A 57,671-nucleotide genomic window follows, 5' to 3' on the forward strand; every position below is an offset into this window, starting at 1 on the left:
TGAGGCGCCGTGCGTACGGCGCAACCGATTCGAAGTACCGCTTCTGTGCCTCGGCGTAGATGGTTCCGAACGCCAGGGACGACTTGCCTGAGCCGGAGATTCCGGTGAACGCAACGATCGCGTCACGGGGAATGTCGACGTCGACGCTGCGCAGGTTGTTTTCCTGGGCGCCGCGGACACGGACCATGCCGTTGCCCGCGGGGCCGGACGTGGACCTGGGAGCGGGCTGGGCAGCAGGTACGGGTTTAGTGCTCACCCATCGACGCTAACAGGCAGCCTGCTTCCCAATCAGTGAAACCGGCTGGGTTTCACCAACGGCGTGATCAGCGCACAACCGGATAGGTTGGAATCCATGAAGGACCAGATAGAGCAGATCCTGGCTCAGTGGACAACGGAACGGCCGGATCTTGATGCCTCCCCCATGGCTGTCATCGGGCGGATCTCCCGGGTGTCCCGGAAGGTGGATACCCGGCTGGCCGCAACCTTCGCGCGGCATGGTCTCGACGCCGCTGCTTTTGATGTCCTGGCGACCCTGCGGCGCTCCGGAGCGCCGTATACCCTGAGTCCGTCAGAGCTGACGGCCAGCACCATGGTCACGTCCGCGGCAATTGCCCAGCGCCTGAACCGGCTGGAGGAACGGGGTTTGGTGTCCCGTACCAAAAACTCCTCGGACGGGCGGGGCAAGAAGGTGGCGCTCACGGCGGACGGCCTTGCGCTGGTTGAGCGGGCGCTGCCGGATCATCTGGCGACTGAGGAGAGCATCCTGGCGGGCCTGAGCCCCGAGGAGCGGAAGATTCTCGCCGAACTGCTGGCTCGTGTCGAGGGAACCCTGGACCGGAAGTAGTCTGCACAGTCTGAGGCGGTGCACAACCAGAGCCTGCTCTGATTGACTGCTGGTCATGACATCCCGAAGCGGCAGTAACGTCTGGCCGGCAGTGCACGAGGAACGCCGCGCGCTGATTGCGGATCTGAAGGACCTTCCGGACGATGCGTGGCAGATGCCGTCGCAGTGTCCCGGCTGGAGTGTCCACGATGTCCTGGCCCACCTGGTGGACACCGCACGAACCACCCGGCTGGGTTTCCTGCGCGGCATGGTGAGGGCCCGCTTCGACTTTGACCGCAGCAACGCCGACGGCATCCGAAAGCACCGCGGAAACAGCCCGGCTGAGACCCTCGCCGCGTTTCGCACCGTCGAGCACCGAACCAGCGGACCGCCGGCACCCGGCGCCACCCGCCTGGTTGAGGCGGTGGTCCACGGCGAGGACATCCGCCGCCCGCTCGGGATTGTCCGCCGCTATTCTCCCGGCGCCGTCGAGACGGCGCTGGCCTATCAGGCAAAAACGTCGGTGAAGCTCGGCGGCGGACGGGAACTTCTGGACGGCCTTAGCCTGACCGCGGACGACGGCGACTTCCGGCACGGCAGCGGCGATGAGGTCCGCGGGTCCGCCCTGGCCCTGCTGCTCGCCGTCTCCGGCCGGCCTGTCGGGGATGATGAGCTTTCGGGTCCCGGAGCAGGGACCCTCCAGCAGCGTCTGTCAGCGCAGCGGAACCCCTAGCTGTCCGGCGTCCACTGGACATGCCGGATCCAGCCGGGAAGATCCAGCGGACCGTCCCCGCCGACCAGTGCCCGAGTGGCCTCGAAGTCTGCCTGGTAGGCCGGGGTTTCGGCGAACCAGCGGAACATCGCCGCCATATCGCTGTCTGCGCCGACTGCTTCCAGGGGAAGGGCTTCGTATCGGGCAGGAAGTCCGGCCGCTTCCCCGAACGCTTCAGCGATCTGGCTGCCGGTTCGTTTATCGCCGCCGATCTCGACGGCCCCGCCCGGAACCTCAGCGCCAAGCAGAACTGATCCCGCGGCCCGGCCGAGATCCCGGACAGCGAGCATCTCAAGCGGGATGCCGTCGGGAAACGGCAGGCGGACAGTCACCGTGCCGTCTTCAACGTCCACACCGAACTCGGAGAAGTTGTCCATGAACAGCACCGGACGCAGGAAGGTCGCGTTGAGGCCGAGTTCCCCGATGCGTTCCTCGACCCTGCGCTTGCTCTGAAAATGCGACACACCTGAGTTCCGTTCGGCGCCGCCTACGGAGGAGTAGACCAGATGCGGTACACCGGCGCTGCTTGCCGCCTCCGCAATGGCCAAACCGGTGGCTGTCTCATAGTCGGTACCGTTCGGGTACATGGTGGTCATGGCGTACGCCGCATCCACACCCTCGAACAACGGAGCGAGGGTATCGGACCGGGTCAGGTCTCCGGTAACCAGCTCGACGCCGCGCTCCGCCAGGGCAGCTGCCTTCGCAGTCGCCGGATCGCGGACCAGGGCACGGACCCGGGCTCCTGGGACGAGCAGTTCAACGGCTGCTGCGCCGCCCTGCCTTCCGGTTGCTCCCACAACGGCGATGGTTCCTGGTGCTTTGGGCATGCTCGTCTCCCTGCTCCACGGACTCACTGGGACCATGAACCTGCCGCACCGGATACACCTTTGTCATGTACATTTCCGGGTCTTGATGCAAGAATCGCTCCATCATCTTCCGCCCACCGAGCGAGGAACACAATGTCATTTCAGGCATACCTGGACGCTATTGAGAAAAAGACCGGGCGAACACCCCGCCAGCTGACGGACGAAGCGCGGGCGAAAGGACTGGACGGACCTGAGGTGAAAGCCGGCGAAATCCTTGAGTGGCTGAAAACGGAGTACGGACTCGGCCGCGGCCACGGAATGGCGCTGGTGCATGTGATCCGCAATGGTCCGGCCATCGATGCGAGGCATGTGGGGACCTCCGGGCCGCACCGGGACGAATCGGACACGCTCTGGCTGGACGGCATCGCGACCAGACCGTCGTAAGAATCCGGGACGGCGGGATGTCATTACCGCCGTCCCGGACCCTCCGGCCTCCACTCCGGAACTAGAACAAGGCAACCTTCGGCGTCTGCGGGAAGATCCGGTCCAGTTCCTCGAGATCCTTCTCGGACGGTACCCAGGAAGCAGCTTCGGCGTTCTGCTGGACCTGTTCCGGCTTCGTGGCACCCGCGATCACTGAGGCAACCGACGGACGGGACGCCAGCCAGGAGAAGGCAACCTGAACCTCGGTCAGGCCGCGGTCGCGGGCGAAGTCACCAAACTCGCGGAGCTGGTCAAAGTCGGCGTTCTGCAGCAGGTTGGTGCGCGAGTGGGTCAGCCGGCTTCCCTCGGGTGCCTGGCCGGAGCTGTACTTCCCGGTGAGCAGGCCGTTGGCCAGCGGGAAGTAGGGCAGCACACCCAGCCCGTAGGCTTCAGCGGCCGGGGTGACTTCCAGCTCGGCCCGGCGGTCCAGCAGGTTGTAATGGTTCTGCGCCGAGATGAACCGGGTGCTGCCCTTCATGCGGGCAGTGAACTCAGCCTCCGCGATCTGCCAGCCGGTGCGGTTTGAGTGGCCGATGTAGCGCACCTTGCCGCTGGTCACCAGGTCGTCCAGCGCGGCCAGGGTCTCATCGATGGGGGTCAGGGGGTCCGGTGTGTGGAACTGGTAGAGGTCGATCCAGTCCGTTCCAAGCCGGCGCAGGGATGCCTCGACGGCAGACACGATGTAGCGGCGGGATCCGCGGGCGCCGAAATCAGGACCATTCGCACCCTGCATTTCCATGCCGAACTTGGTCGCCAGGACAATGTCTGCACGTCGTGCTCCGAGGGCCTTGCCCAGCCGGATTTCGCTCAGTCCGGGTTCGGCGCCGTAGATGTCGGCAGTGTCGAAGAGGGTGATCCCTGCGTCGATTGCGGCGTGGACGACGGCGTCTGTGCCCTCCTGGGATTCAGTCGCGGTCCCGGATCGGCCCAGGTTGTTGCAGCCGAGGCCGACGGTCGAAACGGTCAGCCCGGAATTGCCAAGTCTGTTGTAGGTGGTCATCCTGCAACGCTATCAATTGCGGCCCTGCTGCCCCGGCTGCGACAGGCTAGGCCCCGTAGGCGCTCATGGGGCCGTTGAGGCTGGGCGGCTTGTCAGTCTCCAGGATGTACTGGATCGGAATGGGCCCGGTGGGGAGCAGCCCGGGATAGATGCTCTCGTGGTTTCGCCGGCGGGGGTAGTTACCGCTTTGCCTGAGCCCCCGGGAAAACGCCGTGGACGAAACCGGGTCCAGCCGGGCCTGCTCACACCAGATGATGTACATGCCGTACAGGTCCGCCGCGGGGGTGGCTTCGTTCTCGCTGAGTCCGCTGATGGTGCATTCCTGCAGGAAGTCCGCTACCGGACCGGATGGTGCCTGTTCCATAATCCCGACACTAGCCACGCACCCCAACAGTGGGAAGAGTCCCTAGGGTGAACTTTCGCCCTCGCTGCGCAGATACTCCTCGAAACCCAGCGGAGCGGCTCCGGTGAGCTCCGCGACGTCGTCGCTGACCGTCGCCTGTTCTCCGGTGGCGATGGCGGCGTAGCTGGTCGCCCAGGCAACGGCCTGCCACTGGGTGGCACCTGCGGCCAGGCGGGATTCGACCGCTTCATCCAGGGATTCGGCGTGGTAGGTAATGTTTTCGCCGGTGACGCGGGAGAGGATCTCTGCGACCTCGGCCATGGACAGTGCCTGCGGTCCGGTCAGGGTGTAGGTGCGGTTGGTGTGCGGCGCTGGATCGGCAAGGATCCTGGCTGCCGAACGCGCGACGTCGGTGCGCGCCACGGGCGCGAACTTCCCGTCGGCGGCCGGCCCTCTGATCACGCCGTCTCGCCCCACAAACGTGGGCAGGATGTCCTGGTAGAACGCATCCCGCAGGAACGTGTAGGAAAGCCCCCGTTCCTTGATGTACTGCTCGGTGTCCCAGTGGTCCCGGCCCAGGGTGAAGACATCGTTCTCCGCAGCGCCCATGAAGGAGGTGTAGACGATGTGCGTCACACCGGCCTCCACAGCCGCGTCCACGAACGTTCGCTGGTCCTGGGCGCGGTACGGATTCTCCGCCGCGGAAACCATGAAGAGGGTCTGTGTTCCGCGCAGCGCGCGTTCAGCATGTTCCCTGTCTGCGTAGGAAACCGCGAACGTGGGTGTGTCCGGCTGCTGCGGAACCCGGGCGGTGTGCCGTGCCAGCAGGCGCAGCGGTATGCCCTGGTCTGCGAGCAGCTGCGCAACCATGCCGCCCAGCGCACCGGTGGCTCCCGTGACGGCGAGAGGAGGGAGGTCGTTCGGCATTCCAGCCACCTGCTTTCCTTGCCCCGCCGGGCTTGCGGAGCTTACTTGATCTTGGGTATCTGTCCTGTGGGGCTCTGCTGTCCCGGCAGCGGCCTAGCGAACGGAACCTTGGTTCCCAGCACCTGGGCCACGACGTCGTTGGCCACCTGACGTGCCGTGAGCCCAACCCGTTCCATGACCTCTGCACGCGTGCCGTGGTCCAGGAACTCGGCGGGCAGGCCAACCTCGTTGAGCGCAGTGTCCACGCCGGCGGCCCGCATTTCCTGGCGGATCCGTGAACCGACTCCCCCGGCGCGCACGCCGTCCTCGATGACGATCACGATCCGGTGTTCGGCCGCCATTCGGACGATCGACCGCGGGACGGGCAGCACCCACCGCGGGTCCACCACGGTGGAGCTGATGCCCTGGGCGCCGAGGCGGTCCGCGACATCCAGGGCCATTTCCGCCATGGCTCCCACGCTGACAATCAGCACGTCGTTGCTGGCATCACCGGACGGTCGGCGGGCGAGGATGTCAACGCCGTCGTCCGTACGTTCCTCGGCGTCCACGTCGGCGCCGACGGTGCCCTTGGAGAACCGCACCACGCTGGGTGCGTCGGAGATGGCCACGGCCTCACGGAGTTCTTCGCGCAGCCGGGTGGCGTCACGCGGCGCGGCGAGGTGGAGCCCCGGAACGATCTGCAGCATGGACATGTCCCACATGCCGTGGTGGCTGGCGCCGTCGGGCCCGGTCACTCCGGCACGGTCCAGGACAATCGTCACCCCGGCCTTGTGCAGGGCAACGTCCATCAGCAGCTGGTCGAACGCACGGTTCAGGAAGGTGGCATACAGTGCGACGACGGGATGGAGCCCGCCGTAGGCCATCCCGGCCGCAGAAGTCAGTGCGTGCTGTTCGGCAATGCCGACGTCGAACACCCGGTCCGGATGCCGTTCGGCGAACCGGTGCAGGCCCACGGGAATGAGCATTGCGCCGGTGATCCCGACGATGTCCTTGCGTTCATCGGCGATATCCGCGATCTCGGTGGCGAAGACGGAGGTCCAGGACTGCTTGCCGCCGGCGGCGACGGGCGCACCTGTTTCAGGATCGATCACGCCAACTGCGTGGAACTGGTCTTCGACGTGTGCACGGGCCGGAGCGTAGCCGTGGCCCTTCTCGGTGATCGCGTGAACGATCACGGGTCCGCCGTAGTTCTTGGCCTTCTCCAGTGCCTGCTCCACCGCACCAAGGTCGTGCCCGTCGATCGGCCCAACGTACTTCATGCCCAGGTCCTCGAAGAGCCCCTGCGGGGCCCACCAGTCCTTGATGCCCTTCTTGGCTGCATGCAGGCTGTGGTAGGTAAAACGGCCCACCGGGCCGGCGCTCTGCAGGCGGCCCTTCCACCAGTCCATGGTGTTCTCGTACATCTTGTGCGTGCGCACGGCGTCGATGGTGGGACGCAGTGAGGCGAGGTAATCGGCGACGCCGCCGATGGTCGGGGCGTAGGAACGGCCGTTGTCGTTGACGACGATCACCACACGACGCCGCTGGTCGGCAGCGATGTTGTTCAGGGCTTCCCAGGCCATGCCTCCGGTGAGGGCGCCGTCGCCCACCATGACGACCGTGTAGCGGTCGCCTTCTCCGTTCAGCTGGCGGGCACGGGAAATTCCGTCAGCCCAGGAAAGCGAGGAGGAAGCGTGGGAGCTCTCAACAATGTCATGGACTGATTCGGCCCGTGACGGGTATCCGGAGAGGCCGCCCTGCTGGCGCAGCGTGGAGAAATCCTGGCGGCCGGTCAGGATCTTGTGTACGTAGGACTGGTGCCCGGTGTCAAAGACAATGCTGTCCCGCGGGGAGTCGAATACCCGGTGAATGCCCATCGTCAGTTCAACGACGCCCAGGTTTGGTCCCAGATGCCCGCCGGTCTGGGCGACATTCGTGATGAGGAAGGAGCGGATTTCCTCGGCCAGGGCTGACAGCTGGGAGCTGCTCAGCTTGCTGAGGTCCCGCGGATCACGGATGGTTTCCAGAAGTCCCAAGAGGGCGCCTCCCTTGCGTCTTAGGCAACGGGCAAACGCACCGTCACAGCTTTTAACTCTAACGCCTGCCCCGCGCCCCGGGTTTCCACCAAAGCGCAAAACGCCCCGTTTCCTTCCATCCGGAAGGAAACGGGGCGCTGAGCTTAGCGGCTGTGCAGGCCTACTTTGCCGAAATCTGGCGAAGCACGTACTGCAGGATGCCGCCGTTGCGGTAGTAGTCAGCCTCACCCGGGGTATCGATGCGCAGGACAGCATCGAAGGTGATGGCTTCACCGTTCTCCGGCACCGCGGTGACCTTGACGGTCTTCGGGGTGTTGCCGTTGTTGAGTTCGGTGACGCCTTCAACGGAGAAGGTTTCCGTACCGGTCAGGCCCAGGGACTCGGCGTTGACGCCGGCGGGGTACTGCAGCGGAAGGACGCCCATGCCAATGAGGTTGGAGCGGTGGATACGCTCGTAGCTCTCGGCGATGACGGCCTTGACGCCCAGCAGTGCGGTGCCCTTTGCTGCCCAGTCACGGGAAGAACCGGAACCGTATTCCTTGCCGGCCAGGACAACCAGCGGAGTGCCGGCGGCCTGGTAGTTCACCGATGCGTCGTACACGGTGTTCTGCGGGGCATCGGGCTGCGTGAAGTCACGGGTGAAACCGCCTTCCACGCCGTCCAGGAGCTGGTTCTTGATGCGGATGTTCGCGAAGGTACCGCGGATCATCACCTCGTGGTTGCCTCGGCGGGAACCGTACGAGTTGAAGTCCTTGCGGGCCACGCCGTGCTCCAGCAGGTACTTGCCTGCCGGGGTGTCCGACTTGAAGGAACCGGCCGGGGAGATGTGGTCGGTGGTGACCGAATCGCCCAGCTTGAGCAGCACACGGGCACCTTCGATGTCCGTGACGGGCTCCGGCTGTGCCTTCATGCCCTCGAAGTACGGGGGCTTCCGCACGTACGTGGACTCCGAATCCCATTCGAAGGTTGCGCCTTCGGGGGTCGGCAGGGACTTCCAGCGGTCGTCACCTTCGAAGATGGTGGCGTAGGAATCCGTGAACATTTCCTGGCTGATGGACGCGTCGATGATCTCCTGGACCTCGGACGGGTTCGGCCAGATGTCCTTCAGGAAGATGTCGTTGCCTTCGGAGTCCTGGCCCAGCGGGTCGTTCTCGAAGTCGAAGTCCATGGAACCGGCCAGTGCGTAGGCGACTACCAGCGGCGGGGAAGCCAGGTAGTTCATCTTCACGTCCGGGTTGATGCGGCCTTCGAAGTTGCGGTTGCCCGAGAGCACTGCGGTGACGGCCAGGTCGGCTTCGTTGATCGCGGTGGAGATTTCATCTTCCAGCGGACCGGAGTTGCCGATGCAGGTGGCGCAGCCGTAACCGACAACGAAGAAGCCAAGCTTCTCCAGGTACGGGATCAGGCCGGACTTCTCGTAGTAGTCGGTGACTACCTTGGAACCCGGAGCGATCGAGGTCTTGACCCAAGGCTGGGCGACGAGGCCCTTTTCGACGGCGTTGCGTGCCAGTACGGCAGCGGCCATCATCACCGAAGGGTTGGACGTGTTGGTGCAGGAGGTGATCGAGGCGATCGTCACGGCTCCGTGGTCCAGCTCGAAGCTGCGGCCGTCCGGCATGGTGACGGGAACCTTGTTCACCGAACGCTCGGCAGGAGCGTCGGATTCCTTGACCAGGTCGTGCTCGGCGTCCTTGACCTTGGTGCTGCCCTCGGTGAAGGACGGGGCATCGGAGGCCGGGAAGGTTTCTTCCAGGGCCTCGTCGACGGTGCCGTTCTGGGTTTCGACGGTTTCGTGCACGTAGTTCTTCAGGTCGGCACGGAACTGCTGCTTGGCGCTGGTGAGCTCCACGCGGTCCTGCGGACGCTTCGGACCGGCGATCGAGGGAACCACGGTGGACAGGTCCAGCTCGAGGTACTCGGAGTACTTGACCTCGTTGGACGGATCGTGCCAGAGGCCCTGTTCCTTGGCGTAGGCCTCAACGAGGGCTACGTTCTCCTCGGAGCGGCCGGTGAGGCGCAGGTAGTCCAGGGTCACGTCGTCGATCGGGAAGATCGCGGCGGTGGAGCCGAACTCGGGGCTCATGTTGCCGATCGTGGCGCGGTTGGCCAGCGGGACGGAGGCAACGCCTTCGCCGTAGAACTCCACGAACTTGCCGACGACGCCGTGCTTGCGCAGCATCTCGGTGATGGTCAGGACCACGTCGGTGGCGGTGGCGCCGGCCGGGATTTCACCGGTGAGCTTGAAGCCGACAACGCGCGGGATGAGCATGGAGACGGGCTGGCCGAGCATCGCTGCTTCGGCTTCGATGCCGCCAACGCCCCAGCCGAGCACGCCAAGGCCGTTGACCATGGTGGTGTGGGAGTCGGTACCGACGCAGGTGTCAGGGTAGGCACGCAGGACACCGTCAACCTCACGGGTCATGACCGTGCGCGCCAGGTATTCAATGTTGACCTGGTGGACAATGCCCATTCCCGGGGGAACAACCTTGAAGTCATCGAATGCGGTCTGGCCCCAGCGCAGGAACTGGTAACGCTCGCCGTTGCGCTGGTATTCGATTTCCATGTTGCGCTCGAGAGCGCCGGCGTTGCCGAAAGCGTCGATCTGCACGGAGTGGTCGATGACCATTTCCGCCGGTGCAAGCGGGTTCACGCGCTTGGGGTCGCCGCCGAGGTCGGCCACTGCTTCACGCATGGTCGCCAGGTCAACGATGCAGGGAACACCGGTGAAGTCCTGCATGATCACGCGGGCAGGCGTGAACTGGATTTCGGTGCTGGGCTCTGCGTTTGCGTCCCACTTGGCCAGGGCACGGACGTGGTCCGCGGTGATGTTGGCACCATCTTCGGTGCGCAGCAGGTTTTCCAGCAGAACCTTGAGGCTGAACGGAAGGCTCTGGGCGCCTTCGACGGAATTCAGCCGGAAAATTTCATATTCGTTTCCGTTGACGTCAAGGACGCCTTTGGATCCGAAGCTGTCCACATTACTCATAACAGGACTCCTCTCGCCACCGTTTTATCTTTGTCCAGTGATCCGCCGCACGCTAGTTAGGATTTCCTAACCGGCACAGCTGTTGGGCCCGGCCGGGAAATGGTGGGTGATTTCCCGGGCTGGCTAGTCCCCCCTGCCGTGCAGACGTTATGGCGGGAATCCCTTCGGCACGGAGCCGGACAACCGTTCCCATCCTAGCCGGAAGCGCGTCCTGCGGACCGTTCACCGCGCCGGATACCGGATATGGCCCGCCGCACACCGGCCCGGAACTCCGGGCGGAAGTCCGGGCCGGTGCCTGTTACGGGCGGCGGAGGACCGCGAAGGATTCCATGTGGTGGGTATGCGGATACAGATCGAAGACGCGCAGGGTGTCCAGTTCCCAGCCTGCTTCGCGGAACCAGGCAAGGTCACGCGCGAAGGAAGCGGGGTCGCAGGAAACGTAACCGACGGCACGCGGTCCGGCAGCACTGATCTGGTCCACGACCACCCGGCCGGCGCCCGTCCGCGGAGGGTCCAGCAGCACGGCGTCGAGCCGGCTCTCGCGGCTCCGCAGCACCCGGTCAACGCGGCCCTGGACAACTTCGACCTGACCGGCGGCGAACAGGTTCTTGCGTGCGTCACGGCTTGTGCCGGGAGATCCCTCCACGGAGAGGACATGCCCATCGGCGCCGGCGGCGTCGGCCAGCGGCGCGGTGAAAAGGCCTGCGCCGGCAAAAAGGTCTGCGACGCGCTCACCGGGCTGGATGTCCAGTCCCTGCAGCACTGCGTTCACCAGGACTTCGGGGGCGCTGCGGTGGATCTGCCAGAACCCCGCGCCGGTGACCCGGTACTCGTGTCCGGCTGCGTGTTCACGGACCCAGGTGCGCCCGCGGAGACGGGTCAGCTCGTGGCTTTCCGGGTTCCAGGCGGCCACCGAGACGGTTTCGCCGGCACCGGCGTCCGCTGCGGCCCCCACTTCGGATGCGATCCGGGCGAGGGTCCGGGGATGGGTTCCGGCAGAGGGAATGACCAGGACGAGCGGCGGTCCGCCGGCTGCGGGGGCGGCCACCTCCACGCGGTCGGCGCCGGTGAAGTCAACCTCCCAGAGCCTGAGGGCATTAATCGCGGCGGAAGCCAGCGGCATCTCCTGGACCGGGATCAGGTCATCGGAACGGTGCGGGTGCATGGCAAGACGGCCCCCGGGTGCCACGGAGAAACTTACCCGTGTCCTCCAGCCCAGTCCGTCGGTGCTCTCATTTGCGGGCACTTCAACAGTTACGTCACGGTCCATGCCTCCGAGCCGCGCGAGCTGCTCGGAGAAGATGCCCGCCTTCAGAAGGCGCTGCTCGGCAAGGCTTATGTGCCCGAATTCCGCGCCGCCCACCGGAAGCCGGCCTCGCGCACCGGCTTTGAGCGCGTCTGCCGGAGCCCAGAAGTGCGGCACGCGGGAAGGGGAGGGTTCAAGGACTTCGACGACGTCGGCGCGCCAGAACTTAGCCTTCTCCCCCGCATCAGTGAGCCGTGCACGGACCCGTTCCCCCGGCAGGCCGTGGCGTACGAACACCACCCGGCCCTCATGACGGGCAACGAAGTGCCCGCCGTGGGCTGCGGGGCCAATGGTCAGTTCAAGATCGCGGGGAGGAGTTGCGGCAGGCAGGGTTTCGGGGGTCATTATGCGTTCGAACTTCCGTGTTGATGCTAAAACACCATCACACCACGATTTCGGCCGTGCACCCGACTATGCTTTCCTTTGGCCCGGAGCGGGATACGGCAGAATGCGGGGAATCCCGCCAGTGAACATGAGGTAGGAAACGGTGGCGCATTACGTGATCATGGGCTGCGGCAGGGTGGGTGCCATGCTGGCGCACACCCTGGACAACGCCGGGCATACCGTGGCGGTGATCGACCAGGATCCGCGTGCGTTCCGCCGCCTGCGTCCCGCCTTCGCCGGGACCCGGGTGACCGGCGTCGGCTTCGACCGCGCGACCCTGGAGCAGGCCGGCATCGAGGATGCGTATGCCTTCGCCGCTGTCTCCAGCGGTGACAATTCCAACATTCTTTCCACCCGGGTGGCACGGGAAACCTTCCATGTGCCGCACGTCGTGGCCCGGATCTACGACCCGGGACGCGCCGAAATCTACCAGCGCCTGGGCATTCCCACGGTCGCGGCCGTGCGCTGGAGCGCCGACCAGGTACTGCGCCGGATCCTGCCGGAACAGAGCATCAACGGGGACTTCCGGGAATCCTCCGGCAGGCTGATCCTGGGCGAACTCTCGCTGGACCCGTCGTGGCTGGGCCGTCCGCTCCATGAGGTGGAGGCTGCGGCCGGTGTGCGGGTCGCCTATCTAACCCGCTTCGGCGAGGGGACGCTCCCCCGTGCCGACACCAGCTACCAGCAGGGAGATGTCCTGCACGCCATGATGCACGTTGAACGCACTGCGGAGATCACCAGGGTGCTCTCGGCTCCGCCCGTTAAGGAGAACCCGTGAAGGTAGTAATCGCCGGTGCCGGCAGTGTTGGGTCCTCGATTGCCCGGGAGCTGCTTTCCCACGGCCACGATGTCCTGCTTATCGATGAGAAGCCGGAGACCGAAGGCCGCAGCGAACTTGCCGGCGCAGCATGGCTGATTGGCGATGCCTGCGAACTGACTACGCTCAAGGACGCCAGGCTCGACGCCGCGGACGTGGTGGTTTCCGCCACGGGCGATGACAAGGTGAACCTGGTGGTGTCGCTGCTGGCCAAGACGGAGTTCGGTGTAGCCAGGACCGTTGGCCGGGTCAATAATCCCAAGAACGACTGGATGTTCGATGACTCCTGGGGCGTGGATGTGGCAGTCAATACGCCCCGCCTGATGACGGCCCTGGTGGAGGAAGCCGTAGAGGTCGGCGACCTGGTCCGGCTGCTGACCCTGCAGACCGGCGTCTCCTCAATGGTTGAATTTACTGTTCCGGCGGCATCGCCCATGCTGGGAGCGCGGGTTGGATCGGTGCCCTGGCCGCAGGATTCGACCCTGGTGGCGATCCTGCGGGACGACGCGCCCATCACTCCCAGCGCCGACGACGTCATTGAAGGCGGGGACGAACTCTTCTTCGTCACGACGATCGCTGCGGAGGACGAGCTCCGGAACCTGCTGGCGCCAAAGGACTAGGCGCACCGTTAGGGCGCGCGGACTGCTGCCGGGCGGGAAACCACCCAGGCCAGCCACAGCCCCAGTGCATACAGGGGCACGCCCATCGCCAGCCTCATGGTGCCGAGGGCGGCAACGTTGTCCGCCAGGTAGAGGGGCAGCTGGACGGCCAGCCGCAGCGCGAAGACCGAGATGATGATCCAGGTCGCCAGGGTGTACGCCCGCAGGCGCTTCGGCTCAGACCGCCAGGAGAGGTTCTCTCCGCGGATGAAGCCGAACAGCAGGCCGGCGACCGGCCACTTCACCGCGACGGAGACCGCGAAGGCCAGGATGTAGGCGCCGTTGAGGTAGAAGCCGGGGAGGAAGTAGGTGGTGCCGCTGCCGCTGCGCAGCGCGAACACCGCGCAGATCGCCACTCCGATGACACCGGTCAGCGACTGCACCAGCGGCCGCTTCTGAATGAGGTTCGCGACGGCGAATGCTCCGGCAGCAGCCACGGCTGCGCCCAGCGAGAGGTACAGGCCGGTGGTAATGGTGTAGATGAGGGTGAACAGCAGGCCGGGAAGGATCGCCTCGGCCAGGCCGCGCACGCCGCCGACGGATTTCAGGACGTCGATCTGCCCGTCGTCGCCGCGTTCGACGCCGGAGCGGGCGGCGTACTGTCCGGCCAGCTCGCTCATCGAAGGCTGGCCGTCTGGGCGGCCGTTGCCTTGAGATTCTGGGCTGGTGCTCATAATTCGCCTTCCGGACGTCCGATGATTTCGTACCGCGGATTAAAAATGGTGGGCTGGCCGTCGACGAGGCTCACCATGCCCTCGAACGCTACCTGAGTCCCGGCCACTATGCCCGGGATCCGGCGCTGCCCGATCCAGACGAGCCGCACCCGCCGCCGGGCGTGTGCGGCCGCTGGATCCCGGTAGGCTCCCTGCAGGTCTGCCAAGACCGCGGTAAACCGCGGCGCGGAGCCTGCGGGCACCAGCGTGACTGATTCCACGTAACCGCTGCTGTGCGCGCGTCCGCGGGCCGGCAGGTCGGCGATCCGCAGCCGGGCCGAAGCACCGGCCAAAGGCGGCATCCGCTTAGCCAATGGTGGTGATTTCCGGTCCGCGCTTGGGCGGCTCCGGCTTGGCTGCCTCTTCCCCGCGCTTGGGCAGCGGGGAGGCGTCGCGCGGCAGGTTCAGCTGCAGCAGGTCACGCGGCGGGAGCGGAGCGTCACCGCGCACCACCACCACGTTGCGGAAGACTTCCTCCAGCGGACCGGCTGCGTCGGGGTTCATGGCCGCCGGACCGCCGAACACACCGCGCAGGAACCAGCGCGGTCCGTCAACGCCCACAAACCGTGCCACGCGGTAACCCTTAGAACCGTCCTGTGCCTGCGCCGGAACGCGGGCCAGCAGTTCGGTGCCTAGCCGGCCCTCGAGCTCATCCGCTGTTCCGCCCTGCGATGACACGGACTTGACGATCTGTCCGCGGATTTCGTCCCAGAGGGTCTCGGACTTGGGGGCTGCGAAGGCCTGCAGCTGGAGGCTGGAGCCGTCCATGTCCAGGGTCACGGCGACCACGCGCTTGGTCTTTTCCTCGACTTCCAGGCGCAGCGCCAGGCCCTGAGTGGCTGCGATCCGCAGCGCACCGAGGTCCACGTATCCCTCTTCCGACGGACGGTCGGCAACGTCGAAGGGTCCCTGCGCGGGTCCGTCGCCGGTCCCTGCAGCGGTTTCTTCGACGGTCTCCTGCTCCTGGGGCACGTACCCGGATTCCGCCCGGTCTTTCCTGCGGCGTCCAAATGCCATCGCCTGGTCCTCTTTTCCTTCTGTGGTTCCGGGCAGTTGAACCCGGGATATGGCGGCCTAGGCCGTTGCCGTACCGAATCCGCCGGTGGAACCGAATCCGCCGGCCCCGCGGACCGAATCGGAGAGCTCCGCAACGGGTTCGAACTCCGCGGTTTCGACGCGCTGGATTACCATCTGCGCAATCCGGTCTCCGCGCTTGAGCCGAATCGGTTCCGCGGTGTCCGTGTTTAACAGTGTGACGGAAATTTCACCGCGGTAACCCGCGTCCACGGTACCGGGTGCATTTACGACGGTGAGGCCGTGCTTCGTGGCCAGGCCGGAGCGCGGATGAATCAGCGCGACGTACCCGAACGGCAGGGCGATGGAGACGCCGGTGGGCACCAGGGCACGCTGGCCGGGCGCCAGGTCGACGTCGACCCGCGCGCGCAGGTCTGCGCCTGCATCGCCCGGGTGGGCATAGGACGGCGCCTCGAGGCCGTCGTCGAGCATTTTCAGCTGGACTTTCACACTGGGTCCTGCTTGCTGCACAGCTGTCTCCGGGATCTTTATGGAACTGGTTCTTCATTGGCTTGCGGCTGCTGCGGCCGGTGACCGGCCGCGCCTTGACTACTTTAGCGCGTGCCGCATAAGCTTCCGCGCCCGGCGCGCGGGCCTGCGGCGGCTGGCCTGCGAGATGAAAAGGTGCGGGAAAGATGGGAAGCTGGGGGTATGTCAACACCCGCTGCCCAGAGCCCAGCCCAGACCGTTCTTTACTCGGAGAGGCTGCTGCCGGCGTTTTGGATCTGGCTGGTTGTTGCCGGTGTCGCGGGGACGTTCGTCCTCGCCTTCTTTCCCATTAGCCTGATGGTCGGCATCCTGGTTGCGCTGGTTGCCGGTGCGGCACTGACGGTGCTGCTGCTGATGTCGACGCCGGTCATCCGCGTGACCGAGCAGACCGTGCAGGTCGGCCGGGCCCAGATTGAACGCAAGTGGATCGGCGAGGTTGAGGCCTACCGCGCTGAGGACGCAACCCAGCAGCGCGGCCCGGCACTGAACGCAACTGCGTACCTCTGCATCCGCGGCTGGATTGGTCCGGTCGTCAAGATGGAAATCACCGATCCCGCTGACCGGACCCCTTACTGGCTCACCTCCACCCGCCATCCGGAGAAGCTCACTGCGGCCCTCCAGTCCACAGCGGGCTAAGGACTCCAGCTGCCGCGCGGCCTAGCCTTCGCAGTCGATGCAGTAGTACAGACCGTCCTTCTCCTTGGCGATCTGGGACCGGTGCCGCACCAGGAAGCAGGAGGCACAGGTGAATTCGTCCTGCTGCGCGGGAAGCACGCGGACCATCAGTTCTTCGCCTGACAGGTCCGCGCCCGGCAGTTCGAAGCTGTCCGCGGCTTCTGCTTCATCTTCGTCAACAACGGCTGACTGCGTGTTGGTCCGCCGTGTCTTCAGTTCTTCGATTGATTCTTCACTGGCGTCCTCGTCGGCCTTTCGCGGCGCGTCGTAGTCTGTCGCCATAATTTTCATCCCACCATCGGTGTCAGTACTTCACGGGTAAAACCGGGCACGTCCTGCCTGCCCCGGGCACCTTGCCCGGAACCGCAGTGCGGCTCGGAGTAATCAACGCCGCGGACCCTGCGTTTGTGCCCGCAGAAGAGAGATTTTTGTCCGCCCTGAACGAAATAGCCACTCCTGCGCTCCGGGGAACCCGTTCGGGGCCGGGAATCATTGCCGGCGCAGGCCGTGGATCCGCGCCACACCGGGCTAAACGGTAGGAATTTGGTGGCCCGGATGGCATTGTTTCAAGAAGGAGTTGCTATCGATAGCGAGGATTTTTTCATGCAGGATCTACGGCTCGTGGGTGTCCATGAGGGCGGCGAACATCTGCTGCTAAGCGGGCGGGGCGGCGAAACGTTCCGGCTCCGCATCGACGAAGCCCTGCGCGTTGCTGCTTCCCGTCCGGCGCGGCGGGCCGGACAGGCAGCCGAGCCCGAGGCCGGACCCACCATGACTCCCCGCGACATCCAGGCACGGATCCGTGCCGGTGCCAGCGCCGAAGAGGTAGCAGGACTCTCCGGCCACGACCTGGCCCACATCCGCCGGTATGAAGGACCGGTGCTGGCAGAACGCGAGTACATCGCACGCCAGGCCCAGTCCGTAGAGGTGGCCGCGCCCATGAGTGCCGCGCAGGACAGCCATCGTTCCGCGTTCGGAGATTCACCGGTGAATCTCGGCGACATGGTCAGCCACCGCCTCCGTGCCTTCGGCGTTGACCCCGAAACCGTGGTGTGGGACTCCTGGCGGCGTCCGGAGGGTTCCTGGGACGTCGTCGCCAGCTTCAACCTCGGCGAGAACTCGCGCGTGTCCGTCGGCGAGGAACCGCCGGCCCGCTGGACGTACAACCCGCTCCGCCGCCAGGTGACCAACGCCAACCGGTGGGCGCAGCTGCTGAGCGAACTGGCGCCGGTTGACTCCCCCGTCCCGGCACGCCGCCTCTCCGCGGTCGCGGACCGCGTCTTCGATTTTGAAACGGACACGGCCCCGGAGGAGCCCCTTCCCGTCAGCGAGGAAGAGACCGATGAACTGCTCAACGTCCTCCGCTCCCGGCGCGGGCAGCGCCTGGGCACCGACGAAGACGGCGACGACGCACTGGCCGCGCTGCTGGCAAAGGGCAGCATTCCTGCCGCACACCCTCGTGAAGGCCAGGCCGAGCTCGAGGATGAGTCCACCCACAGGCCGCGCACCGGCCGCCTGAGCCTGGCACCGGTCCTGCCGGGCGAGCCTGACAACGCCGCAGACACCGCTGACGAAGAGCCGCAGGCAGATCCGCTGCGGCTGGATGAAGGCGTCAGCACGTCCACACGGGAGATCAGCGTCCTGGCGCGGCCGCTTCGCGGGCCGCGTCCTGCCGCGGACACCGCCAAGCCGGCGGCAGAGCCGGAAGAGACCGCAGATACCCCTGAGGCCAAGGAACCGGTGACGGAACGCCGGATCAAGCCCAAGCGGTCCTCCGTGCCCAGCTGGGATGAGATCGTCTTTGGAACCAAGGGCGACTAGCCCGGATTCATCAGGCCTCCGGCCCGGAACCTCTTTCCGGAGGTGGTCAGGGGCAGCGCGGGTGCACTGCGCAGACATCCAGGTCGGCAGCTGCCCCGGTCGCGCCCTCGGCTATCGTCTGGGCCTTGTGGGCAGTTACCCGGCGCATGTAATGGCGGCGGCACAGCGTTTCGTATCCGACCACGGGTACTGCCGCCACCGCATCGGCGCCGAACAGCGGTTCCTCCGTGACAGCTTCGGCAGCCCCGGGCGTTCCCGCAGCCGGGGCGTGTTTTCCGACGTCGCCCACCACCACCTGGTCTCCTTCGACGACCATGACCCCGTCCACGGTCCGGGCATTGTGGGTGGCGCGGCGGCCACACCAGCACAGGGCGCGCACCTGCAGCACTTCCATGCGGTCCGCCAGCTCAATCAGCCGCTGGGAACCGGGGAAGAGCCGGGTCCGGAAATCCGAGGTAATGCCAAAGGCAAAGACGTCGACGCACAGTTCATCCACTACGCGCGCCAGCTGCTCCACCTGGTTCGCCGAGTAGAACTGCGCTTCGTCGCAAATGAGGTAATCGACGGTCCGCCCGGCCCGCCGGCGATCCGTGACTTCATTCCAGAAGTCGGTGGAATCACTGACTTCCACGGCCGGCGTGCGGAGCCCCAGCCGTGAAGAAATCATCGACTCCCCCGCACGGTCGTTGCGGCTGAAGAGGATTCCCCCGCGTCCACGGGCACTGTGGTTGTAGTCCATCTGCAGCGCCAGGGTGGACTTGCCGCAGTCCATCGTCCCGGAGAAGAAAACAAGTTCAGCCATGACCTACTTCCGCCCGCCCCTGGCCGGCCGTGCCAGCGTCAGGAGCGGGACTTCACGCTCGGCTCGGGTCAGGGAGCCGTGCTGGCCCACCATTTGCAGGGCTGACGGGCTGGCCCGCCGGGTGTCAAAGAACGCGACCGGTTCCCGGGCCGCGACCAGAAGGTCTCCGATGCGCGGCAGGATCTCCTCGCGCACGGGTCCGAACAGGCCAGCCGCGACAGCCTGGTCCCGGGTGAGGATCCAGGCTTTGTTCCCCATGGACTGCTGCCAGGAAGCGGCCAGCCGCTCCAGGGTTCCTGCGGGAGCGTCCGGTTCAAGGTAGAGCTGGACCATGCGCGGATCACCCGCGGTGTGGCGCACGCCGTCTACCAGTGCCGGGTCGGCTGAGAAGTCGATCCGGTCTGCGGGGGCGGTGTCCACCATCCCGTGGTCCGCGGTGAGGACTACCAGGGTGTGCGGGGGAAGCCTGGCCGTAAACCGCTTGAGGGCGGAGTCGAGTTCCTCCAGGGCGCCGCCCCATTCAGGGGACTGCGCTCCGTACCGGTGCCCGGTCTTGTCCAGCTCATTGAAATAGAAGTACATCAGCATGCGCTTCTCGGAAGCCAGGGACTCCGCCGCCGCCTGGACGCGGGCATGGATTCCGGTGCCCGGGGCGTGGGTTCCGCCGCGCAGGGCTGCCCTGGTCATGGCTGAGTCGGCGAACCTGGGCAGGCTGACGGTCGTGACAGGAACATGTTCAGCTGCCTGTTCCAGAACGGTTGGGAACGGCTGCCAGCGCCGGGGATCCACGCCGGGATCCCAGTTGCCGAGCATGTTCACCACTTTGTCCTGGTCCGGATCCAGCACGTCATAGCCCACCATGCCGTGCTGCCCGGGCGGCAGGCCGGTGCCGAGCGACGCGAGTGAAGCCGCCGTCGTCGTGGGGAAAGCCGCGGTGAGCGTCCGTCCGGCATCGAGCAGCGAACGCAGGTAAGGAGCATGTCCGGCGCGCTGTTTGAGGAGGCTGCGGCCTAGTCCGTCCACCATCACTACACAGACGCGCTGCGCGGCGGGCAGCTCCAGGGTGTTGGCGAAGCCGGGGACCTTCAGTGCCGCTGCTGCGCTGGTCAGTACCTCGGCGACGGAACTGCGGCCGTATCCCGGTGCCTTAGGCAGTGGTTCGGAGGCGGATGCTGCGTCCATGCCCCTTACCGCTGGTGGTGGCCGCGGTTGAAACGGCTGCCGATCCCGGGCATGCGCTGCCGGTCGATGGCGGGATCCATGGCACGGACGTTCATGGTGTCCGTGTTGACCTTGCGCAGGGCCCGGGCGAACGCCTTGGCGTTCTGCACGGCCTGGATGCCGTCTGCCTCCGCGGACACGCGGAGCACGATATCTTCCTGCGCGATGGTTCCGGTGTAGCCGTGGTCGGCTTCGCACTGGGGATCGGCACAGCCGGCCGGCCCCATGTCCAGGCGCTGTCCGCCGGACCAAGCGATGGCCAGGGTCAGTTCCCGGGCCTGGTCCGACGGCTTGTAGTTCTGCGGCTGGGAGTACATGTACCCGAGCACCACGGAACGGATCTGCGCCACGGGCACGGATTCGGTGGACACCTGCGCCATCATCTGTTCACCGGCTTCGTCCAGCTGCTGGTCGTCAACATGGGTGATCACCAGCATGTCCTCGGTCAGCACCAGGACGGTGATGTGGCGGTGCACTTCGGTCCGGTCGAAGTGCGTTTCAAGGTGGATGAGGTGGGAAAGCGGCTCACGCCCGTCCAGGGCGTCATGCACAACGTCTGCCAGCAGCGTGGGGTAGAAGCCTGCGCGCTCTATGGAGGCGTCAAGGCTGCGGCGTTCAGCGGAAAGTAGCGGCGACATGCAACCAGTTTCCCCCAGACCCGCCCCGAGCACCTAAAAAGGCGCGCTGAGTGTGCATAACTGCCGGCTGCGGCGCCCGGCTAATCCCGGAGGGCACGGCGGGCGCTGTCGGTGCGCTGCTGCGGATTGCCCAGCCGGATGTCGGCACTGAGGACGGTGACGCCCTGCACCGAGACCAGCACCGGATTAATTTCCAGCAGCGCGATCTCGGGATGTTCGTCCTTGAGCAGGGCCACCCTGGCAATGAGGTCCTCGAGCGCTGCGACGTCCACCTTGGGCAGCCCCTGGTAGCCGAAGAGACGGCGCGAGGTGCGCGGCGTCCTTACCAGGTCCGCAACGTCCACGCTCGTCAGCGGGGGGATGCCGTGGGCCCAGTCATCGAGCAGATTCACGGCATCGCCGGCGATGCCGAAGGAGAGGACCGGACCCAGCAGCGGGTCCTCGATGGCCCGCAGCACACATCCCTGCCCGGACGGCGCCATGGACTGAACTTCGAGTTCAAAGCTCCCGTAGGGTTCCAGGGCGGTCCGCATTTCGGAGATGTTGCTGCGCAGCGACTGCTCGGAGGAGATGTTCAGCCGTACTCCGCCCAGGTCCAGGCGGTGGCGCAGGTGTTCATCCATGGTCTTGAGCACCACGGGCCAGCCCAGCTCGTCCGCGGCCTTCACCGCCTCATCGTCGGTGCGGAAAGGCAGGGAGGGAAGCACGCTGATCCCGTAAAACCCCAGCAGGCGGGCGGTTTCGGCCGGCCCCAGGCGCAGGAGGTCGGTGTTGGCAACGCGTGCCATCTGTTCGTCAACGAAGGCCTGCGCGGCTTCGGTGTCCACGCCGCCCGGTTCTGCATAGTGCCCGTGTTCCCGGCCGGCCCACTCGGTGTACCGCACCAGTGCGGCCAGGGCGGTGACGGCGGCGCCGGGGCTGGAGAAGCAGGGCAGGCCCACGGGCAGCGGGACAGCAGCACCCGCGTCCTCTTCGGGAGCCGCGGGAGCCTGTTCCCGGGCAGCCAGGACACCTTCCGTGTACTGGCCCGGGTCCATGATTCCGGTGAAGACCGCCACCACCGGCTTGCCGGCTTCAAGCGAGCAGTCCAGCAGGGTCTCGGCGATGGAGTCGTTGTCCAGCCCCGGTGCCGGCAGGAGCGTGACCACCGCTGAGTGCACGGCCTCATCCGCAAGGGCCTTTGCCACCGCCTCGCGCAGGACCGGCAGCGCCACGCTCTGGCCGCGGTCCAGGTCCAGGTCCGCCCGCAGGTGCACGGCGTCCAGCTCCAGCGGAACGGCTGCGTCGGCAAGCACCCGGCCCAGTGCCGCGGAGTTGCTTAGCACGGCCAGTCCCCTGCCCCGGGGAAGCGGCTGGCTGCAGGCGATCTGGGCAACGTCCATCAGCTGCTCGTTGGTGGCCACCCGGATAACGCCGGACTGGCGCAGCATTGCGTCCAGGGCGCCCTGCGGAGCCTGGGTGAGGCGGACGGAGTGTCCGGGTGGAAGCTGCAGTCCGGTGACATCGGACTTCGCCACGATGACCGGTTTTCCTGAGGCGAGGCGGCGTGCGATGCGGGAGAACTTACGCGGGTTGCCCACCGACTCCAGGTACAGGCCCACCACCTTGGTGTCGGCGTCGTCCTCCCAGTACTGCATCACGTCGTTGCCGGAAACATCTGCCCGGTTGCCGGCGGAAATGGTGGAGGACAGTCCCAGCCGGCGGCGCTGTGCCGCGGCGTAGAGCAGGACGCCGATCGCTGCCGACTGGCTGAACAGGCCCAGTCCCCCGCGGCGCGGCAGGGCCGGAGCCATGGACGCGTTGAGGGATACTTCCGGACGGGTATTGATCAGGCCAAGGGACGCCGGCCCCAGCACGCGCATGCCGTTGGCCCGGGCATAGCGCACCAGGCGGCGCTGGCGCGCCAGCCCGGCTTCGCCGTCGTCGAACCCTGCACTGACCACCAGCAGGTGCTTCACGCCGGCGGCGGCGCATTCCTCGGCCACGCACTGCACCTGGTCGTACGGGACGGCGATGACGGCCAGGGAGACCGGCTCGGGAATTTCGGAGATCTTGCCGTAGGAGACCATGCCGGCCAGCTCGAAGGCCTCGGGGTTCACGGCGTAGACGCTGCCGGTGTAGCCGCCTTCAACGATGTGTTCCATCAGCTGGTAGCCGACGCTCCCCCACTCCCGGCTGGCACCGATGACGGCAATGGACGACGGCGCCAGCAGGTCCGCGACGCTGCGCGCCTCCGCGCGGTGTTCCCGGGACTCCATCACGGCACGGGACTTGTCCGTCGGGTCGATGTCGAAGTCCAGCGCGATCACGCCGTCGTCGAACGCCCGGCGCACCTCGTAGCCGGCGTCGGCGAAGACGCTGAGCATCTTGCGGTTCTCCGGGAGCACTTCGGCGCTGAAGCGGCGGATCCCGTTTTCCCGGGCGGCGGCGGCCAGGTGTTCCAGCAGGATTGAGCCGATTCCGCGGCCCTGGTGTTCGTCGGAAATGTTGAAGGCAACTTCGGCCTCAGTGGGATCATCGAGCCGGTCGTAGCGGCCGATGCCCACGATTTCCGGCCCGAGTGTGATCACAAACGCAACCCGGTCCCGGTAGTCCACGTTCGTAAAGCGCTTCAGCTCGCGGCCGCTCAGTTTAGCCTTGTAAGTGAAGAAACGAAGGTAGATGGAGCTTTGGGACTGCCTCATGTGGAACGCCTGCAGCGCCTCGGCATCCGCCGGGGAAACCGGCCGCAGATGGCCGGTGCGCCCATCGCGCAAAACGACATCAGCTTCCCAATATTCGGGGTATTGTCCCTGCTCCGCCATAGACTCAGACTAGTGGGCATTTTTTAGAACCCGCCACCGAACCGCCAGATCGCACCGAAACCGACCAGCCACCACAACCTCAAGGACGCAAGAACTACATGGCCCGGCGCTCCGCCTCAGCACCCACTCCCGGCGAACCCATCGCTGAGAACATCATCGACATTGATGTCACCACCGAGATGGAGGGGTCCTTCCTCGAGTACGCCTACTCGGTGATCTACTCGCGTGCCCTGCCGGACGCCCGCGACGGCCTGAAGCCTGTCCAGCGCCGCATCCTGTACATGATGGCGGAGATGGGACTGCGTCCGGACCGCGGGCACGTCAAGAGCGCCCGTGTGGTGGGCGAAGTCATGGGCAAGCTGCACCCGCACGGCGACTCGGCCATCTACGACGCCATGGTGCGCATGGCCCAGGACTGGGCACTGCGCCTGCCGCTGATCGACGGCCACGGCAACTTCGGCTCGCTCGACGACGGTCCGGCCGCCTCGCGCTACACCGAAGCGCGGCTGGCAGCGGCAGCACTGACCCTGACGGACCACCTCGACGAAGACGTCGTGGACTTCGTGCCGAACTACGACAACCAGCTGATGCAGCCCGAGGTGCTTCCGGCGGCCTTCCCCAACCTGCTGGTCAACGGCGCATCCGGCATCGCCGTCGGCATGGCCACGAACATGGCACCGCACAACCTCGGCGAGGTGATCGCGGCAACGCAGCACCTGATCCGGCATCCCGAGGCGACCCTCGATGACCTGATGCGTTTTGTTCCGGGACCTGACCTGCCCTCCGGCGGCCGCATCGTGGGCCTGGACGGCATCCGGGACGCCTACGCCACCGGGCGCGGCTCCTTCAAGACCCGCGCCAAGGTGGAGGTGGAGCAGCTCACCGCGCGCCGGACCGGTCTGGTGGTCACCGAACTGCCCTACATGGTGGGACCGGAAAAGGTGATCGAAAAGATCAAGGACGCGGTCACCTCCAAGAAGCTGCAGGGCATTTCCGACGTCGTTGACCTCACCGACCGCCAGAACGGGCTGCGGCTGGTCATCGAGCTGAAGAACGGGTTCAATCCCAAGGCCGTCCTGGCGCAGCTCTACCGGTACACCCCGATGGAAGATTCCTTCGGCATCAACAACGTCTCGCTGGTGGACGGCCAGCCGCGCACCCTGGGCCTGGTGGAGCTGCTCCAGGTCTACGCCTCGCACCGGCTGGGCGTGGTGCGCCGCCGCACCGCCTACCGCCTGGGCCGCAAGAAGGACAGGCTGCACCTGGTCGAGGGCCTGCTGATCGCGATCGTCGACATTGACGAGGTCATCCAGATCATCCGCTCGTCGGAGGAGACCGCCGAGGCGCGTACCCGTCTGATGACCATCTACGACCTCACCGAGATCCAGGCCAACCACATCCTGGAACTGCGCCTGCGCCAGCTCACGAAGTACTCGCGGCTGGAACTCGAAAAGGAACAGGAAGAACTGCGCGCCGCCATCGAGGAGCTGCAGGCCATCCTGGATTCCGAGGAACGCCTGCGCGACCTGGTGTGCGACGAACTGGGAGAAATTGCCGCCAGGTACGCCACGCCGCGCCGCACCGTGCTGCTGGAATCGGAAGCGGTGGCTCCGCTGGCCTCCGAAGCCGTGGCAGTGAAGGCAGGCAAGGGCGCCAAGGCCGTCCTTCCGCTGCAGATCCCGGATGATCCCTGCTGGGTGATCCTTTCGGCCTCAGGCCAGCTGGCCCGGACCTCCAACCAGGAACCCCTGGTCGAAGGCGGGCAGCGGACCCGGCACGATGTTTTCCGCAGCGTTGTTCCCACCACGGCCCGCGGCGAAATTGGTGCCGTCACGTCCTCCGGCCGCATGATCCGCGTCCAGGTGATGGACATGCCGGCGCTTCCCCCGACCAACGGGCTGCCCAACCTGGCCGGCGGCGTTCCCGCCAAGGACTTCATGACCCTGGCCAAGGGCGAAAAGCTGGTCGGCCTCGTGCCGCTGAACGCCGTCCTGGCACTCGGCACCCGCAACGGCGTGGTGAAGCGGGTCAACCCGGACTACCCGCTGAACCGGGACGACTGGGAAGCGATTACGCTCAAGCCGCGCGACGAAGTTGTCGGTGCCGTTGTGGCGGCGAATGACGACGACGAACTGGTCTTTGCGACCAGGGGCGCCCAGCTGCTTCGGTTCCCTGCCTCCTCCGTCCGTCCGCAGGGCCGGACTGCCGGCGGCGTGGCGGGCATGAAGCTCGGTGAAGGCGACGAAGTGATCTTCTTCGGCGTGGTCGGTGCAGGGGATCCCGACGCCGTCGTCGTCACCGTTGCCTCGGGCACGGAGACCATTCCGGGAACGCCGGGCGGATCGGTTAAGGTGACCGACTTCGCCGAGTACCCGGCCAAGGGACGCGCCACTGCCGGCGTGCGGGCACACCGTTTCCTGAAGGGAGAAGACGCCCTGGTGGTTGCGTGGGCCGGCCACGGTCCGGCAAAGGCCGCCGCGGCGAACGGCGTGGCCCGGGCACTGCCCACTGAACACGGACGCCGGGATGGTTCCGGTGTTCCGCTGGCCAGCCCGGTGGAACACATCGGACCCAGCCTCACGGCACCTTAAGGGCACCGGGCCGGACCTGGATACTCCAGGTCCGGCCCGGTCATTTTGCGGAGGTTACTTCCCGAAGCTGCGCAGCCGAAGCGAGTTCGCCACCACCAGCACCGAGCTGGCTGCCATCGCCGCACCGGCAATCATCGGGTTCAGCAGCCCAAAGGCGGCAATCGGAATCCCCACGGCGTTGTAGAAGAACGCCCAGAACAGGTTGACCTTGATGGTCCGCAGGGTGCGGCGGGAGAGCTCGATCGCGGTAGCGACCTGTCCCAGCGAGCTTCCCATCACGGTGAGGTCGGCTGCGGCCATGGCCGCATCCGTTCCGGACCCCATCGCGATGCCGAGGTCTGCCTGGGCCAGGGCCGCGGCGTCGTTCACGCCGTCCCCGGCCATGGCGACCGTGGCGCCCTGCTCCTGGAACCGGCGCACCGCTTCAACCTTGCCTTCCGGCCGCACCTCAGCCAGCACGTCGCCGGGAGCGATCCCGACTTCCCGGGCTACGGACTCAGCCACCACGGCGTTGTCACCGGTCAGCAGCACCGGCCGCAGGCCCAGCGCGGCCAGCCGTGCCACTGCCTCGCGTGAACCGTCCTTGATGGTGTCCTGCAGGCTGATGATGCCTGCCGGGGCTCCGTCAATGGCCACGACGACGGCGGTGGCACCGGTTTCCTGCTCCTTCCGCAGCGCGCCGGCCGCAGCCTCATCCAGCACGACGCCGTTCTCTTCGAGCCAGCCGGGACGGCCGGCAACCACGCTGCGGCCCTCCACCGTGCCGCGGACGCCGCCGCCCGGAGAGGAAAGGAAACCGCTGACCGCGGCCAGCCCGGGTCCCTGTTCGGCGGCCGCGGCGATGGCACGGGCGATCGGGTGCTCCCCGGCGTTTTCAAGGGATCCGGCCAGACGCAGCAGGGCTTCTTCATTCGGCACCCCCGCGCCGGGCAGCAGTACCGTACGGGCAACCGCGAGCTTGCCGGTGGTCACCGTACCGGTCTTGTCCAGCAGGATGGTGTCCACCGTCCGGGTGTCCTCCAGGACCTGCGGGCCCTTGATCAGGATGCCCAGCTGGGCTCCGCGGCCGGTTCCGGTGAGCAGGCCCACGGGCGTGGCCAGGCCCAGCGCACAGGGGCAGGCGATCACCAGCACGGCAACGGCGGCCACAAAGGCGCTTTGCACGTCGCCGGTAATCAGCAGCCACAGCACAAAGGTCACGACGGCGACCGCCAGGACCACCGGCACGAACACGGCGCTGATCCGGTCCGCCAGCCGCGCGATGGGTGCCTTCCCCGACTGGGCCGCGCTGACCAGCGCGCCCATCTGGGCCAGGGTGGTTTCGCTGCCCACCCGGGTCGCGCGGACCAGCAGACGTCCTGAGGTGTTCACGGTGGCCCCGGTCACGGGATCTCCGGGGCGGACTTCCACCGGCAGGGATTCACCGGTGATCAGGGCGGCGTCGATTGCGGACTCCCCCTCCGCCACGACGCCGTCGGTGGCTACCTTCTCCCCCGGGCGCACGACGAACACGTCGCCGGGGACCAGCTCAGCGGCCGGGATCAGCTCCTCACGTCCGTCCCGCAGCACCACGGCTTCCTTGGCACCGAGGCTGAGCAGCGAGGTCAGGGCATCGGCGGCACTCGTCTTGGCGCGCGCTTCAAGGTAGCGGCCCAGCAGCAGGAACGTCGTCACGACGGCTGCCACCTCAAAGTAGAGATGGGCGCCTTCGCTCATGCCCGGGTCGGCTGTCAGTCCCGGGTCTGCGATCAGCTCTCCCAGGGAGAACAGATAGGCTGCGCTGACTCCGATGGACACCAGGGTGTCCATGGTTGAGGCGAGGTGCCGCGCGTTGACTGCTGCCGCCCGGTGGAAGGGCCACGCGGACCACAGGACTACCGGCAGCGAGAGCGCTGCGACCACCCAGCCCCAGTTCGGAAAGGCGAACGCGGGCACCATCGAGATCAGCAGGACCGGAACGGTCAGGATTGCCGCGGTGATCAGGCGGGGCCGCAGCTGTTCAGCGGTGCCGCCGTGGGCCATGTGGTCCTCGTGGTCATGTTGGCCGGCGGGCACAGCCACCTTGGCCTGGTAGCCCGCAGCTTCGACTGTTGCCACGAGCTGTTCGTCGGTGACCCCGGCCGGGACCTTAACCGACGCGGAGTTCAACGGCAGATTGACGCTGGCCTGGACGCCTTCGATTCTGCCGAGTTTGCGTTCCACACGGTTCACGCAGGAAGCGCAGGTCATGCCCTGAATGTCCAGCGACACCTCACGCTCTGCGGCCAGGTGCTGCTGTTCACGGGTTGCCATGATTCTCCTTTCAGCCCACCACTGTGTAGCCCGCTTCTGCTACGGCTTCGCCGAGCAGTTCGGGTGCAATGGGTCCGGTGGACATAACGACTGCCGTTGAAACGCCGTCGGCCACAAGGTCCACGCTGACGTCCTGGACCCCTTCGACGGCGCCGAGTTCTTCGGTGACCGATGCGACGCAGTGCCCGCAGGTCATGCCCGAGATGCTGAGCTTGGTTTCCATAACTGATCCTCCCTGGCAGGACACTGGCCCTGCCGGTTTTTCGGTTCCGCGCCTGTCAGCGCAGGAGCCGGCCGATTGCGTCTGTTGCTTCCTGGACCTTTGCTTCCACGATTGAGGGGTCGCCGGCCTCGTCCGCTTCGCGTGCTGCTGAAACCACACAGTGCGAAATGTGGTCCTGGACCAGCCCGAGGCTGACAGCATGCAGGGCCTTGGTAACGGCCGAGACCTGTGTCAGGACATCGATGCAGTACTTGTCTTCGTCCACCATCCGGGCAATCCCCCGCACCTGGCCCTCAATGCGCTTGAGCCGGCGCAGGTACGCTTCCTTGTCGCTGGCGTAGCCGCGCTCTTCGGGAACATCCACTTCATCAATTGTGCTGGCGTCCACGGTTCGACCTCCCGGTTATTTTTGGCAACACTTGGGAATGTATACCCCCTATGGGTATGAGTCAAGTACCCCATGGGGGTATATGGTGCCGGGGCCCGCCGTCCTGGCCGGAGGCTGGCGTAAGGTTGGACGCGTGGCAAAGAAAGAACTGACCAGCGCTGCGGAGGACTACCTCAAAGTCATCTGGACGGCACAGGAATGGACGGACGCTCCGGTGACCGTCTCTGCGCTCTCGGCCCATCTGGGCTTCTCTGCGTCCTCGGTTTCCGAGGCGGTGAAGAAACTCGCGGCACAGGGCTTCCTGACCCATGCCCGCTACGGATCCGTGGCGCTGACCCCGACCGGCGAGCAGGCCGCAGTAAACATGGTGCGGCGCCACCGGCTCATTGAAACGTTCCTGGTGGAGTATCTCGGATACGGCTGGGATGAAGTGCATGACGAGGCGGAGAACCTCGAGCACGCAGTATCCGACAAAATGGTCGAAGCGCTGGCCGTACGCCTGGGCCATCCGGTCCGTGATCCGCACGGGGACCCCATCCCGGCTCCGGACGGAAGCCTGCCGGCACTGGACGCCTCCCGGCTGAGCCACAGCGAGCCGGGCACGCGCCTGCGCATCGCCCGGGTTTCAGACAACAGCCCCGAGCTGCTTCGCTACCTGGGCGGCATGGGCCTGGGCCTGGACACCGAGGTCAGCATCCTGGAACGGCAGGCCTACGCCGGCACCCTGACGCTTGAGCGGTCGGGCGACCGCGTGGAACTGGGACTCCCGGCGGCTGAGGCAATCTGGGTCGTTCAGGCCTAGCTGGATTCGGCATCGAGCGCCAGGTCATAGACAACCTGGCGGCTGACCGGCGTGTAGCCCAGCTGCTCATAGATCTTCAGCGCCCCGGACGGATTCTCGGTATCCACGCCCAGACCCGCATTCTGCATCCCGGACTCCCGGAACCGCCGCATGGCTTCCGCCAGCATGGCCGGAGCAATCCCCTTGCCCCGCCAGGGCCGCAGCACCCCCAGCAGCTCGGTGTATCCCTCCGAATAACCAAAGATTTGCGGCGACTCCGGGTCATAACTGGCCAGCTGGTAGGCCGCAATGTCACCGGAGGACTGATCCAGCACCACAAAGCTCCAGTCCGGCCGGAACTGCGGATGGCCAACGGTAAACCGCCAGTTCTCCGGATCCCGGGGCTCGCTGCCCCAGTGGTCCAGGAATGCTTCATTGTGGGCAGCACGAAGCCGCTCGGAAATGTCATCCGAGAACGTCTGGAATTCCATTCCGCCCGGCAGCCGTGCCTCCGGCAGTTCTCCCGCCAGCGGGCGGGTCATCTCCGTGAAGTACCGGACTACGCGTGCGCCCACAGACTCCAGCAGCGCCAGGTGGGAAGGATTGTTGGCTTCCGCATAGCTCCGCAGTACCGGGTCTTCCCCTTCCCGCTCCTGGACCCGGGCACGGGCCCGTGCGGCCTGCCAGCGGTACACGGCAGTGCCAATGCCCCGCCGGCGCCATGCCGGATCCACGCCGCCGAATCCGATGGCACGCACCGACCCGGGGTTCAGGTTGACCAGCCCAAAGGCCCGGGGCACGCCGTCGGCGTCCACTCCGAGAAGCGAGTCCTGCTCCGGGTCGTTGCCGGGACGCTCCAGTGCGTGCTCCAGATCGGCACGGTCTTCCGCCCACCCAGGCTTGTCCACATCCACCATGCGGCGGATCAGGGCATGCCAGCTGTCCAGGTCAGCCGTCGTGATGGCACGCCACGCGAGCTGCGTCTGCGGTCCGGGCAGGGGCACAGTGTTTGTTGAGGCCATGGCTCCTAGCGTAGGGCAAGGCTGCTTTCGGCCGCACCCAGCTCAAGCCTGCGGCCGCACCAGGCAGCGTCAGCCGGATTGTGGGTCACTACAACCACGGTCTTGCCCGCCAGGCCTGAAGCCAGGTCGGACATCAGCCGGCGGCCCGCCGCGGGGTCAAGGTGCGCAGTGGGCTCGTCCAGCAGCACGATCCCGGCTTCGGTGAGCAGGGCACGTGCCACGGCCAGGCGCTGGCGCTGCCCGCCGGAAAGCCGGTGTCCGCCGTTGCCGATCCGGGTGTCGATTCCATCCTCGAGCTCTGCGACGAGGCCGCCCAGACCCACAGCCTCGAGCGCGGCCAGCATTTCCGTCTCACTGGGCGCGTTGGAGCGGTCCCGGGCGATCAGCAGGTTCCCCCGCAGGGTTGAATCGAAGAGATGGGCTTCCTGCGGGCACCATGCCATGCCGCGGGCTTCCCGGCTGAAGTCCGAGGCCGGACGTCCGTTGATGCGGAAGGTTCCGGACTGGGGCTGAAGGAATCCCAGCAGCACCCCCAGCAGGGTGGACTTTCCGCTGCCGGACGGGCCCGTGACAGCGAGCCACTCTCCGGGTTCGAGGCTGAGGTCAACACCGCAGAGCACCTCTCGGGATCCGCCCGGATACCGGTAGTGGATTCCCGACAGTTCGAGGCTGCCCGGGCGCAGAACGGCCGCCGGAGCCGCAGCAGCAGAGTCCGTATCCCTGCCGGGGTCAACCGAATCCGATCCGAGGTCCGGAAGGACCTTGTCCCCCAGCACCCGCCAGGCAGTGAACTGCTGGATGGAGCCGTTGACCGCCGCGAAGCATTCAAGCAGGGCCAGCTGCATCAAGACGATCACCGCGGCCACGGTGGCGGGGACGCCCTGAGCCAGGGCCAGGATCCACAGTGCGGAGCCGGCGCAGGCCAGCGCCGTCAGCGCATTGGCCAATCCCTGCGCCCAGGCGCTGCGCCGCGCGGCACCGGCCGCGGCGGCGTCCAGCAGGCGCTGGCGGGTGAGCACGGGGGTGGCGGACGCGTTGGCTTCCAGGTCACGTGAGGCCGAAAGCAGCTTGGCCATGGAGGCCATCGCCTTCGACTGCAGCGTCACCGTCCGGGCGCGGGCAGCGGCGTCGGCCCAAAGTGCTACGGCGGGCGCACCGAACAGGCCCACCACGCAGAGACCGATCTGCACCCAGACAGCCTCCGGAATCAGGATGCCGGTGGCAACGCAGGCGGCGACCGCGGTGACGAAGGCCGTCAGCGGCGCGAACACCACGCGGGGTGCAATGTCGCGCAGCTCGTCGACGTCGCCCACCAGGCGTTCCAGCGCTCCCCCGCCGCGGGCCAGGCGCCGCCAGCCCTCGGGGCGGTTCAGCAGTCCGTTCCACAGCCGGATGCGGATCGAGTTGGTGGCACGGAAGACGGCGTCGTGCAGGTGGAGGCGTTCACGGTACCGCAGCACTGCACGGCCGATACCGAAGAACCGCACGCCCACAATGGCGGTGAGCAGGTACAGGATCGGCGGCTGCTCGGAGGCACGCACGATCAGCCAGCCGGAGAGCGCGCTGAGCGCCACAGCGAAGATGGTGGCACCGGTGCCGTAGGCAAGGGCCTTCAGGAACTGCGGGCTCCAGGGGCGCAGGACCAGCAGGTTCTTCCAGAGGGGCTGATGTGCGTAGCCGGCCGGGGCCGAAGAGCCGCTGAATTCGGGCAGGGATTCTCCTCCGGCAGGGCCTGCATCCGGCGCCGGCTCCAGGTCCGGTTCGGGACCCGGGGCTTCACCCACCGGGATGGCGGTTCCGGCGATGGCTGCCGTGCGGCGGTCGTGGGCGACCAGCAGCACGGTGCAGCCGGGGCTCAGCCGGGCCAGGGCGCCGCGGACAGCGGCGGCGCTGGACTCATCCAGGTGTGCGGTGGGTTCGTCCGCGAGCAGGACGCCGACGCCGGGAACGTTCCGCACGCGGGCAATGGCTCGTGCAACGGCCACGCGGCGCTGTTCGCCGGGGCTCAGGTCTGCTGTGTGTGCGTCCAGGAGGTGCAGGGACCGGATCTCTGCCAGCGCCTCCTCCGCGGCGGTGCGCTGGGCACCGGGGTCTGCCAGCCCGGAGTAGAGGCCGATCTCCGCGGCCACGGTTTCCTCCACCAGCACCGGGTGCTGTGGAATCCATGCCACTTTAGCCCGGTCCACGCCGGAAGCTTCGCCGCTGACCTGTACGTCTGCACCGTCCCGGCGCAGGCCGGCAAGTACTTCAAGGACAGTGGTCTTGCCGCTGCCGCTGGGGCCGGTGAGGGCCGCAATGGCACCCGCGGGGACAGTGAAGGAAAAGTCGTTGAGCACCGGTTCGGGACGGCCCGGGTACTGGACGGTCAGGCCGCGCACGCTCACGCCGTCGACGTCGTGCGCGTCTTCCGCCTTCGCGAGCGGACGCGCGGCGGGTGCGTCCAGGACTGCGTTGGTGCGCTTAAGTGCTTCCAGGCCGTCTTCGCTGGAGTGGTGGGCAGTGCCCAGGTCCCGCAGCGGCTGGTAGCACTCCGGAGCCAGGATCAGTGCCAGCAGGCCCATCTCCAGGGACATGTCACCGTGAACCAGGCGCACGCCGATGAAGACCGCAACCACTGCCACGGAGATTGTGGCAATCAGCTCGAGTGCCAGCGAGGACATGAATGCCACACGCAGGGTTTCAAGGGTGGTGACGCGGTAACGGTCCGCGACGTCGCGCAGGGCCCTGGTCTGCGCCCGTGCCCGGCCCAGGCCGACCAGCACCGGCAGGCCCTTGGCCAGTTCGAGCATGTTGTCCGAGAGCCGGTTCAGAGCCTCGATCGCCTTGGCGGTCTTGTCACCGGTGTGCAGCCCGATCAGGATCATGAACACCGGCACCAGCGGAACGGTCAGGACAACAACGACGGCGCTGACCCAGTCGGCGGTGAGGATACGGACACCGATTAGCAGCGGGAGCACGGCGCAGGTCACCAGTGCCGGCAGGTACTTGGCGTAGTAGTTGTCCAGGCCGTCCAGCCCGCGGGTCAGCAGGACGCTGAGCGCCCCTGGACCCATGCCCGGCACGCTGCCGCCGTCCGCCAGGGCCCGCCGGGTCAGCTGGCCGCGCAGTTCGTCCTTGACCCCGGCCGCCGCACGCTGCGCCACGGTTTCCTGGGCCCACATAGCCAGGGAGCGCAGTACTGCACCGGTGACGCCCGTCGCGGCGACGTAGCCCCAGTCCGGGCTGCCCGCGGCGAGGCCGGCAATACCGGCGGCAACGCCGGTTGCCAGCAGCACGAGGGCCAGGGCTTTGGCCGCGGCGACGAGTCCCAGCAGGTACAGCGCCCGGCGGCTGGTGGCACTGACGGGAAGTACGGGTTTCACTGGACAGAAATCTTGTGGACGTCGGGAATGGACTGTGTGCTGACACGCTTGCGGAAGACCCAGTAGGTCCAGCCCTGGTAAAGCACCACGATCGGCAGGCCGAACACGGAGACCCAGGTGATCACCTTGAGCGTGTACGGGGTCGAGGAGGCGTTCTCCACGGTCAGGTTCCAGGCAGCATCAAGCGTGGACGGAAGCACCACCGGGTACATGGCGGCGAAGATCGAGACGGCACCGGCCAGCAGGAACACTCCGAGGAAGGCAAAGGACAGGCCCTCCTTTTCCCGGTAGGCCATCAGCCAGGCCACCACTACGGCCACAACGGCTACCGCCAGCGGGATCAGGGAGAAGAGTTCACCGCTGAGGAACTGGACACCGACCGCCCAGGCTGCCAGCGGCAGGATGCCGAGCGGCAGCCACCGCACCAGGGCACGCCGGGCGCGGTGCCGGATTTCGCCGTCGGTCTTCAGCATCAGGAAGGCGCAGCCGTGGATCAGTGCGAAGCCGACTACCGCCAGGCCGCCCAGGACTGCCCAGGGGGTGAGCCACGCGAAGGCGCCGCCCACGCGGTCGCCGTTCTCGTTCAGCGGCAGGCCGGTGGAGGTGAGGGCCAGCGCCGCTCCGACGCCGAAGGCACTGACGAAGGAGCCCAGTGCCATGGCCCAGTCCCAGCGGTCGCGCCAGCGCTGGGTATGGCCCTTGCCGCGGTATTCGATGGCCACGGCACGGAAGATCAGTCCCAGCAGCACCAGCGTCAGCGGAAGGTAGAGCGCGGAGAACAGCGAGGCGTACCAGTACGGGAAGGCAGCGAACGTCATGGCACCTGCGGTGACGAGCCAGACTTCGTTGCCGTCCCAGACCGGCCCGATGGTGTTCAGCAGGACCCGGCGTTCGCGCTCGTCACGGGCGAACACCTTCATGAGCATGCCCACGCCGAGGTCGAAGCCCTCGAGGAAGAGATAGCCGACCCACAGGAAGGCGATAACGATGAACCAGAATGTTGCAAGCGTCATTTTGTGTCTCCGGTGGCGCTAGTAGGCGAAATCGAGAACGTCGTCGGACTTCCGTCCGCCCGGCGGACCCGGCTCATCCTTCGAGTCAGGGTCCTGGCCTTCGCCGCCGTCCGCAGCAGGGAGCGGCTCCGGCATGGCTGACGGAACGCCGCCCTTGACGTACTTGAAGAGCAGCTTCACCTCCACGATCAGCAGGGCGAGGTAGATGACCGTGAAGGAGATGACCGAGAAGAGCAGCTCAGCCATACTCACTCCCGGCGAGACGGCCGCCGCTGTGAACATAAAGACGTTGTCTATGCCGGTGAAGCTCGGGTTGGGAACCACCACGAATGGCTGGCGGCCCATTTCGGTGAAGATCCAGCCGGCGCTGTTGGCACCGAAGGGAGCCAGGATGCCGAACACGGCCAGGCGCATCAGCCACTTGGACTGCGGGACGGTGCCCTTGCGGGTAACCCACAGGGCAACGGCTGCGGCACCGGCTGCGATCGCGCCGAAGCCGATCATGATGCGGAAGCCCCAGTAGGTCACGGACATAACCGGCAGGTAGTCAATCTCCTGGCCGGCCTGTTCGCCGTACATCGGATCGTCCGGCAGATGCGTGCCGTACTTTTCCTGGTACTCCGGGATCAGGGTGTTGACGCCGTCAACCGGGGTATTGAAGTCGCCGTTGGCGAGGAAGGACAGCACTCCCGGTACCTCAATGAGGGTCTTGACGTCCTCACAGTCCCGCGCACCGACGTCACCGACGGAAAGGACGGAGAAGGAGGTGCCGTTGTGGCAGGCCGCTTCGGCTGCTGCCATCTTCATGGGCTGCTGCTCGAACATCAGCTTGCCCTGCAGGTCACCGGTAATCGCGGTGCCCGCGAAGGCCACGACGGCGACGGCGGCGCCGATGCGCAGTGCCTTGATCCAGACGTTGTAGTCGGTCTTGTCCCGGCCGATCGCGGCGTTCTCGCCGACAACGACGCGGCCGTTCTCATCCACCGTGTCGATGCCGTCGCGGCGCCGCTTCCACAGGTGGTACCAGGAGATGCCCAGCAGGAACCCGCCGGCCACGGCGAAGGCGCCGGTGATGGTGTGCGGGAAGGCCACCAGAAGCGTGTTGTTGGTCAGGACGGCCCAGAAATCCGTCATCACTGCACGGCCGTCCACCATCTCCACGCCGACGGGGTGCTGCATCCAGGAGTTCGCAGCCAGGATGAAGTACGCGGACAGCGCCGAAGCACCGGTTGCCAGCCAGATGGTGGCGAGGTGGAGCTTCTGGGGCAGCCGCTTCCAGCCGAAGATCCAGAGCCCCAGGAACACCGACTCAGTGAAGAAGGCGAGGAGGGATTCAAGCGCCAGGGGTGCACCGAAGACGTCGCCGACGAACCGGCTGTACTCGCTCCAGGCCATGCCGAACTGGAACTCCTGGACCAGGCCGGTGGCCACGCCCATGATGAAGTTGATCAGGAACAGCTTGCCCCAGAACTTGGTCAGGCGCAGATACTCTTCCTTGCCCGTGCGGACCCATGCGGTCTGCAGGGCGGCCACAACCAGGCCCAGGCCAATGGTCAGCGGGACCATCAGGAAGTGATACACCGTCGTAATGCCGAATTGCCAGCGGGCAATGTCCAATGCTTCCACGTGCAGGTCCTTAGTTATGTCATGTTCTACAGGCAGTAGAAAACCCTTCTTCTACGCATCGTAGAACAAGAACCTGACATATTTCTACAAGGCGTAGAGAGATGTGAGGAAACCCGGTATTGTTAAGCTCCGCGGCAGGACCCGCCAGGGCCTGCAGACAGGACAACCAGGCCGGGGCGACCTCCCGGACCAGGAACCGGACACAAAGGAAGATGCGGACTATGGCGACTCTTGGAGAGCTTGAGCGTGCGATGATGGACCTCCTCTGGGAGTCCGCCGAGGCGTTAACCGCCAATGAACTCCGCGAACGCCTTGCCCAGAATGACGCTGGCCGCGCCGAGGCCAAGGGCCTGGCCGTGACCACTGTCCTCACGGTGCTCTCCCGCCTGGAGAAGAAGGCCCTCGTGGCCCGCGAACGCGATATCCGGCCGCACCGCTACCGTGCCGTGACTACCCGCGCCGAGCACACTGCCGAACTTATGCATGAGGTCCTCGGCTCCGCCAATGACCGCGAGGCCGTCCTGGCCCGCTTCGTCGGTTCCGTCTCGGCAACCGAAGCGCAAACCCTGCGCAGGCTGCTCGACGGCGCCTAGGCCGCCGGTCTGCGCCCCGTATGTTCTGGGCCTCCTATTTTCTTGCTGCACTGGCAGTAATCCTTGCCTGGCCGGTTCCGGTCCTGCTCTCGCGCGCCAAATGGCCCGCCCGGTCCCCCTTTACGGCAATGGTGCTGTGGCAGTCGATCGCACTTGCCGGCGGCCTGTCCATGATCGGTGCCATGCTGACCTGGGGCCTGGAGCCGATCGGCGAAAATTTGGCGCAGGGACTCCGGGGACTATGGGACATCCTCCTGCAGCAGCGCTCGGTTGAAGCACTGGGCCTGGTCCATGTCTTCGCCATCAGTGCCGCCGTCCTGCTCAGCGTTCACCTGGTTTTCACCCTGCTCCTGACGTACTACCGGATCGTCTCCGGCCGGCGCCGCCACCGGGACATGCTGAACCTGCTCAGTTCCCCGTCCCTGAACACCCCCGCGACAGTGGTGATCCCCCACCCCTCGCCCGTTGCCTACTGCCTTCCCGGCGGCGCACAGTCCGTCACTGTCCTCTCCGACGGGCTGATGGACATCCTCTCCGAGGAGGAGCTCTCCGGCGTGCTGACCCATGAGAAGGCGCACCTTAGCCAGCACCACCATCTGCTGCTGTGGGCTTTCGCAGCTTGGCGGGCAGCCCTGCCGTGGCTGCCGACTTCCCAGCTGGCACAACGCTCAGTGAACGAGCTGATTGAGATGCTCGCCGATGACGAGGCACTCAAGAAGGTGGACCGGCCCACGCTCATCCGCGCAGTCGCCATAGTCGGATCGGCCTCAGGGGCCGGCGCGGATACGGCTGCCAGCCTTCCGGGTTCCTCCGCCCCTGCGGTGGCCGGCGGCGGCGTGGACGATGAAACCGGGATGGCGGCGCGGCTCAGCAGGCTGCTCACTCCGCAGCCGCCCCTCCCCCGCTGGGCCAACATCCTGATCCAATGCGCAGCGGTGCTGCTGCTGGCTGTTCCCACTGTGCTGCTGTTTGCCCCGGGGCTAATCCACAGCTGAGGGACCGGCCACTTCGGCCGGCCCCCGCTGCCCCGTCAGCCCGTCCGGTCAGCGCCCGGCAGCTGGTACTACGCGTCGATGCGGTCGCGGTCCAGCATGGCCGCACCGGCGATGATGAATTCCTTGCGCGGAGCCACGTCACTGCCCATCAGCAGTTCGAAGGTGGCCTCGTCCACGTGGCGCTCGGCCTCTTCGGCCTCGCTGAGGCGAATCCGGCGCAGCGTGCGGTGGCGGGGGTCCATGGTGGTTTCGGCCAGCTGGTCGGCGTCCATTTCGCCCAGGCCCTTGTAGCGCTGGATCGGTTCCTTGTACCGCTTGCCTTCCTTCTCCAGCCGGTCCAGGAGCTGGTGGAGCTCCTTCTCGCTGTACGTGTAGACCATCTCGTTCGCCTTGGAACCGTGGTTGATGACTTCCACCCGGTGCAGGGGCGGCACCGCAGCGTAAACCCGGCCCGCTTCAACGAGCGGGCGCATGTACCGGAAGAAGAGCGTCAGGAGCAGCGTTCGGATGTGGGCGCCGTCGACGTCGGCATCGGTCATGAAGATCACCTTGCCGTAGCGAGCGGCCTCCAGCTGGAAGCTCCGGCCGGAGCCGGCACCCACCACCTGGATCAGCGCAGCGCACTCAGCGTTGGAGAGCATGTCGGAAACCGAGGCTTTCTGCACGTTGAGGATCTTGCCCCGGATGGGCAGCAGGGCCTGGAAATCCGAGGAACGAGCCAGCTTGGCCGTGCCAAGGGCCGAATCGCCCTCCACGATGAACAGCTCGGAGCGTTCGTTGTCGTCAATGCGGCAGTCGGCCAGCTTCACGGGCATCGATGAGGTTTCCAGCGCGTTCTTCCGGCGCTGGGTTTCCTTATGCACGCGCGCGGAGATCCGGGACTTCATCTCTGACACGACTTTTTCCAGCAGCAGCGCGGTCTGGGCCTTGTCGCCGCGGGCCGGTGAGCTGAGTTTGGCTGCGATTTCCTTTTCGACAACCTTCGAGACGATGGACCGGACGGCGGACGTACCCAGGATCTCCTTGGTCTGGCCTTCGAACTGCGGTTCGGCCAGCCGGACGGTCAGCACTGCTGTCAGCCCGGCGAAGACGTCATCCTTCTCGATCTTGTCGTTGCCGGCCTTGAGTTTGCGGGCGTTGGATTCGATGACCTTTCGGAAGGTTTTCAGCAGGGCCTGTTCGAAGCCGGCCTGGTGCGTCCCGCCCTTGGGCGTGGCAATGATGTTCACGAAGCTGCGGATGCTCGTTTCGTAGCCAATCCCCCACCGCAGCGCGATGTCCACTTCGCATTCGCGCTCGACCTCGGTGATCTTGCTGTGCCCGCGCTCGTCCAGGACCGGCACCGATTCCTTGAACTTGCCGGCACCGTGCAGCCGCCAGATGTCGGTGACCGGGGCATCAGCCGCAAGGAACTCGACAAATTCGGAGATCCCGCCGTCGTGGTGGAAGACTTCCTCCACCGGTCCGTCTTCACCCGGAGTCCCGGGGAGCCGGCGTTCGTCGCGGAGGGTGATCCGCAGGCCGGGAACCAGGAACGATGTCTGGCGGGCCCGTGCTTCGAGTTCCGCATAGGAGAACTTCGCGTCCGGGGTGAAAATCTGCCGGTCCGCCCAGTAGCGGATTCGGGTGCCGGTGACGCCGCGCTTGGCCTTGCCAACTACCTCAAGCTTGCTGCTTTCCAGGAACGGGGTGAACTTCGCCTCCGGGGAAGGCTTGGAGCCGGTGTCGGCGAAGACTCCGGGCTCGCCGCGCCGGAAGGTCATCTGGTAGGTCTTGCCTGCGCGGTCCACCTGGACGTCCAGGCGGGAGGACAGTGCGTTCACCACTGAGGCGCCAACACCGTGCAGGCCGCCTGAGGCAGCGTAGGAACCCCCGCCGAACTTGCCGCCGGCGTGGAGTTTGGTGAAGACCACCTCGACGCCGGAAAGGCCGGTCTTGGGTTCGATGTCCACGGGAATGCCGCGGCCGTCATCGTGGATCTCCACGGAGTTGTCGGCGTGCAGGATGATCCGGATGCTCTGTCCGTACCCGGCCAGCGCCTCGTCCACGGAGTTGTCGATGATCTCCCAGAGGCAGTGCATGAGCCCGCGGGAATCAGTGGAGCCGATGTACATGCCGGGGCGCTTCCGGACAGCCTCAAGGCCCTCGAGGACGGAAAGGTGCCGGGCGTTGTACTCAGTATCCAGGGGGACCACGGTGCTGAACTCCTAGGACCGCCGGAGCGGCCTTGTTATGCGTAGGGAAGCCTTGCGGCTGGGCAGCCGGAATAACCGGCCTTCTATAAGGTTAATGCCCTGCGGTGACAGTGCACGGCAGCGACTCAGCTGCACCTCCCCTGAGGTGGCGCCCGGCACATCCTGAACCGGGGTACTTGCCGCTCGCAGCGCGTCTGGTCTTCCCAGGGTGCGGGTGTGACCTACTCATTGGTACGCGCAGAGCGAAAGACGCCCCCGAATGGAAAGGCCGGCGCGGCAAAGGTGGTTATATGAAGTATCAACACCCTTAAGGAGGCACTCATGACAGCAGCAGTTGCTACACGTCAACTAAACACGCTGGACCGCTGTGACCGCTGCGGCGCTCAGGCTTACGTGCGCGCGGTACTGGAATCCTCCGGTGGGGAACTGCTTTTCTGCGCTCACCATGCCCGGGCGGTAGAGGCCAATCTTCGGCCCCTGACGTCTGAATGGCAGGACGAAAGTTCGCGGCTGCACGAGAAGGCCGCTCCTTCGGAAGACTGATTCCGCAGACCAGCTGTCCAAAACTTGGCGAAGGCCCCTCCGGTGTGGAGGGGCCTTCGTTCTGTCCGGCAGAAGGCTGCAGACAAAGAGAAGTGCCCCCGCGGTGTACGCGGGGGCACTTCTTCTTTTCAAGACCAGCCGGTCTCTTCTAAACCGCTCTTAGTCGAGGTAATCGCGCAGGACCTGCGAACGCGACGGGTGGCGCAGCTTGGACATGGTCTTCGACTCAATCTGGCGGATCCGCTCACGGGTCACACCGTAGACCTTGCCGATTTCGTCCAGGGTCTTCGGCTGGCCGTCCGTGAGGCCGAACCGCATGGCAACCACACCGGCTTCACGCTCGGAGAGCGTATCCAGCACCGAGTGAAGCTGTTCCTGCAGCAGGGTGAAGCTCACGGCGTCGGCCGGCACAACAGCTTCGGAGTCCTCAATCAGGTCGCCGAACTCGGAGTCACCGTCCTCGCCGAGGGGGGTGTGCAGGGAGATGGGCTCGCGGCCGTACTTCTGGACCTCCACGACCTTTTCGGGAGTCATGTCCAGTTCCAGTGCCAGCTCTTCGGGGGCGGGCTCGCGGCCCAGGTCCTGGAGCATCTGGCGCTGGACACGGGCCAGCTTGTTGATGACTTCGACCATGTGCACCGGGATGCGGATGGTGCGGGCCTGGTCGGCCATGGCACGGGTGATGGCCTGGCGGATCCACCAGGTGGCGTAGGTCGAGAACTTGAAGCCCTTGGTGTAGTCGAACTTCTCGACTGCGCGGATCAGGCCCAGGTTGCCTTCCTGGATCAGGTCCAGGAAGAGCATGCCGCGGCCGGTGTAGCGCTTGGCCAGCGACACGACGAGCCTGAGGTTGGCTTCCAGCAGGTGGTTCTTGGCGCGCTTGCCGTCGTGGATGATCTGCTGCAGGTCGCGCTTGAGCTTGGGATCCATGTCCGGATCCGCAGCGATCTTCTCTTCGGCGTAAAGGCCTGCTTCGATCCGCAGCGCCAGGTCCACTTCCTGCTCAGCATTCAGCAGGGCAACCTTGCCGATCTGCTTCAGGTAATCCTTGACGGGGTCGGCGGTGGCGCCTGCGGAGACGACCTGCTGGGCAGGAGCGTCGTCGTCGTCGGCGTCGGAGTAAACGAACCCGGAACCGGTGGGAGCTGCCTCAGGGGCGTCTGCCTCAACAACTTCGACGTCCACGTCCGTGGGCTCAGCGTCTGCCTCGTCAGTGTGGATCTCAGCGTCCTCGGCGGGCTCGGCTGCCTTCTTGGCGGTGGTCTTTGCCGCGGAGGCCTTCGCCGGAGTCTTCCGAGTGGAAGGCTTGCGGGCGGATTTGGCAGCCGTCTTGGTGCCTGCGGCGGGTGCCGCCTCGGCAACCTCGGCAGTCACAGTGTCAGTCTCTTTGACAGCAGTTGTCTTTCTCGCGGACACAGAAAACCTTTCAATACGGCGGGCTGCGGCGCCACCATGGGGGCAACACCACTATGACCCTGTCAAGTCCGTGCCATAACCAGTGGTTTGTACGCGGTGTGGTTCCTGAGAAAACACACCGCGTCCTGTTCCTATTCCCCGCCTGAACGGGAGAGCGGAACGACACTAGGTACACGAACCCAACCGGGTCTCGGTTCCCATTGTCGCATGCTTTCGCTCAGCGCCACCACCGGACACGGACGTTCGCAGCCCAGCGGCCCGCACCGGGGCATGTTCACGCCGGCCGTTCACCGCGCCAGGCCGTCGCGGGAGAGAGTGCCCACTGCGGCAGTTCGCCCCGGCGCAGCAGTTCCCGAAGCAGGGCGGCGAGCCGGTACCCGGGTTCTTCGCCCAGTGCAGCGGAGAGGCACAGCTCGGCACGGGAGCTGCGGCCGCGTGCCCACTCGATCCAGCCTAGCAGTGTCAGCAGGGCGGCTGCGGGCTCCCCGGACGCCCGCTGAACCAGATCCGTGAAGGCCGCATAGGCCCGGTCCAGCCGCACCCAGTCCGGCGCGGCGCTGCTGCGCCCGATAAGGATGGCTCGAAACTGCCTCCCCGCCTCAGCGGAGGAAGCAGCGGCGGATTCGCCGGCCATCGCCCGGGCGCCGGTTGGCGGCTGCAGCCACCGGCGGGCGCCCTCTGCCGCGGCCCTCATCCCGGCTGCAGCCAGGACCAGGACCGTGTCCCGCACTGGCTTGGACTCCAGGCTCGCGAGCAGGAAGGCATCTTCCCGGATTGCTGCGGACCCGGGTGCAGGGCAGCACACCGTGTCCGGAGGCTGCTTCGGCACCAGTGCGGAGCTGATTCGCTGTTCCCAGGCTGCCAGGGCTTCGGCGAAGGCACCGGGGTCACTCCACTTCCCCGCCCTGGCGCTGCGGATGTCCTCCACGCTGTTGTCCAGGGCCGCAGTCCGGAATCTGCCCGGAGTCCGCTGTGACTCATCGAGCGTGGCCGCGTAGGCGCTGCCCCGGTAGACCAGTTCCGCGTTGAGGCTGCTCCCGGTGACCTCATCCAGCGGGTATCCGGGCCACGGACAGCACGCGGCGTCCGAGCAGAAGTAGTCCCGCCAGGTTCCGTTTCCCGCCAGCCAGGCGTCGCGGAGACTGAGCCCGCTGCGTTCCAGCGCATCACCCAGGAGTTCCATCAGGGCGCTGTGCGGCGGAGGGGCACCTTCGAGCCACGGAAGGCCCGTGTACATCACAGCCAGCACCGAGTCAGCGGCGTCGTCATTGGACAGCAGGGATGCGATCCGGGAGCAGTAGCCGGAGAGCAGCTCAAGAGCTTCGGGGTCCGGCGGTTCACTCGAACCGAATGGACGGGGCAGGTCCAGACGGAGCGTGGCCCCGAGCCGGGAACCCCGCAGGCCCAGAAGCACCAGCGACTCGCGGGGCTGGAAGCCCAGGCAATGGGGCACGAAGGCCAGAATGTCCTGTGGAGTACCAACACGCAGGGTGCCGGCAGAACCGTCTTCTTCGCCTCCCGCCGGAGACGGTTCTTCAGCCGGGGGGCGGCCGCCGGCGGGGTGTCCTGCTTTTTGGGGTTCGCTCATGCGGACAGCCTGCCTGCCCCTGGACGGCGCCGGGGCAGGGACGGGGCTTTCTGCGGACAGGTTTCCGGGCACCGCCCCGAGTGGCCGGGCTGTGGAGGGACGGTGAAGACGGAAGCGATGAGACGGAGGGGAAACCCCGCCGTCCGGGTTCAGCCCTGGTCCGTGCCTTCCCCGCCGCCTTCACCGCCGCTTTCCCTGCCGGACTCCGCGCCGCGCCGCTGTTCGCGGCGGCGGCGCCGCTCCCGTGCCAGCGCTTCCCGAAGCGGCGGCAGATGCAGTCCCTCATCCGCCATGGCAGCACGGACTTTCCGCCGGTTGACCAGGATGCCGGCCACGCCGACACCCATCACCAGGAACTGCACGGCCAGGGCAATGCGGAATGCCGCCAGGTCATAGAGGTCGCCGCCGGAGAATCCGGTGTTGAACAGCACGTCGAGGACCAGTCCTATGAGGTACATCGAAATGAGCGAGGCAGCAAACCCGCCGATGTTCACGATCCCGGTCGCCGTGCCCAGCCGGGTACTGGGGTTGTAGGTCCGCGCAAAGTCGAACCCGATCATGGATCCGGGCCCGCCCACCGCGAGGACAGCCACGAGCGTCATGAGGATCCACAGCGGAGCCGGACCGGGCCAGAGCATCACGACCAGCCAGGCGGCGGCCATGGCACCGGCGATCAGCAGCACCATGGTGGACCGGCGCAGGGGATGCCGGCCTACCCAGGAACCAAGCCACGGTCCGCAGACAATTGCTACCGCGACGAAGAACGTCATTAGCAGGGACGCTTCGGCAGGGGTGACCTGTTCAGCGCTGACCAGATACGGGTACCCCCACATGAGCACGAACACAGTTCCGGGGAACTGGATGGTGAAGTGCGTCCAGAGACCCAGCCGGGTGCCTGGCTGGCGCCAGGCCGCGGCGAGGGAACCGCCGTCGTGGGCCGTCCGCGGAGCACGTACCGTGCAGCCGGGCTGGTTGCGCACGAAAGCCAGCGCCAGCACGAAGGCGAGGACTGAAAGTGCCGCCGCTCCGATGAAGGCAGTGTTCCAGCCCAGCTCATGCAGGGCGAAGGCGAACGGAACCGCACTGGCAATCTGGCCCAGCTGCCCGATAATGCCGGTCCACTGCGTGAGGACCGGAATCCTCCGTGCAGGGAACCACGCCGGCAGCAGGCGGAGCACGGAGATAAAGGTCAAGGCATCGCCGGCTCCCACCAGGGACCGGCCCACGATGCCTGCGCCAACTGATTCGGCGACAGCCAGCTGGAACTGGCCGGCGAACATCAGCACTGCACCGCCGGCGATCAGCAGCCGGGGACCAAACCGGTCCACCAGCATTCCCACCGGAATCTGCAGTCCGGCGTAGACCAGGAGCTGGACGACGGTAAAAACGGACAACACGGATGCGGTCGCCGAGAACCGTTCCGTGGCTTCGACTCCGGCAACGCCAAAGGCGGTCCGCTGGGTGACGGCCACCATGTAGGCAAAGACACCGGCACCCCAGACAAGCCAGGCTCCGCGGTGTTTCATCCGGCACCGCCGTGTCCGGCGGTCAGGCCGCTGCCGGGCTCAGGCAGTACCGTTACTCCCGGGCGTTCCGGGCCGGTCATCGCCTCCGGGAAGCCGCTCGGGGCCGTTCGGTTCAACGCTGTCCTCATCCTCATCTGCGTCAGGAACCGTGCCGTCGCCGGCCGGTTCCTGCTCGCTCTGTCCAACAAGCAGTGCCTCAGTTTCTTCCTCGGCCTGCGGGCTGGCCAGGTACGCTTCGACGGCGGCGCCCAGCTCTTCGGCGTCGGGCAGCTCATCGTTGTCCTTGACGAGCAGGGAACGCCGGACTGTGCTGCCGGTGTATTCGTCGTAGCGGCTTTCCAGCGTGGCCACGACGCCGCGCACTTCGGCTGAAGCATCTACCTGCTGTGCAATCTGCTTTTCAACTTCGCGTCCGGCTTCACGCAGCCGGTCGGTCGGCAGAACCAGATTAGCCGCCGCGCCGAGGTATTCCAGTGCCGCCACGGCGGCAGGAGGAAATTCGGCGTCGGAAAGGTAATGCGGCACGTGGACCACGTGGCCGACGACGTCGACGCCGGCTTCGGTGAGGCGCAGTTCCAGCAGGTGCCCCACGGCCGCCTGGATCTGCGCCGTTGGCTTCCAGGAACTGATGCCGTCGATCAGATCCGGCCGGTTGCCGTGTGCGGTGACGCCGATGGGACGCGTGTGCGGCACGGGCATGGGTATTGAATGCACCCAGGCAACGAGCGAAACGTCCAGCATTTCGACCAGCCGCAGCACTGCCGCGGTAAACCGTTCCCACTGGAAGTCGGGTTCGAATCCGCTCAGGAACAGGAAGGGTTCGCCCAGCCCGTCATAAAAGCGGTGCAGTTCAATGCGCGGTGCCTCGTAGCCGGTGAAGTGGTCCTCGACGAAAGTCAGCTGCGGACGGCGCGCGCGGTAGTCAATGAGCTGGTCGGCATCGAAGGTGGCCACCAGATCGTGTTCCAGGTTCTCGAAAAGCTCGTCACGGACCTGGGACACCACATGGCCTGCCTCGCCGAAACCCGTGAACCCGGCCAGCAGCCGCAGCCCGCGCACTTCGGCGGAGGCGGCCAGTTCCGGATCCAGGTTGAACAGGGTCAGCGGATCAAGCATGTTGTACCTTCCTGCCACTCGTCCCGTTGGTTTGCGGGGGGCGCTTTAGAAACCAAGCGCGTAGTTGTCAATCCCTTACTCAAGGGTAAACGCCGGGCAATAGCCGATTCATTCCACGGTGCAGGTACGGCCGGCGGACGCAGCAGCTGCCGGAGAGACTACGATCGGAAGAGCAAAGCACTAGAAACACACACAAACGTGAGGATGAAGCTTCGTGAGCAAAGCCAGTGAGCCAGACCTGCAGGTAATTTCCCGGGACGTTCGCAAGGTCCAGGCGCAGGCCCTGGTTGTCGGCGTCGGGCAGAGCCCGGACGGCCCCGTACTGGTGGACAGCCCGCTCTCACAGAAGTCGTCCTCCGCAGTCGCCGGTTCCTTCGCACTGCTGGGCGTCACAGGTGCTGCCGACCAGGTGGTGCGCCTCCCGGGCCTGCCCGAGCTGGACGCCGAAATGCTGGTCCTGGCCGGACTTGGCCCGGTCACTGCCGGTGAGCCGCTGAGCACGGAGGCACTGCGGCGGACCGCCGGATCGGCCGTCCGGCAGCTGGCGGGCACGGCCACTGTCGCCCTGGCTCTTCCCGCCGCCACCGTGGAAGATGCGGCCGCCGTAGCCGAGGGCGCCCTGCTGGGTGCCTACAGCTTCACCGAACACCGCAGTGTCCACTCTGCGAAGGTTCCCGCCCCCGTCTCCTCGATCACTGTGGTCACGTCCACCGCCGCCGATGCCGCGCTGAAGCCGGCTGTGGACCGGGCCCGGATCGTAGCCCGCGCCGTGAACGCCACCCGCACGCTGGTCAACCAGCCGCCGAGCCACCTGTACCCGGAAACCTTCGCCGCAGCTGCCCGCGACGCCGCCCGCCCGCTGCCGGTCAAGGTCACGGTCTGGGACGAAAAGAAACTGGAGCGCGAAGGCTTCGGCGGAATCCTCGGGGTTGGCAAAGGCTCGGCCCGTCCGCCGCGCCTCGTCAAGGTGGAGTACTCCCCCGCCCGAGCAAAGGCCCGGCTCGCCCTGGTTGGCAAGGGAATCACGTTCGACTCCGGCGGCCTGTCCCTGAAGCCGGCAGCCGGAATGCAGGCGATGAAGTCGGACATGGGCGGCGCCGCCGTCGTGCTCAACGCCCTGCTGGCCATCGCGGAACTGGGACTGCCCGTTAAGGTGACCGCCTGGCTGTGCCTGGCCGAGAACATGCCCTCCGGCACCGCCCAGCGCCCCTCCGACGTACTGACCACCTACGGCGGACGCACCGTCGAGGTCCTGAACACGGACGCTGAGGGCCGCCTGGTCATGGCCGACGGCCTGGCCATCGCCAGCGAGGAAGAGCCGGACGTGATCATCGACGTCGCAACCCTGACCGGCGCGCAGATGGTCGCACTGGGCAACCGCGTTTCCGCGGTCATGGGCGAAGACGGTGTCCGTGACGCAGTGAAGGCGGCCGCTGACCGCGCAGGAGAACTGTTCTGGCCGATGCCGCTGCCCGAGGAACTCCGCGCAAGCCTGGACTCCGCCACCGCCGACCTGGCTAACATCGGTGAGCGCTTCGGCGGCATGATGACCGCCGCGGTGTTCCTGCGCGAGTTCGTCGGCGAAGTGGACGGCGTAAAGATTCCGTGGGCCCACCTGGACATCGCCGGACCGGCGTTCAACGAAGGCGCGCCCTACGGTTACACCCCCAAGGAGGGCACCGGCGTTGCGGTACGCACGCTGGTCTCCTACGCGGAGGACGTGCTGGCCCGCGCGGTATAGCACCCCAACATGTTATGCGTGCAACTTAAAGGGGCATTTGTTGCGCGTGTTTCTGGTTACATTCGCCTTCCGGCCCACTTAACCGAGTGGATGCCGGGGAAACTGGGCGATAGTGTGAAACCTATTCACAACCGCCCGAATCACTAACCGACGCGCCATCAGTGCGTCAACAGATTACGCGAGGGAGCGTCCACGTGGCCGAAGAGGCAACTGCGCAAGAGTTCGACATCCTGATCCTCGGTGGAGGCAGCGGCGGCTACGCCGCGGCACTCCGCTCCGTGGAGCTGGGCTTTTCCGTTGGGCTGATCGAAAAGGGGAAGCTGGGCGGCACGTGCCTGCACAACGGCTGCATCCCCACCAAGGCACTGCTGCACTCAGCCGAAATTGCTGAAAACGCCAAGACTGCGGAGAAGTACGGCATCAAGGCCACCTTCGACTCCGTGGACATGAACGCCGTCAACTCCTACAAGGACAACATCATTGCGGGCAAGTTCCGCGGCCTGCAGGGCCTGATCAAGTCCAAGGGCATCACCGTCATCGAGGGTGAAGGGCGCCTGACCAGCGAGAAGACCATCGAGGTCAACGGCCGGACCTACACCGGCTCCAACATCATCCTGGCTACCGGCTCCTACTCCCGCTCCCTGCCGGGCCTGGAAATCGGCGGACGCGTCATCACCTCCGACCAGGCACTGACCCTGGACTACGTCCCCAAGAGCGCCGTGATCCTTGGCGGCGGCGTAATCGGCGTCGAGTTCGCGTCCGTCTGGAACTCCTTCGGTGTCGACGTCACCATCGTGGAGGGCCTGCCCTCGCTGGTCCCCAACGAAGACGCCGCCATCATCAAGAACCTTGAGCGTGCCTACAAGAAGCGCGGCATCAAGTTCAGCACGGGCATCTTCTTCGAGAAGGTGGAGCAGAATGACGACGGCGTCGTCGTCACCCTCGCCGACGGCAAGACCTTCGAAGCTGAACTGCTGCTCGTCGCCGTCGGCCGCGGACCGGTTACCGCCAACCTTGGTTACGAGGAGGCCGGCCTGACCATGGACCGCGGCTTCGTTATCACCAACGAGCGGCTGCACACCGGCGTCGGCAACGTCTACGCCGTGGGCGACATCGTTCCCGGCCTGCAGCTGGCACACCGCGGCTTCCAGCAGGGCATCTTCGTCGCCGAGGAAATCGCCGGCCTCAAGCCGGTCGTCGTCGAAGACGTCAACATCCCCAAGGTCACCTACTGCGAGCCCGAAATCGCTTCCGTGGGCCTGACCGAGGCCAAGGCAAAGGAAAAGCTGGGTGCCGAGAATGTCCAGGTCCAGGAATACAACCTGGCCGGCAACGGCAAGACCTCCATCCTGGGCAGCTCCGGCCTGATCAAGATGGTGCGCGAGAAGGACGGCCCCATCATTGGCGTCCACATGATCGGCGGCCGCATCGGCGAGCAGATCGGTGAGGCACAGCTGATCGTGAACTGGGAAGCCTACCCGGAAGACCTGGCCGGCCTGCTGCATGCGCACCCCACCCAGAACGAAGCCCTTGGCGAAGCCGCGATGGCACTCGCCGGCAAGCCGCTGCACGGCTAGAGCGAAGAGTTTCCCGGTGCATCCGGCGCCAGCGGCGCCGGGTGCACTAGGCTTCAAACCAACCAGCACCAGCGGCACGGCTGGTCAAAGAACTAACAAGGAGAAACGGGGACAATATGTCTGAAACCGTGAACTTACCCGCCCTTGGTGAAAGCGTCACCGAAGGCACCGTAACCCGCTGGCTGAAGCAGGTAGGCGATACCGTCGCCGTTGACGAGCCCCTGCTGGAGGTGTCCACCGACAAGGTAGACACCGAAATCCCGTCTCCGGTTGCAGGCGTCATCGAGGAGATCCTCGTGGCCGAGGATGAGACCGCCGAGGTCGGCGAAGCGCTGGTGCGCATTGGCGACGGCTCCGGGTCCTCCTCTGACGACTCCGGTTCCGCGCCCGCACAGGAAGAGGCGCCGGAAGCCGAAGAGGCTCCCGCCGAGCCCGAGGCGAAGGAAGAAGCACCGGAAGCACCCGCAGAGGAATCCGGGTCAGCAGATTCCGGTGACAGCACCGACGTCACGCTTCCCGCACTGGGCGAGAGCGTTACCGAGGGCACCGTTACCCGCTGGCTGAAGGCCGTAGGCGACGACGTCGCGGTAGATGAACCCCTCCTGGAGGTTTCCACCGACAAGGTGGACACCGAGATTCCCTCCCCCGTGGCCGGCAAGCTGCTGGAGATCAAGGTCAATGAGGACGAGACCGCCGAGGTAGGTTCCGTCCTGGCCGTCATCGGTTCCGGTTCCTCAGCCCCGGCCAAGGCCGCACCGAAGGAAGCTGAGCCCGTGGCTGCCGCTCCTTCGACCGAGCGCGAGGAGCCGGTTGCAGAGCCGAAGGAAGAAGCTCCCAAGCAGGAGGCTCCGAAGCAGGAAGCCCCCAAGCAGGAGGCTCCCAAGCAGGAGGCTCCCAAGGAAGAGACCGGCAAGGAAGAGTCCGGCTCCGGCACGTACGTGACCCCGCTCGTCCGCAAACTGGCCAATGAGCACGGCGTGGATCTGTCCACCGTCAAGGGCTCCGGCGTGGCAGGACGCATCCGCAAGCAGGATGTCCTGGACGCTGCCGAAGCCGCCAAGGCAAAGGAACCGGCTGCGGCGCCGTCGTCCTCTGACAAGGCTGCTCCGGCGAAGATCAGCGAAGAGAGCGCAAAGCTGCGCGGCACCACGGTCAAGGCACCGCGGATCCGCCAGACCATTGCCCGCCGCATGATGGAGTCCCTGGACACTTCGGCACAGCTGACCCAGGTGCAGGAAGTCGACATGACGCGCATCGCCACGATGCGCCAGAAGGCGAAGGCCGGCTTCAAGGAGCAGAACGGCGCCAACCTGACGTTCCTGCCGTTCATCGCCAAGGCCGTGGTGGAGGCGCTGAAGGCGCACCCGAAGCTCAACGCGTCCTATGACAGCGAGTCGCAGGAAATCACCTACCACGACGCCGAGCACCTGGCGATCGCCGTTGATACCGAAAAGGGCCTGCTGGTTCCGGTCATCAACGACGCCGGGGACCTGAACCTCGCAGGTCTGGCCAAGAAGATTGCCGACGTCGGTGCGCGCACCCGCAGCGGCAAGATCGGTCCGGACGAGCTTTCCGGCGGCACCTTCACGATCACCAACATCGGCAGCGTCGGAGCCCTCTTCGACACTCCGATCATCAACCAGCCCCAGGTGGGAATCCTGGGCACCGGTGCGATCGTGAAGCGGCCGGTTGTCCGCACGGATGAGGACGGCAATGACACCATTGCCATCCGATCCATGATGTACCTGTCCCTGACGTACGACCACCGCCTGGTGGACGGTGCCGATGCAGGCCGCTTCCTTCAGACCCTGAAGGCACGCCTGGAAGAAGGCAGCTTCGAAGCCGACCTGGGCCTCTAAGCGCTAAGACACAATGAAAGGCGGGTGCCCCCCCCCCACGGGGGCACCCGCCTGCTGCGTTATTTGGGCGTCGGCATCCCGACTTCTACTCGTTGTAGAATAGTTATCGGAAGAATTACGTCCCCTGACACACTGTCGGTAAGATCGAAACCATGGACTTCCTTCATAGCTTCCTCGTCTTCCTGCACATCCTCGGGGCCGGTGCCATCGTTGGTATCTGGCTCGCCAAGATCAAGAACCCCACCGTGATGCCGGGCCAGTTCCACGCTGCACTGCTGCAGCTGGTGACCGGCATCCTGCTGGTCGGCCTCAACGAAATGGGTGACGGAGAGGTCAACCACGTCAAGGTGGCCGTAAAGCTCGTCATCGCGCTGGTGATCGCCGTCATGGCCTTCATCGGCCAGCGCAAGTACAAGAAGGACCAGCCGGTCTCCGGTGTCCTGGCCAACGGCGTAGGTATCCTCACCGTGGTCAACGTGGCACTGGCCACCATGTGGTAATCGACCTCTGATCCACAGCGCGGCATCGCGCACCGGTTCCTCCCCTCACGTTCCGAGGGGAGGAACTTTTTTATGCGTCCCCGGGCCTGCCGGTCTCCGGTATCTGTATGCCGGGGTCTGGCAGTTGAGCCATCTGCCTGCAAGGATGGGCGGCAGCGCCCTACGGCAGTCCCGCCCGGCGCCCGGCCCCGAAGGAGCTCCCATGGCTACTGTCCGCAAAGCACACACCATCTGGAACGGGGACCTGTTCCATGGCACAGGCGAAGTCACCCTCGATTCGTCCCAGCTGGGAACGTACGAAGTAACGTGGAAGGCCCGTGCGGAGGAGTCCGGGGGCCGCACCAGCCCCGAGGAACTGATTGCGGCCGCGCACTCCGCGTGCTTCTCCATGGCCTTCAGCAACGCCCTGGCGGAGGCGGGCAAGACGGCAGAACGCATCGAGACGTCCGCGGAGGTCAGCTTCGTTCCGGGAACCGGCATCACCGGCAGCCATCTCCGCGTCACCGCCGTCGTGCCGGGGCTGACCGCCGAGGAGTTCACGGACATCGCCGAGTCCGCCAAGACCGGATGCCCGGTGTCCCAGGCCCTCTCCGGCATTACCATCACCATGGACGCGACGCTCGAAACCTAGGGCCGGCGCCCGCCCCGTGGCGTCAGGGTACGGCTACAGTGCCGATCCGGCCCAGAGGCCGGCGATCGCGGCACCGACAGAAGCCACAAGCATCACGACACCGCTGATGAACGCCGCGGCCTTACGGCCTTCCCTGATGAGCTGCACTGTTTCATAGCTGGCGGTACTGAAGGTGGTGTATCCACCGAGAAAAGCAGTACCAAGGACGATGCCGAGTTCAGTGGGAAGCATCCGCCCAGCCGTGAGTCCCGTGAGCACGCCCAGGACGAGGGAGCCGGACACGTTGATGATCGTCGTTGCCCACTGGAACGTCGTCCGGAGGCGGGATCGGAGCACTCCGTCAACAACGAACCGCAGCGCCGCGCCCGCGCCGCCTGATGCCGCTAAAAGTACAAAGAGCCAGGGAGTCACCGCAAGGGACCCCGTTCTCTTGGCCTCTGTGGCGACCGGCGTCGAACTGCGCTGGAGGCGGCTATGCCTGCCCATGTGGCACAGGCACCGATTGCTACAGTTCCGAGTGCGTAGAGGACGCCTTGAGGGGCCAAACCGTCCCCGAGAAGCACCGCTGTGTCCCTGGCTAGGGCACTGTACGTGGTAAATCCGCCGCAGAAACCTGTTCCCAGGAGGAGCCGGAGGTTTCTGCTGATCGGGCGCTCACTGCCCAGAAGGGCCTCGTAGAGACAGCCCAGTAAAAAGGCGCCCATGACATTGATTGCCGGGATGGCCAGGGGCACGGACCCGAGGTGCGGAATCAGCAGGGATAGAGCCTCCCGGCAGGCCGCACCCGCAGTTCCCCCGGCGGCAACCAGCGCGATAGGCCGCCAGCACAGGTGCGGCGGGCGTTCGGAGGCCTTCACTCGACCGACCCTCCTGAAGCTCTTCCCTCGTTCTTCGCGCCGACCGGAACCACAACAACCGGTCGAAACTGCCCGCGGGCAAGCTTTGCCGCGATGGACGAGCTAAGCAGCTCCTGGATGCTCCCTCCCAGGGATCGCTGGCGCGTACCCACAACGATCATGGCGGCGTCGACAGTATTCGCCAGGTGGCCCAGGGCATGTGCTACATCGCCGGGGATGGCCAGGGTGCGCCACGATACGTCTGTACCGGCGAGGATGCCGGCCAGATCCGCGGCCAGCTGCGGATCAAAAGCGGCCTCACCCTCGTCGGCAAAATCGGGGTCGAGGGAAGCACTGGTCATTGATCCATCCGCAGACTCGCCGGTAGCGAAGCGGGCCGGGTTGGCACAGGCACAAATCAGCTCGGACCCGAATTGCCTGGCGAAGCGCACTGCCTGGCCCACCACCCGAGGGGACTGGCCCGGCGCGACGCCGACAACCACAGGTTGCCCGGGCCCCGCGCCGTGGTTCGTCTCCATCACGTGACCCTACACCCGCTCTTCTCCACCACGTCCGGGTATGGTTTGCGGCCGCGGGGGCAGCGGCGCCGGGCGCAGGCTGGGATAGCCTTCCCGGGCAGGCGGCACGTCAGTGGGGATCTCCGCCAGCATTTCCTTCAGGATCGCCACACCCTGCTCCAACTGGGGGTCCACGCCCGCTGCATAGGCGTGCGGCGGGTATGGAACCTCGATGTCCGGCTCCACCCCGCGGTTCTCCACGCCGAAGCCCACACCCTGGGTGAACCAGAAAGCGTAGCGCGGCTGGGTGACCGATGTACCGTCCGCCAGATCGAAGCGGCCGTCAACACCAACGACGCCGCCCCAGGTCCGGGTACCGACTACCGGTCCGATTCCCCGCAGCTTGGCCACCTGCGTCACGATGTCACCGTCAGAACCGGCGAACTCATCGGTGAGGATCACGACCGGACCCCGGGGAGCCTGGTCCGGGTAGGTCCCGGCCTGCTCGCCCCGCGGGAGCATCCACGCGGTGACCTTCCTGCCGATGAGCTCTGCGACAAGCTGGGAGGTGTGGCCGCCACGGTTATGGCGGACGTCAATGACCAGTCCGTCCTTGGCCGCCTCGCTGTCCAGGTCACGGTGAAGCTGCGCCCATCCGCTGGCGACCATGTCCGGAATGTGGAGGTAGCCGAAGCCGCCGTCGGATGCTGCACGCACGGCCCGCCGGTTCGCGTTCACCCAATTCTGGTAACGCAGCCGCTCCTCGCTGCGCAGGGGAACGACGGCGATGCGCCGCTGTTGCGGGCCGTCCTCGCCTGAAGTGCGGACAACGGTCAGTTCCACCACGCGGCCGCCGGCGCCCACCAGCAGCGCGGCAGGTCCCTTGTCCGGCGGAACCGGCAGTCCGTCCACGGCAGTGATGATATCCCCGGGGCGAACGTCCGCCCCCGGAGCGCTCAGGGGCGAAATGGCCTTGGGATCAGACGACTCCGGGTCCAGGATGCGCACGACCTCCCAGCCGCCTGCACCCGGACGGAGGTCAGCGCCAAGGAATCCCTGCGCACCTCCCCCGGCTTCCGCGGCACCGGAGGCCGTAACGTACGCATGGGACGTGCCCAGTTCGCCGTGCAGCTCCCAGAGCAGGTCCACCAGGTCGTCATGCGAGCCCAGGTTCTGCACCAGGGGACGGTAACGGGCGTGTACCTCGTCCCAGTCCAGTCCACCCATGTCCGGGGTCCAGAAGAACTCACGCTGCAGCCGCCACGCTTCGTCGAACGCCTGTCCCCAGACCTTCAGCGGCTCCAGCAGGACCCGGATCCTGGCCAGGTCAACGGTGACGTTCTCCGGGGAATCCTCGTCCGCCCGGGCACCGGCGGGAACGGCCCGCAGGCGGTGCTCGTTGCGCAGGACCACCGTGCCTGCGTCCTGGGAGAGTTCGTAGTCTTCCAGCGCAGGAACAAGAACGGAGACTTCCCTGGCCGCTACGTCGAAACGCTCCAGCCTCTTGCCCGGTGCCCGGTCCGAGGAATTGGCCCGTCCGTCGCCGGTGACGCCGTAGACATCTTCGGCCAGCCACAGCAGGGCGCCCTCGGCTGCGCGCAGTTTGGTGTAACTGCCCTGGGGCACCGGAACCGCGATGATCCGCTCTGCCAGCCGCTCCAGGTCAACGGTGGTTCCTGGTGCCTCTGCATCCTTCGGGTCGTCGGACTCCGTGTTGTCGGCAGCAGCATCCTCCACCACGTGGGCGGCGGGGCCGAACGGCGAGTTGGTGCCGGCGGCAAGCGCCACGAGGAACGGCTTCGTGGAGGTGGGGAATCCCAGATCGAAGCCGTGGGTGTCATAGACGGGGTCGAAGCTGCGCTCGGACAGGAATGCGAGGAAGTTTCCATCCGGGGTAAACGACGGGCTGTGGTCATGGAACCTGCCGTCGGTGACGTCCGTGATCGCGGTGTCGCTGCCGGACACTTCCCTTAGCCGGATCCTGCTGCGCGCTCCGTGGACGGTGACGGGCTCAGCCCAGGCCAGCCAGCGGGAATCAGGGCTGAATGCCAGGTCTGTTACGGCTCCGTGGCCGCTGTCTGCTATCTCCACAAGCTGGGCGGTCCCTGCATCCAGGAGGTAGACCTTGCCGAACTCGGTGGCAACGGCCACAAGCCTGCCGTCCGGGCTGGGTATCAGCTGGGCTGTACGCGACGGTGCCGGGAAGGGAACCCGCACCAGTCCGGAACCGGCTGCCTTTTCCTGCGACGCGAGCACTGCCTCGGATGCGCCCTGCGCAGGCGCTTCGGCGCTGTCCTGTCCTCCGGCGGGCGGAGCGGCTTCCGTGCTGCCAGCCGCGGGTCGGCTGACTGCCGAGACCGGGCGCGGCAGGTCACTCACATCCGGCTCGGCGGCTGCCTGGGTGGCCGGTGACGGGGCGGGGACGGGAGCCGGGCGCACATCGCCGGCGGCCGGCAGGGAGGCGAAGACATCCTTGATGAACAGCGCCTCTTCATTGTCCGGGTCCGCGACGTACACGGCACGGCCTCCCGGGAGCGGGCGTCCGAGCCGGGCGCGTACGCCCGGGGTTGCCTCAATGACCCGGGAGGGACCGTCCTTGTGCGTGAGCCAGTGCAGGGTGCCGTGGGTTTCCACGACGCTGGACTTCCCTGAAGCGTCGGGTACGGCGGCGCGGAGGTGCTGTGCCGCATTGAGCGGCCGCGGACGCCGCGTGGTTCCGGCAGATCCAAGCGTGATGTCCAGGCGCTCCGGCTCAGCGTCCAGGGACGGGAGGATCCAGAGCGAACCGGCGGACTCGAAAATAATGCGGGTGCCGTCAGATGAGGGGTGGCGGACGTAGAAGTCCTGGAAATCCGTGTGCCGGCGCAGGTCCGTGCCGGAAGGCGTTACCGAGTAGATGTTGCCGTAGCCCTCATGGTCCGAGAAAAACGCGATCCGGCCCGCAATCCACATCGGGTAGGCCAGGTTGCCGTCCAGCTCCGGGACAAGGCGGACAAACTCCCCGTTGCCGTCAGCATCGATCCACAGTTTCCCGGCAGTGCCGCCGCGGTAACGCTTCCAGCGTGCCGGTTCGCGGCTGAGCACCGAGCCGATGACCAACGGCTGTTCGTCACCGAGCGCAGGCCCGTGGGCAAGGGTGTCCAGCGGACCGTAAGGCAGCCGCTGCGGGGCAGAACCGTCA

At 66.2% G+C, this 57,671-nt stretch carries 49 protein-coding genes and 1 pseudogene (2 of these 50 running past the window's edge); 17 read left to right on the forward strand and 33 right to left on the reverse strand.

What is annotated here, in order from left to right:
- Positions 1-187: the start of an excinuclease ABC subunit UvrA gene (uvrA, locus tag NGB94_RS06890; protein WP_418910620.1), read on the reverse strand. 2,291 nt of this gene lie to the left of the window's left edge; the window shows 187 of its 2,478 coding nt (coding positions 1-187); the start codon lies at positions 185-187; its stop codon lies beyond the left edge, outside the window.
- A 165-nt stretch (positions 188-352) separates the two neighbouring features.
- On the opposite strand from uvrA, the gene NGB94_RS06895 reads away from it, so the two are divergent.
- Positions 353-844: a MarR family transcriptional regulator gene (locus NGB94_RS06895; RefSeq protein WP_325789876.1), complete on the forward strand. Its 492-nt coding sequence runs from the start codon at positions 353-355 to the stop codon at positions 842-844.
- A 55-nt stretch (positions 845-899) separates the two neighbouring features.
- Positions 900-1,556 carry a maleylpyruvate isomerase family mycothiol-dependent enzyme gene (locus NGB94_RS06900; protein WP_325789877.1) on the forward strand — a complete coding sequence of 219 codons (657 nt, stop codon included), beginning with the start codon at positions 900-902 and terminating at the stop codon, positions 1,554-1,556.
- On the opposite strand, the gene NGB94_RS06905 is transcribed toward NGB94_RS06900, so the two are convergent.
- Positions 1,553-2,422: an NmrA/HSCARG family protein gene (locus tag NGB94_RS06905; RefSeq protein ID WP_325789878.1), complete on the reverse strand. Its 870-nt coding sequence runs from the start codon at positions 2,420-2,422 to the stop codon at positions 1,553-1,555. The two genes, NGB94_RS06900 and NGB94_RS06905, sit on opposite strands and share 4 nt — an antisense overlap.
- A gap of 132 nt (positions 2,423-2,554) precedes the next feature.
- On the opposite strand from NGB94_RS06905, the gene NGB94_RS06910 reads away from it, so the two are divergent.
- Complete coding sequence (locus NGB94_RS06910; RefSeq protein ID WP_325789879.1) at positions 2,555-2,845, forward strand: DUF4287 domain-containing protein; 291 nt, start codon at positions 2,555-2,557, stop codon at positions 2,843-2,845.
- Between the two features lie 61 nt (positions 2,846-2,906).
- Here NGB94_RS06910 and NGB94_RS06915 read toward each other — a convergent pair whose 3' ends face one another.
- From NGB94_RS06915 to NGB94_RS06940, 6 genes are all read right to left on the reverse strand, one after another.
- Positions 2,907-3,884, reverse strand: a complete 978-nt coding sequence (locus NGB94_RS06915) for an aldo/keto reductase (RefSeq protein ID WP_325789880.1) — start codon at positions 3,882-3,884, stop codon at positions 2,907-2,909.
- Between the two features lie 46 nt (positions 3,885-3,930).
- Positions 3,931-4,248, reverse strand: coding sequence for a primase-like DNA-binding domain-containing protein (locus tag NGB94_RS06920; protein ID WP_325789881.1), 318 nt, complete (start codon positions 4,246-4,248; stop codon positions 3,931-3,933).
- A gap of 42 nt (positions 4,249-4,290) precedes the next feature.
- Positions 4,291-5,154 carry an SDR family oxidoreductase gene (locus NGB94_RS06925; RefSeq protein ID WP_325789882.1) on the reverse strand — a complete coding sequence of 288 codons (864 nt, stop codon included), beginning with the start codon at positions 5,152-5,154 and terminating at the stop codon, positions 4,291-4,293.
- 41 nt (positions 5,155-5,195) lie between these two features.
- Positions 5,196-7,169, reverse strand: coding sequence for a 1-deoxy-D-xylulose-5-phosphate synthase (gene dxs / locus NGB94_RS06930; RefSeq protein WP_325789883.1), 1,974 nt, complete (start codon positions 7,167-7,169; stop codon positions 5,196-5,198).
- A 160-nt stretch (positions 7,170-7,329) separates the two neighbouring features.
- Positions 7,330-10,155: an aconitate hydratase AcnA gene (gene acnA / locus NGB94_RS06935; protein WP_325789884.1), complete on the reverse strand. Its 2,826-nt coding sequence runs from the start codon at positions 10,153-10,155 to the stop codon at positions 7,330-7,332.
- 298 nt (positions 10,156-10,453) lie between these two features.
- A complete protein-coding gene (locus NGB94_RS06940; protein ID WP_325789885.1) occupies positions 10,454-11,806 on the reverse strand; it encodes a class I SAM-dependent RNA methyltransferase in 1,353 nt (450 codons plus the stop codon).
- A 142-nt stretch (positions 11,807-11,948) separates the two neighbouring features.
- Between NGB94_RS06940 and NGB94_RS06945 the strand changes: the two genes are divergently transcribed.
- Positions 11,949-12,623: a TrkA family potassium uptake protein gene (locus NGB94_RS06945; protein ID WP_325789886.1), complete on the forward strand. Its 675-nt coding sequence runs from the start codon at positions 11,949-11,951 to the stop codon at positions 12,621-12,623.
- Positions 12,620-13,282 carry a TrkA family potassium uptake protein gene (locus NGB94_RS06950; RefSeq protein WP_325789887.1) on the forward strand — a complete coding sequence of 221 codons (663 nt, stop codon included), beginning with the start codon at positions 12,620-12,622 and terminating at the stop codon, positions 13,280-13,282. Before NGB94_RS06945 ends, NGB94_RS06950 begins: the two co-directional genes overlap by 4 nt.
- Before the next feature lie 8 nt (positions 13,283-13,290).
- On the opposite strand, the gene NGB94_RS06955 is transcribed toward NGB94_RS06950, so the two are convergent.
- The 4 genes from NGB94_RS06955 to dut are packed head-to-tail and all read right to left on the reverse strand — an operon-like array spanning position 13,291 to position 15,600.
- A complete protein-coding gene (locus tag NGB94_RS06955; protein WP_325789888.1) occupies positions 13,291-13,995 on the reverse strand; it encodes a DUF3159 domain-containing protein in 705 nt (234 codons plus the stop codon).
- Complete coding sequence (locus NGB94_RS06960) at positions 13,992-14,348, reverse strand: hypothetical protein (protein ID WP_325789889.1); 357 nt, start codon at positions 14,346-14,348, stop codon at positions 13,992-13,994. The genes NGB94_RS06955 and NGB94_RS06960 overlap by 4 nt, the downstream gene beginning before the upstream one ends.
- On the reverse strand, positions 14,341-15,051 hold the full coding sequence (locus NGB94_RS06965) for a DUF3710 domain-containing protein (RefSeq protein ID WP_325789890.1): 711 nt from the start codon (positions 15,049-15,051) through the stop codon (positions 14,341-14,343). Before NGB94_RS06965 ends, NGB94_RS06960 begins: the two co-directional genes overlap by 8 nt.
- 57 nt (positions 15,052-15,108) lie before the next feature.
- Entirely contained in the window at positions 15,109-15,600 is a 492-nt protein-coding gene (dut, locus tag NGB94_RS06970; RefSeq protein ID WP_325790024.1) for a dUTP diphosphatase, read from the reverse strand.
- A 159-nt stretch (positions 15,601-15,759) separates the two neighbouring features.
- On the opposite strand from dut, the gene NGB94_RS06975 reads away from it, so the two are divergent.
- A complete protein-coding gene (locus NGB94_RS06975) occupies positions 15,760-16,233 on the forward strand; it encodes a DUF3093 domain-containing protein (RefSeq protein ID WP_325789891.1) in 474 nt (157 codons plus the stop codon).
- 21 nt (positions 16,234-16,254) lie between these two features.
- Here NGB94_RS06975 and NGB94_RS06980 read toward each other — a convergent pair whose 3' ends face one another.
- Positions 16,255-16,554, reverse strand: a complete 300-nt coding sequence (locus NGB94_RS06980) for a DUF4193 domain-containing protein (RefSeq protein ID WP_325789892.1) — start codon at positions 16,552-16,554, stop codon at positions 16,255-16,257.
- A 321-nt stretch (positions 16,555-16,875) separates the two neighbouring features.
- Between NGB94_RS06980 and sepH the strand changes: the two genes are divergently transcribed.
- Positions 16,876-18,093, forward strand: coding sequence for a septation protein SepH (gene sepH, locus NGB94_RS06985; RefSeq protein ID WP_325789893.1), 1,218 nt, complete (start codon positions 16,876-16,878; stop codon positions 18,091-18,093).
- A gap of 46 nt (positions 18,094-18,139) precedes the next feature.
- Here sepH and NGB94_RS06990 read toward each other — a convergent pair whose 3' ends face one another.
- From NGB94_RS06990 to NGB94_RS07005, 4 genes are all read right to left on the reverse strand, one after another.
- Complete coding sequence (locus NGB94_RS06990) at positions 18,140-18,895, reverse strand: thymidine kinase (protein WP_325789894.1); 756 nt, start codon at positions 18,893-18,895, stop codon at positions 18,140-18,142.
- A gap of 3 nt (positions 18,896-18,898) precedes the next feature.
- Complete coding sequence (locus tag NGB94_RS06995; RefSeq protein ID WP_325789895.1) at positions 18,899-20,077, reverse strand: alkaline phosphatase family protein; 1,179 nt, start codon at positions 20,075-20,077, stop codon at positions 18,899-18,901.
- A gap of 5 nt (positions 20,078-20,082) precedes the next feature.
- Positions 20,083-20,754, reverse strand: a complete 672-nt coding sequence (locus NGB94_RS07000; RefSeq protein WP_325789896.1) for a DUF5998 family protein — start codon at positions 20,752-20,754, stop codon at positions 20,083-20,085.
- An 80-nt stretch (positions 20,755-20,834) separates the two neighbouring features.
- Complete coding sequence (locus tag NGB94_RS07005) at positions 20,835-23,558, reverse strand: GNAT family N-acetyltransferase (protein ID WP_325789897.1); 2,724 nt, start codon at positions 23,556-23,558, stop codon at positions 20,835-20,837.
- A 98-nt stretch (positions 23,559-23,656) separates the two neighbouring features.
- Between NGB94_RS07005 and NGB94_RS07010 the strand changes: the two genes are divergently transcribed.
- Positions 23,657-26,149, forward strand: a complete 2,493-nt coding sequence (locus NGB94_RS07010; RefSeq protein WP_325789898.1) for a DNA topoisomerase IV subunit A — start codon at positions 23,657-23,659, stop codon at positions 26,147-26,149.
- A 54-nt stretch (positions 26,150-26,203) separates the two neighbouring features.
- Here NGB94_RS07010 and NGB94_RS07015 read toward each other — a convergent pair whose 3' ends face one another.
- From NGB94_RS07015 to NGB94_RS07025, 3 genes are read right to left on the reverse strand one after another with little or no spacing between them, the layout of a single operon-like run.
- The gene (locus NGB94_RS07015; RefSeq protein WP_325789899.1) at positions 26,204-28,441 is read right to left on the reverse strand and encodes a heavy metal translocating P-type ATPase; all 2,238 of its coding nucleotides are present in this window, start codon (positions 28,439-28,441) and stop codon (positions 26,204-26,206) included.
- A gap of 10 nt (positions 28,442-28,451) precedes the next feature.
- Positions 28,452-28,664, reverse strand: coding sequence for a heavy-metal-associated domain-containing protein (locus NGB94_RS07020; protein WP_325789900.1), 213 nt, complete (start codon positions 28,662-28,664; stop codon positions 28,452-28,454).
- A gap of 55 nt (positions 28,665-28,719) precedes the next feature.
- Positions 28,720-29,052: a metal-sensitive transcriptional regulator gene (locus NGB94_RS07025; protein ID WP_325789901.1), complete on the reverse strand. Its 333-nt coding sequence runs from the start codon at positions 29,050-29,052 to the stop codon at positions 28,720-28,722.
- A 133-nt stretch (positions 29,053-29,185) separates the two neighbouring features.
- Between NGB94_RS07025 and NGB94_RS07030 the strand changes: the two genes are divergently transcribed.
- Positions 29,186-29,854 carry a metal-dependent transcriptional regulator gene (locus NGB94_RS07030; protein ID WP_325789902.1) on the forward strand — a complete coding sequence of 223 codons (669 nt, stop codon included), beginning with the start codon at positions 29,186-29,188 and terminating at the stop codon, positions 29,852-29,854.
- Here NGB94_RS07030 and NGB94_RS07035 read toward each other — a convergent pair.
- From NGB94_RS07035 to NGB94_RS07050, 4 genes are read right to left on the reverse strand one after another with little or no spacing between them, the layout of a single operon-like run.
- A complete protein-coding gene (locus NGB94_RS07035) occupies positions 29,851-30,855 on the reverse strand; it encodes a GNAT family N-acetyltransferase (RefSeq protein WP_325789903.1) in 1,005 nt (334 codons plus the stop codon). The two genes, NGB94_RS07030 and NGB94_RS07035, sit on opposite strands and share 4 nt — an antisense overlap.
- A gap of 5 nt (positions 30,856-30,860) precedes the next feature.
- Positions 30,861-34,217, reverse strand: coding sequence for a thiol reductant ABC exporter subunit CydD (cydD, locus tag NGB94_RS07040; protein ID WP_325789904.1), 3,357 nt, complete (start codon positions 34,215-34,217; stop codon positions 30,861-30,863).
- Positions 34,214-35,230 carry a cytochrome d ubiquinol oxidase subunit II gene (gene cydB / locus NGB94_RS07045; protein ID WP_325789905.1) on the reverse strand — a complete coding sequence of 339 codons (1,017 nt, stop codon included), beginning with the start codon at positions 35,228-35,230 and terminating at the stop codon, positions 34,214-34,216. The genes cydD and cydB overlap by 4 nt, the downstream gene beginning before the upstream one ends.
- Before the next feature lie 18 nt (positions 35,231-35,248).
- Positions 35,249-36,856, reverse strand: coding sequence for a cytochrome ubiquinol oxidase subunit I (locus NGB94_RS07050; RefSeq protein ID WP_325789906.1), 1,608 nt, complete (start codon positions 36,854-36,856; stop codon positions 35,249-35,251).
- 221 nt (positions 36,857-37,077) lie between these two features.
- On the opposite strand from NGB94_RS07050, the gene NGB94_RS07055 reads away from it, so the two are divergent.
- The gene (locus tag NGB94_RS07055) at positions 37,078-37,449 is read left to right on the forward strand and encodes a BlaI/MecI/CopY family transcriptional regulator (protein WP_055241689.1); all 372 of its coding nucleotides are present in this window, start codon (positions 37,078-37,080) and stop codon (positions 37,447-37,449) included.
- Between the two features lie 20 nt (positions 37,450-37,469).
- Complete coding sequence (locus NGB94_RS07060; protein WP_325789907.1) at positions 37,470-38,444, forward strand: M56 family metallopeptidase; 975 nt, start codon at positions 37,470-37,472, stop codon at positions 38,442-38,444.
- Between the two features lie 68 nt (positions 38,445-38,512).
- Here the strand turns inward: NGB94_RS07060 and NGB94_RS07065 are convergent, their stop codons facing one another.
- A complete protein-coding gene (locus tag NGB94_RS07065) occupies positions 38,513-40,639 on the reverse strand; it encodes a DNA topoisomerase IV subunit B (protein ID WP_325789908.1) in 2,127 nt (708 codons plus the stop codon).
- A 321-nt stretch (positions 40,640-40,960) separates the two neighbouring features.
- Here NGB94_RS07065 and NGB94_RS07070 point away from each other — a divergent pair, with 321 nt between their 5' ends.
- Complete coding sequence (locus NGB94_RS07070) at positions 40,961-41,182, forward strand: DUF7455 domain-containing protein (protein ID WP_325789909.1); 222 nt, start codon at positions 40,961-40,963, stop codon at positions 41,180-41,182.
- Between the two features lie 159 nt (positions 41,183-41,341).
- Here the strand turns inward: NGB94_RS07070 and NGB94_RS07075 are convergent, their stop codons facing one another.
- The 4 genes and pseudogenes from NGB94_RS07075 to NGB94_RS07090 form a co-directional block, all read right to left on the reverse strand.
- On the reverse strand, positions 41,342-42,598 hold the full coding sequence (locus tag NGB94_RS07075) for an RNA polymerase sigma factor (RefSeq protein ID WP_325789910.1): 1,257 nt from the start codon (positions 42,596-42,598) through the stop codon (positions 41,342-41,344).
- Between the two features lie 274 nt (positions 42,599-42,872).
- Complete coding sequence (locus tag NGB94_RS07080; RefSeq protein ID WP_325789911.1) at positions 42,873-44,186, reverse strand: DUF4192 domain-containing protein; 1,314 nt, start codon at positions 44,184-44,186, stop codon at positions 42,873-42,875.
- A gap of 149 nt (positions 44,187-44,335) precedes the next feature.
- Positions 44,336-45,712 (reverse strand): MFS transporter, encoded by a 1,377-nt coding sequence (locus NGB94_RS07085; RefSeq protein ID WP_325789912.1) that lies wholly within the window; start codon positions 45,710-45,712, stop codon positions 44,336-44,338.
- A gap of 222 nt (positions 45,713-45,934) precedes the next feature.
- Positions 45,935-46,828 (reverse strand): annotated as a pseudogene (locus NGB94_RS07090) (proteasome assembly chaperone family protein); the annotation flags it as partial.
- 214 nt (positions 46,829-47,042) lie between these two features.
- Here NGB94_RS07090 and NGB94_RS07095 point away from each other — a divergent pair.
- The 5 genes from NGB94_RS07095 to NGB94_RS07115 all read left to right on the forward strand — a co-directional run bounded on the left by NGB94_RS07095 (position 47,043) and on the right by NGB94_RS07115 (position 53,136).
- Positions 47,043-48,569, forward strand: a complete 1,527-nt coding sequence (locus NGB94_RS07095; RefSeq protein ID WP_325789913.1) for a leucyl aminopeptidase — start codon at positions 47,043-47,045, stop codon at positions 48,567-48,569.
- Positions 48,570-48,763: 194 nt separating this feature from the next.
- Positions 48,764-50,146: a dihydrolipoyl dehydrogenase gene (lpdA, locus tag NGB94_RS07100; protein WP_091605558.1), complete on the forward strand. Its 1,383-nt coding sequence runs from the start codon at positions 48,764-48,766 to the stop codon at positions 50,144-50,146.
- A gap of 116 nt (positions 50,147-50,262) precedes the next feature.
- Positions 50,263-52,005: a 2-oxoglutarate dehydrogenase, E2 component, dihydrolipoamide succinyltransferase gene (sucB, locus tag NGB94_RS07105; RefSeq protein ID WP_325789914.1), complete on the forward strand. Its 1,743-nt coding sequence runs from the start codon at positions 50,263-50,265 to the stop codon at positions 52,003-52,005.
- A gap of 152 nt (positions 52,006-52,157) precedes the next feature.
- A complete protein-coding gene (locus tag NGB94_RS07110) occupies positions 52,158-52,505 on the forward strand; it encodes a hypothetical protein (protein ID WP_091605563.1) in 348 nt (115 codons plus the stop codon).
- Positions 52,506-52,707: 202 nt separating this feature from the next.
- Positions 52,708-53,136, forward strand: a complete 429-nt coding sequence (locus tag NGB94_RS07115; protein ID WP_325789915.1) for an OsmC family protein — start codon at positions 52,708-52,710, stop codon at positions 53,134-53,136.
- Positions 53,137-53,169: 33 nt separating this feature from the next.
- Here NGB94_RS07115 and NGB94_RS07120 read toward each other — a convergent pair whose 3' ends face one another.
- The 4 genes in view from NGB94_RS07120 to NGB94_RS07135 are tightly spaced (at most 9 nt apart) and all read right to left on the reverse strand, a layout consistent with a single transcriptional unit that may run on beyond the window.
- Positions 53,170-53,622: a CrcB family protein gene (locus NGB94_RS07120; RefSeq protein ID WP_325789916.1), complete on the reverse strand. Its 453-nt coding sequence runs from the start codon at positions 53,620-53,622 to the stop codon at positions 53,170-53,172.
- Positions 53,544-53,993, reverse strand: a complete 450-nt coding sequence (locus NGB94_RS07125; protein WP_325789917.1) for a CrcB family protein — start codon at positions 53,991-53,993, stop codon at positions 53,544-53,546. Before NGB94_RS07125 ends, NGB94_RS07120 begins: the two co-directional genes overlap by 79 nt.
- On the reverse strand, positions 53,990-54,511 hold the full coding sequence (locus NGB94_RS07130; RefSeq protein ID WP_325789918.1) for a universal stress protein: 522 nt from the start codon (positions 54,509-54,511) through the stop codon (positions 53,990-53,992). Before NGB94_RS07130 ends, NGB94_RS07125 begins: the two co-directional genes overlap by 4 nt.
- 9 nt (positions 54,512-54,520) lie before the next feature.
- Positions 54,521-57,671 carry the 3' portion of a S41 family peptidase gene (locus NGB94_RS07135; RefSeq protein WP_325789919.1) on the reverse strand. Its footprint extends 365 nt past the window's final position, so only the last 3,151 of its 3,516 coding nucleotides appear in the window; its start codon lies beyond the right edge, outside the window; its stop codon occupies positions 54,521-54,523.

It is taken from the genome of Arthrobacter koreensis (assembly GCF_035792275.1).
GTDB classification, from domain to species: domain Bacteria; phylum Actinomycetota; class Actinomycetes; order Actinomycetales; family Micrococcaceae; genus Arthrobacter_B; species Arthrobacter_B koreensis_A.

Bases quoted from the DNA above. Each gene is read 5' to 3' on its own strand.
- NGB94_RS07000 (WP_325789896.1), bottom strand. From the start codon at position 20,754: ATGTCGCCGCTACTTTCCGCTGAACGCCGCAGCCTTGACGCCTCCATA.
- acnA (WP_325789884.1), bottom strand. From the start codon at position 10,155: ATGAGTAATGTGGACAGCTTCGGATCCAAAGGCGTCCTTGACGTCAAC.
- cydB (WP_325789905.1), bottom strand. From the start codon at position 35,230: ATGACGCTTGCAACATTCTGGTTCATCGTTATCGCCTTCCTGTGGGTC.
- NGB94_RS06990 (WP_325789894.1), bottom strand. From the start codon at position 18,895: ATGGCTGAACTTGTTTTCTTCTCCGGGACGATGGACTGCGGCAAGTCC.
- NGB94_RS06910 (WP_325789879.1), top strand. From the start codon at position 2,555: ATGTCATTTCAGGCATACCTGGACGCTATTGAGAAAAAGACCGGGCGA.
- NGB94_RS07080 (WP_325789911.1), bottom strand. From the start codon at position 44,186: ATGAGCGAACCCCAAAAAGCAGGACACCCCGCCGGCGGCCGCCCCCCG.
- NGB94_RS07130 (WP_325789918.1), bottom strand. From the start codon at position 54,511: ATGGAGACGAACCACGGCGCGGGGCCCGGGCAACCTGTGGTTGTCGGC.
- NGB94_RS07060 (WP_325789907.1), top strand. From the start codon at position 37,470: ATGTTCTGGGCCTCCTATTTTCTTGCTGCACTGGCAGTAATCCTTGCC.
- NGB94_RS06915 (WP_325789880.1), bottom strand. From the start codon at position 3,884: ATGACCACCTACAACAGACTTGGCAATTCCGGGCTGACCGTTTCGACC.
- NGB94_RS07035 (WP_325789903.1), bottom strand. From the start codon at position 30,855: ATGGCCTCAACAAACACTGTGCCCCTGCCCGGACCGCAGACGCAGCTC.
- NGB94_RS07115 (WP_325789915.1), top strand. From the start codon at position 52,708: ATGGCTACTGTCCGCAAAGCACACACCATCTGGAACGGGGACCTGTTC.
- NGB94_RS06925 (WP_325789882.1), bottom strand. From the start codon at position 5,154: ATGCCGAACGACCTCCCTCCTCTCGCCGTCACGGGAGCCACCGGTGCG.
- NGB94_RS06955 (WP_325789888.1), bottom strand. From the start codon at position 13,995: ATGAGCACCAGCCCAGAATCTCAAGGCAACGGCCGCCCAGACGGCCAG.
- sucB (WP_325789914.1), top strand. From the start codon at position 50,263: ATGTCTGAAACCGTGAACTTACCCGCCCTTGGTGAAAGCGTCACCGAA.
- NGB94_RS06905 (WP_325789878.1), bottom strand. From the start codon at position 2,422: ATGCCCAAAGCACCAGGAACCATCGCCGTTGTGGGAGCAACCGGAAGG.
- NGB94_RS07020 (WP_325789900.1), bottom strand. From the start codon at position 28,664: ATGGAAACCAAGCTCAGCATCTCGGGCATGACCTGCGGGCACTGCGTC.
- sepH (WP_325789893.1), top strand. From the start codon at position 16,876: ATGCAGGATCTACGGCTCGTGGGTGTCCATGAGGGCGGCGAACATCTG.
- NGB94_RS06965 (WP_325789890.1), bottom strand. From the start codon at position 15,051: ATGGCATTTGGACGCCGCAGGAAAGACCGGGCGGAATCCGGGTACGTG.
- NGB94_RS06920 (WP_325789881.1), bottom strand. From the start codon at position 4,248: ATGGAACAGGCACCATCCGGTCCGGTAGCGGACTTCCTGCAGGAATGC.
- NGB94_RS06995 (WP_325789895.1), bottom strand. From the start codon at position 20,077: ATGGACGCAGCATCCGCCTCCGAACCACTGCCTAAGGCACCGGGATAC.
- NGB94_RS06940 (WP_325789885.1), bottom strand. From the start codon at position 11,806: ATGACCCCCGAAACCCTGCCTGCCGCAACTCCTCCCCGCGATCTTGAA.
- NGB94_RS06900 (WP_325789877.1), top strand. From the start codon at position 900: ATGACATCCCGAAGCGGCAGTAACGTCTGGCCGGCAGTGCACGAGGAA.
- NGB94_RS07010 (WP_325789898.1), top strand. From the start codon at position 23,657: ATGGCCCGGCGCTCCGCCTCAGCACCCACTCCCGGCGAACCCATCGCT.
- NGB94_RS06895 (WP_325789876.1), top strand. From the start codon at position 353: ATGAAGGACCAGATAGAGCAGATCCTGGCTCAGTGGACAACGGAACGG.
- NGB94_RS06975 (WP_325789891.1), top strand. From the start codon at position 15,760: ATGTCAACACCCGCTGCCCAGAGCCCAGCCCAGACCGTTCTTTACTCG.
- NGB94_RS06980 (WP_325789892.1), bottom strand. From the start codon at position 16,554: ATGGCGACAGACTACGACGCGCCGCGAAAGGCCGACGAGGACGCCAGT.
- NGB94_RS07110 (WP_091605563.1), top strand. From the start codon at position 52,158: ATGGACTTCCTTCATAGCTTCCTCGTCTTCCTGCACATCCTCGGGGCC.
- NGB94_RS07015 (WP_325789899.1), bottom strand. From the start codon at position 28,441: ATGGCAACCCGTGAACAGCAGCACCTGGCCGCAGAGCGTGAGGTGTCG.
- NGB94_RS07120 (WP_325789916.1), bottom strand. From the start codon at position 53,622: ATGGGCAGGCATAGCCGCCTCCAGCGCAGTTCGACGCCGGTCGCCACA.
- NGB94_RS07005 (WP_325789897.1), bottom strand. From the start codon at position 23,558: ATGGCGGAGCAGGGACAATACCCCGAATATTGGGAAGCTGATGTCGTT.
- NGB94_RS07055 (WP_055241689.1), top strand. From the start codon at position 37,078: ATGGCGACTCTTGGAGAGCTTGAGCGTGCGATGATGGACCTCCTCTGG.
- NGB94_RS07070 (WP_325789909.1), top strand. From the start codon at position 40,961: ATGACAGCAGCAGTTGCTACACGTCAACTAAACACGCTGGACCGCTGT.
- NGB94_RS07085 (WP_325789912.1), bottom strand. From the start codon at position 45,712: ATGAAACACCGCGGAGCCTGGCTTGTCTGGGGTGCCGGTGTCTTTGCC.